The organism is 'Prunus avium' virescence phytoplasma (genome assembly GCF_050916135.1).
In the GTDB taxonomy this organism is placed as follows: Bacteria; Bacillota_I; Bacilli_A; order Acholeplasmatales; family Acholeplasmataceae; genus Phytoplasma; species Phytoplasma ziziphi.
Genome location: NZ_CP069156.1, coordinates 1 through 57,671 on the forward strand (window position 1 = coordinate 1; position 57,671 = coordinate 57,671).

General features: G+C 22.3%; 50 protein-coding genes and 5 pseudogenes. 45 read left to right on the forward strand and 10 right to left on the reverse strand.

Annotated elements, in window-relative coordinates:
- Genes dnaA through trpS form a run of 4 tightly spaced genes read left to right on the forward strand, consistent with a single transcriptional unit; the run spans nt 1 to nt 4,435 of the window.
- Nucleotides 1–1,371 carry a chromosomal replication initiator protein DnaA gene (gene dnaA, locus JNO41_RS00005; protein ID WP_121463909.1) on the forward strand — a complete coding sequence of 457 codons (1,371 nt, stop codon included), beginning with the start codon at nt 1–3 and terminating at the stop codon, nt 1,369–1,371.
- Between the two features lie 33 nt (nt 1,372–1,404).
- Entirely contained in the window at nt 1,405–2,541 is a 1,137-nt protein-coding gene (gene dnaN / locus JNO41_RS00010) for a DNA polymerase III subunit beta (RefSeq protein WP_121463910.1), read from the forward strand.
- Between the two features lie 37 nt (nt 2,542–2,578).
- A complete protein-coding gene (locus JNO41_RS00015; protein ID WP_121463911.1) occupies nt 2,579–3,382 on the forward strand; it encodes a hypothetical protein in 804 nt (267 codons plus the stop codon).
- A gap of 36 nt (nt 3,383–3,418) precedes the next feature.
- Nucleotides 3,419–4,435, forward strand: coding sequence for a tryptophan--tRNA ligase (trpS, locus tag JNO41_RS00020; RefSeq protein ID WP_420885393.1), 1,017 nt, complete (start codon nt 3,419–3,421; stop codon nt 4,433–4,435).
- Between the two features lie 414 nt (nt 4,436–4,849).
- Here the strand turns inward: trpS and JNO41_RS00025 are convergent, their stop codons facing one another.
- Entirely contained in the window at nt 4,850–5,209 is a 360-nt protein-coding gene (locus JNO41_RS00025) for an effector protein (protein ID WP_121463912.1), read from the reverse strand.
- Nucleotides 5,210–7,694: 2,485 nt separating this feature from the next.
- Here JNO41_RS00025 and JNO41_RS00030 point away from each other — a divergent pair.
- From JNO41_RS00030 to ftsH, 7 genes are all read left to right on the forward strand, one after another.
- Nucleotides 7,695–8,078 carry a DUF2963 domain-containing protein gene (locus JNO41_RS00030; protein WP_121463914.1) on the forward strand — a complete coding sequence of 128 codons (384 nt, stop codon included), beginning with the start codon at nt 7,695–7,697 and terminating at the stop codon, nt 8,076–8,078.
- Complete coding sequence (locus JNO41_RS00035) at nt 8,075–8,215, forward strand: DUF2963 domain-containing protein (RefSeq protein WP_420885401.1); 141 nt, start codon at nt 8,075–8,077, stop codon at nt 8,213–8,215. The genes JNO41_RS00030 and JNO41_RS00035 overlap by 4 nt, the downstream gene beginning before the upstream one ends.
- 137 nt (nt 8,216–8,352) lie before the next feature.
- Nucleotides 8,353–8,793 (forward strand): hypothetical protein, encoded by a 441-nt coding sequence (locus JNO41_RS00040; protein WP_121463915.1) that lies wholly within the window; start codon nt 8,353–8,355, stop codon nt 8,791–8,793.
- Entirely contained in the window at nt 8,762–8,905 is a 144-nt protein-coding gene (locus JNO41_RS00045) for a hypothetical protein (RefSeq protein ID WP_161554976.1), read from the forward strand. Before JNO41_RS00040 ends, JNO41_RS00045 begins: the two co-directional genes overlap by 32 nt.
- A gap of 26 nt (nt 8,906–8,931) precedes the next feature.
- Nucleotides 8,932–9,360 (forward strand): hypothetical protein, encoded by a 429-nt coding sequence (locus tag JNO41_RS00050; RefSeq protein ID WP_432729524.1) that lies wholly within the window; start codon nt 8,932–8,934, stop codon nt 9,358–9,360.
- A gap of 57 nt (nt 9,361–9,417) precedes the next feature.
- A complete protein-coding gene (locus tag JNO41_RS00055; RefSeq protein ID WP_432729526.1) occupies nt 9,418–10,881 on the forward strand; it encodes a hypothetical protein in 1,464 nt (487 codons plus the stop codon).
- A 28-nt stretch (nt 10,882–10,909) separates the two neighbouring features.
- Nucleotides 10,910–12,691, forward strand: coding sequence for an ATP-dependent zinc metalloprotease FtsH (ftsH, locus tag JNO41_RS00060; RefSeq protein ID WP_432729528.1), 1,782 nt, complete (start codon nt 10,910–10,912; stop codon nt 12,689–12,691).
- 223 nt (nt 12,692–12,914) lie between these two features.
- Here the strand turns inward: ftsH and JNO41_RS00065 are convergent, their stop codons facing one another.
- Entirely contained in the window at nt 12,915–13,190 is a 276-nt protein-coding gene (locus JNO41_RS00065) for a hypothetical protein (RefSeq protein ID WP_236628341.1), read from the reverse strand.
- A 550-nt stretch (nt 13,191–13,740) separates the two neighbouring features.
- The gene (locus tag JNO41_RS00070) at nt 13,741–14,091 is read right to left on the reverse strand and encodes a hypothetical protein (protein ID WP_121463918.1); all 351 of its coding nucleotides are present in this window, start codon (nt 14,089–14,091) and stop codon (nt 13,741–13,743) included.
- A 1,235-nt stretch (nt 14,092–15,326) separates the two neighbouring features.
- On the opposite strand from JNO41_RS00070, the gene JNO41_RS00075 reads away from it, so the two are divergent.
- Complete coding sequence (locus tag JNO41_RS00075; protein WP_121463919.1) at nt 15,327–15,599, forward strand: SVM family protein; 273 nt, start codon at nt 15,327–15,329, stop codon at nt 15,597–15,599.
- Nucleotides 15,600–16,107: 508 nt separating this feature from the next.
- Here JNO41_RS00075 and JNO41_RS00080 read toward each other — a convergent pair.
- From JNO41_RS00080 to JNO41_RS00090, 3 genes and pseudogenes are all read right to left on the reverse strand, one after another.
- Nucleotides 16,108–17,285: pseudogene (locus tag JNO41_RS00080) on the reverse strand (NAD(P)-dependent malic enzyme).
- A gap of 1,963 nt (nt 17,286–19,248) precedes the next feature.
- Nucleotides 19,249–19,977, reverse strand: a complete 729-nt coding sequence (locus tag JNO41_RS00085; RefSeq protein ID WP_320410448.1) for a DDE-type integrase/transposase/recombinase — start codon at nt 19,975–19,977, stop codon at nt 19,249–19,251.
- Nucleotides 19,978–20,227: 250 nt separating this feature from the next.
- On the reverse strand, nt 20,228–20,518 hold the full coding sequence (locus JNO41_RS00090; protein WP_161554977.1) for a hypothetical protein: 291 nt from the start codon (nt 20,516–20,518) through the stop codon (nt 20,228–20,230).
- A gap of 260 nt (nt 20,519–20,778) precedes the next feature.
- Here JNO41_RS00090 and JNO41_RS00095 point away from each other — a divergent pair, with 260 nt between their 5' ends.
- From JNO41_RS00095 to JNO41_RS00215, 25 genes and pseudogenes are all read left to right on the forward strand, one after another.
- On the forward strand, nt 20,779–21,384 hold the full coding sequence (locus tag JNO41_RS00095) for a sigma-70 family RNA polymerase sigma factor (RefSeq protein ID WP_121463923.1): 606 nt from the start codon (nt 20,779–20,781) through the stop codon (nt 21,382–21,384).
- A 232-nt stretch (nt 21,385–21,616) separates the two neighbouring features.
- A pseudogene (locus JNO41_RS00100) lies at nt 21,617–21,950 on the forward strand (single-stranded DNA-binding protein).
- A gap of 273 nt (nt 21,951–22,223) precedes the next feature.
- Complete coding sequence (locus JNO41_RS00105) at nt 22,224–22,493, forward strand: DUF2963 domain-containing protein (protein WP_121463818.1); 270 nt, start codon at nt 22,224–22,226, stop codon at nt 22,491–22,493.
- Nucleotides 22,477–22,725 (forward strand): hypothetical protein, encoded by a 249-nt coding sequence (locus tag JNO41_RS00110; RefSeq protein WP_201736622.1) that lies wholly within the window; start codon nt 22,477–22,479, stop codon nt 22,723–22,725. Before JNO41_RS00105 ends, JNO41_RS00110 begins: the two co-directional genes overlap by 17 nt.
- 198 nt (nt 22,726–22,923) lie before the next feature.
- Nucleotides 22,924–23,214 (forward strand): HU family DNA-binding protein, encoded by a 291-nt coding sequence (locus tag JNO41_RS00115; protein ID WP_121463924.1) that lies wholly within the window; start codon nt 22,924–22,926, stop codon nt 23,212–23,214.
- Nucleotides 23,215–23,243: 29 nt separating this feature from the next.
- The gene (locus JNO41_RS00120; RefSeq protein ID WP_121463925.1) at nt 23,244–23,531 is read left to right on the forward strand and encodes a hypothetical protein; all 288 of its coding nucleotides are present in this window, start codon (nt 23,244–23,246) and stop codon (nt 23,529–23,531) included.
- Nucleotides 23,532–23,533: 2 nt separating this feature from the next.
- Nucleotides 23,534–24,154: a hypothetical protein gene (locus JNO41_RS00125; protein WP_121463926.1), complete on the forward strand. Its 621-nt coding sequence runs from the start codon at nt 23,534–23,536 to the stop codon at nt 24,152–24,154.
- Nucleotides 24,155–24,214: 60 nt separating this feature from the next.
- The gene (locus JNO41_RS00130) at nt 24,215–25,417 is read left to right on the forward strand and encodes an AAA family ATPase (protein WP_432729533.1); all 1,203 of its coding nucleotides are present in this window, start codon (nt 24,215–24,217) and stop codon (nt 25,415–25,417) included.
- On the forward strand, nt 25,417–27,057 hold the full coding sequence (locus tag JNO41_RS00135) for a DNA double-strand break repair protein Rad50 (protein WP_121463928.1): 1,641 nt from the start codon (nt 25,417–25,419) through the stop codon (nt 27,055–27,057). Before JNO41_RS00130 ends, JNO41_RS00135 begins: the two co-directional genes overlap by 1 nt.
- A 105-nt stretch (nt 27,058–27,162) precedes the next feature.
- Nucleotides 27,163–28,278, forward strand: a complete 1,116-nt coding sequence (locus JNO41_RS00140; protein ID WP_121463929.1) for a coiled-coil domain-containing protein — start codon at nt 27,163–27,165, stop codon at nt 28,276–28,278.
- 24 nt (nt 28,279–28,302) lie between these two features.
- Entirely contained in the window at nt 28,303–28,662 is a 360-nt protein-coding gene (locus tag JNO41_RS00145; protein ID WP_121463930.1) for an SVM family protein, read from the forward strand.
- 543 nt (nt 28,663–29,205) lie between these two features.
- A complete protein-coding gene (locus tag JNO41_RS00150) occupies nt 29,206–29,844 on the forward strand; it encodes a YqaJ viral recombinase family protein (protein WP_121463931.1) in 639 nt (212 codons plus the stop codon).
- 256 nt (nt 29,845–30,100) lie between these two features.
- Nucleotides 30,101–30,445 (forward strand): SVM family protein, encoded by a 345-nt coding sequence (locus JNO41_RS00155; protein WP_121463932.1) that lies wholly within the window; start codon nt 30,101–30,103, stop codon nt 30,443–30,445.
- Nucleotides 30,446–30,596: 151 nt separating this feature from the next.
- Nucleotides 30,597–30,878, forward strand: coding sequence for a hypothetical protein (locus JNO41_RS00160; RefSeq protein ID WP_121463933.1), 282 nt, complete (start codon nt 30,597–30,599; stop codon nt 30,876–30,878).
- Between the two features lie 125 nt (nt 30,879–31,003).
- Nucleotides 31,004–32,224, forward strand: coding sequence for a hypothetical protein (locus tag JNO41_RS00165; protein WP_121463934.1), 1,221 nt, complete (start codon nt 31,004–31,006; stop codon nt 32,222–32,224).
- A gap of 61 nt (nt 32,225–32,285) precedes the next feature.
- Nucleotides 32,286–32,567, forward strand: coding sequence for a hypothetical protein (locus JNO41_RS00170; RefSeq protein ID WP_121463935.1), 282 nt, complete (start codon nt 32,286–32,288; stop codon nt 32,565–32,567).
- A 240-nt stretch (nt 32,568–32,807) separates the two neighbouring features.
- On the forward strand, nt 32,808–33,449 hold the full coding sequence (locus JNO41_RS00175; RefSeq protein ID WP_121463828.1) for a YqaJ viral recombinase family protein: 642 nt from the start codon (nt 32,808–32,810) through the stop codon (nt 33,447–33,449).
- A gap of 77 nt (nt 33,450–33,526) precedes the next feature.
- Complete coding sequence (gene tmk, locus JNO41_RS00180; RefSeq protein ID WP_121463829.1) at nt 33,527–34,165, forward strand: dTMP kinase; 639 nt, start codon at nt 33,527–33,529, stop codon at nt 34,163–34,165.
- Nucleotides 34,149–34,298: a hypothetical protein gene (locus JNO41_RS00185; RefSeq protein ID WP_201736602.1), complete on the forward strand. Its 150-nt coding sequence runs from the start codon at nt 34,149–34,151 to the stop codon at nt 34,296–34,298. The genes tmk and JNO41_RS00185 overlap by 17 nt, the downstream gene beginning before the upstream one ends.
- A gap of 37 nt (nt 34,299–34,335) precedes the next feature.
- Nucleotides 34,336–34,959 (forward strand): hypothetical protein, encoded by a 624-nt coding sequence (locus tag JNO41_RS00190; protein WP_121463830.1) that lies wholly within the window; start codon nt 34,336–34,338, stop codon nt 34,957–34,959.
- 1 nt (nt 34,960) lies between these two features.
- Entirely contained in the window at nt 34,961–36,454 is a 1,494-nt protein-coding gene (locus JNO41_RS00195; RefSeq protein WP_121463831.1) for a replicative DNA helicase, read from the forward strand.
- An 11-nt stretch (nt 36,455–36,465) separates the two neighbouring features.
- Nucleotides 36,466–37,790 (forward strand): annotated as a pseudogene (locus tag JNO41_RS00200) (toprim domain-containing protein).
- A gap of 139 nt (nt 37,791–37,929) precedes the next feature.
- Nucleotides 37,930–38,304 carry a DUF2963 domain-containing protein gene (locus JNO41_RS00205; RefSeq protein ID WP_121463938.1) on the forward strand — a complete coding sequence of 125 codons (375 nt, stop codon included), beginning with the start codon at nt 37,930–37,932 and terminating at the stop codon, nt 38,302–38,304.
- A gap of 22 nt (nt 38,305–38,326) precedes the next feature.
- Nucleotides 38,327–38,954, forward strand: a pseudogene (locus tag JNO41_RS00210) (phase variable surface lipoprotein).
- A 415-nt stretch (nt 38,955–39,369) separates the two neighbouring features.
- Nucleotides 39,370–40,310: pseudogene (locus JNO41_RS00215) on the forward strand (IS3 family transposase).
- 284 nt (nt 40,311–40,594) lie between these two features.
- Here the strand turns inward: JNO41_RS00215 and JNO41_RS00220 are convergent.
- From JNO41_RS00220 to JNO41_RS00230, 3 genes are all read right to left on the reverse strand, one after another.
- Nucleotides 40,595–40,819: a hypothetical protein gene (locus tag JNO41_RS00220; RefSeq protein ID WP_121463939.1), complete on the reverse strand. Its 225-nt coding sequence runs from the start codon at nt 40,817–40,819 to the stop codon at nt 40,595–40,597.
- Nucleotides 40,820–41,061: 242 nt separating this feature from the next.
- The gene (locus tag JNO41_RS00225) at nt 41,062–42,381 is read right to left on the reverse strand and encodes a hypothetical protein (RefSeq protein WP_432729538.1); all 1,320 of its coding nucleotides are present in this window, start codon (nt 42,379–42,381) and stop codon (nt 41,062–41,064) included.
- Between the two features lie 85 nt (nt 42,382–42,466).
- Nucleotides 42,467–42,613 carry a hypothetical protein gene (locus JNO41_RS00230; protein WP_161554979.1) on the reverse strand — a complete coding sequence of 49 codons (147 nt, stop codon included), beginning with the start codon at nt 42,611–42,613 and terminating at the stop codon, nt 42,467–42,469.
- A 481-nt stretch (nt 42,614–43,094) separates the two neighbouring features.
- Between JNO41_RS00230 and nusA the strand changes: the two genes are divergently transcribed.
- From nusA to JNO41_RS00265, 7 genes are all read left to right on the forward strand, one after another.
- On the forward strand, nt 43,095–44,153 hold the full coding sequence (nusA, locus tag JNO41_RS00235) for a transcription termination factor NusA (RefSeq protein ID WP_121463941.1): 1,059 nt from the start codon (nt 43,095–43,097) through the stop codon (nt 44,151–44,153).
- Between the two features lie 125 nt (nt 44,154–44,278).
- Complete coding sequence (infB, locus tag JNO41_RS00240; protein ID WP_121463942.1) at nt 44,279–46,087, forward strand: translation initiation factor IF-2; 1,809 nt, start codon at nt 44,279–44,281, stop codon at nt 46,085–46,087.
- A gap of 2 nt (nt 46,088–46,089) precedes the next feature.
- Nucleotides 46,090–46,437, forward strand: coding sequence for a 30S ribosome-binding factor RbfA (rbfA, locus tag JNO41_RS00245; protein ID WP_121463943.1), 348 nt, complete (start codon nt 46,090–46,092; stop codon nt 46,435–46,437).
- A 102-nt stretch (nt 46,438–46,539) separates the two neighbouring features.
- A complete protein-coding gene (gene priA / locus JNO41_RS00250; RefSeq protein WP_121463944.1) occupies nt 46,540–48,696 on the forward strand; it encodes a replication restart helicase PriA in 2,157 nt (718 codons plus the stop codon).
- Nucleotides 48,697–49,158: 462 nt separating this feature from the next.
- Nucleotides 49,159–50,583 carry an MATE family efflux transporter gene (locus tag JNO41_RS00255; protein WP_121463945.1) on the forward strand — a complete coding sequence of 475 codons (1,425 nt, stop codon included), beginning with the start codon at nt 49,159–49,161 and terminating at the stop codon, nt 50,581–50,583.
- Nucleotides 50,584–50,608: 25 nt separating this feature from the next.
- Nucleotides 50,609–51,895, forward strand: coding sequence for a glucose-6-phosphate isomerase (locus tag JNO41_RS00260; protein WP_121463946.1), 1,287 nt, complete (start codon nt 50,609–50,611; stop codon nt 51,893–51,895).
- Nucleotides 51,896–52,152: 257 nt separating this feature from the next.
- Nucleotides 52,153–52,869, forward strand: a complete 717-nt coding sequence (locus tag JNO41_RS00265; protein ID WP_432729542.1) for a hypothetical protein — start codon at nt 52,153–52,155, stop codon at nt 52,867–52,869.
- A 1,768-nt stretch (nt 52,870–54,637) separates the two neighbouring features.
- Here JNO41_RS00265 and JNO41_RS00270 read toward each other — a convergent pair.
- Nucleotides 54,638–55,420, reverse strand: a complete 783-nt coding sequence (locus tag JNO41_RS00270; RefSeq protein WP_121463948.1) for a hypothetical protein — start codon at nt 55,418–55,420, stop codon at nt 54,638–54,640.
- An 834-nt stretch (nt 55,421–56,254) separates the two neighbouring features.
- Between JNO41_RS00270 and asnS the strand changes: the two genes are divergently transcribed.
- Complete coding sequence (gene asnS / locus JNO41_RS00275) at nt 56,255–57,646, forward strand: asparagine--tRNA ligase (protein ID WP_121463949.1); 1,392 nt, start codon at nt 56,255–56,257, stop codon at nt 57,644–57,646.
- Nucleotides 57,647–57,671: the final 25 nt, after the last annotated feature.

Consider the following 57,671-nt stretch of genomic DNA (forward strand, 5'->3'; position numbering starts at 1 on the left):
ATGGAAGAAAAAAAATTGTCAAAAAAGGAAATTTGGGAAAGTATTTTGGAAGATTTATCTTTTATTTATAGTGAAAAAGTTTTCGAAGAAACTTTTTCTAATATCCAATTATATAAAATAGAAGATGAAATTTTTTTTATTTTAGTTGATAATGAATTTATTAAAAATAAAATTTTAAATAATTATTTAAATAAAATAGAAAATATTTCCGAAAAATATTCTCAAGAAAAAATATCTTTTCGATTTATTTCTGCAAAAGAAATTCCAAAAGAAGAAAAAAAAATAAAAAAAGAAGAAAATAAAAAAATTGATTCGAGTGATTACTATTTAGGAAATTTAGAATCTAAATACACCTTTGATAATTTTGTTCCTGGGATGAGTAATGAGTTTGCTTTTGAGATGGCCAAGAAAATTGCTAATTCAGAAAAAATAGAAACAAATCCTTTATATATTTTCGGTTCGGTTGGTTTAGGAAAAACACATTTAATGCAAGCTATCGGAAATCATATTTTAGAAAAAACATCTAATAAAAAAGTTTTATATATTAAAGCAGATGAATTTATAGAAGATTTTATTAATAAATTAAGAAAAGAAAAAATAGATGATTTTAATGATAAGTACAGGAGTATTGATGTTTTTTTAGTAGATGATATTCAGACAATGTCAGAAGCAACTAGAACTCAAATGGAATTTTTTAAAATCTTTGATTATCTTAATTTGAATAAAAAAAAAATAGTGATTACAAGTGATAAAAGTGTTTCAGAATTGAAAAATATTATGGAAAGATTAACCAATCGATTTAAAGCAGGATTAGTAGTAGATATTAAAAAACCAGATCTTAAACATCGTCTTGATATTTTAAAAAAAAAAATATTTTCGATTCAAGGCGAAGGCGAAAATATTCAATTAAAAAAAGAAATTTTGAATTTTATTTCTTCTAATTTTTGTGATAATATAAGGGAAATGGAAGGAGCTTTATTTAGACTTTTAAATTATTTTCAAATTTATAAATTAGAAATTAATTTAAAAAATACCAAAGAAGCTTTAGGACCTTTATTAAAAAGTAAGAAAAATGTTTCCGAAGAAGAAATTAATTCCGAAAAAATTAAAAAAATAGTAAGTAGTTTTTATAATATTAATATTAGGGATTTGGTTGGTGACAAAAAAAATTCTAAATATACTTTACCACGACATATTGCTATTTATTTTTTGAAAAAAATAAATAATATTTCTTTTAAAACAATAAGTTTTATTTTTAATAAAAAATATTCTTCTATTTTTAAGGCTTATAAAAAAATTGAAGAAAAAATAGAACAAAATGAAGAATTAAAAAAAGTTGTAGAATTTATTTTAAAAAAAATAAATAATTAAAAAATTATTTTAAGGAAAATAAGAAATTGAAATATGAATTTCGAAATAAAAAAAGAAGTTTTTTTGCATTATTTAAATCAAATTCAAAAAATACTTCCTCAAAAAACTTTTTTTCCTATATATTACTACATAAAAATAGATCTTAAAAAAGATGTTTTATTTTTAGAAGTTAATAATAGTCATATTTTTGTAAAAATAAAAGTAGAAGATGAAAGTTTAAAAGTATATGAAGAAGGAATTTTTATTGTATTAGGAAGAAATTTTATTGATATTATTAAAAAAATAGATTATCATCTTATTAAAATTGATTCTGTAGAAGATAAATTTTTAATTATTAAAACTGATTATTCATATTATAAATTAAAATTAATGGAATTAGATAATTATCATTCTGTTGATTTCATTTTTGATTATCAAAATTGTTTTGAAATAGAAATGGAATTATTTAAAAAATTAATTAAAGAAATGATTATCGTTTCTTCGAAAGATAAACAACAAAATATTTTAACAGGGGTTAATTTAATTTATAAATCTCCTTTTTTAATTTCTGTAGCTACTGATTCTTTTCGTTTAGGCCAAAAAAAAATAAAATTAAAAATAGATTATTATGATTTTAATATTATTATTCCTGCGAGAAGTTTAGAAGAATTACTTAAACTTTTGGAACAACAAAAGGATGAAATTGTTCAAATATCTATCACAGAACAAAAATTTTTTTTAAAAACAAATTCTTTATTTTTTCAATCTCCTCTTTTAGAAGGAAATTATCCAGAAGCTCCGCCGATCAAAAAAGAAAGTTTAATTAATTTTTTTAGATTAAATAGAAACAATTTAATTAAAGTTTTAGATAGAGTTTCTTTGTTTTTACCAAAAGATAAAAATATTTTTGATAATGCTGTAGAATTTAAAACTAATTCGAATTATAAATTAGAAATTTTTTCTGATAGTGAAGAAATAGGACATGCTTTAGAAGAAATTGAAATTTTAGAATCTTCTTTCGATAGCAATATAAAATCTTTTTTCAATGTTAAATATTTAGAGGAAATTTTGAAAGTTTTTACTAGTGAGCAAATTACATTTTTTTTCGAAAATTCATCGAAACCTTTTTTTATTATGAGCGAAGAGGATGAAACAATTTTATATTTAATTTCCCCTTTTTATTTTAAATAATTTTTTTATTTTTCCTTAAAAAAGGATTTTTATAATTATGATCAAAAAAAAACTAAAAAAAAAAGATAATAAAATAAATTCTTTATTTTCACAATTTGATTTTAAAATAAAAATTTATTTTCTTTTTTTACTTATATTAACTTTTTTTACATTTATATCTGATATTTATTTATATTTTTTGGAAGGATTTAAATATTATGATAGATTTAAATATTTTACTAATCAAACAGTTTTTTCTATTTTATTGATTTTATTTTCTTTTTTTAAAAAAATTAAAAATCAAAAAATATATTCTTTTTTTATTTATGGAACTATAGTTAATGGTTTATTAACTTGTTTTGTTTATAATGTATTGTTATTCCCTTTTTATGATAGCGAAAAATTTATTATAATGAAGTTTATCAAATCAATTATCAAGTCAAATTTTAAATTGAAATATTTGATTAGTTCATTACAACATATTTTTATCCCTTTTATTTATTTTTTTCTTTTTTTCTTTTTTATTCCTTTTGATTTAAAAAGAATTAAAGAAATTTGTTATTCTTTTTCTCATCCTGTTTTATATTTATTTACTTTTTTTATAATTTCTTGTTTTTACACAAAATGTGATCAAGATATACATAAGTGTTGGCTTCCTTATCCTAATATTCAATGTCCTGATCACGGATGGGTTTTATTTGATAATGAAAAATATGAACATACTTTTTCTAAACTAATTATTGTTTTTTTAAGGTTATTTATTTTATTTTTTTTATTTTCTATTATTTTTATTTTTATTTTTATTTGCAAAAGCAAATTTAATAAAAAATTTGGAAAAAAGTTTTTTAAAAAAAGAAATTAATTTTTTAAATTATTGAAAAAGGTTAATATTAAAAAAATGATTTTTAAAGAAAAAAAAAGATTAATTACAGGTATTAAACCGACAGGAGTTTTAACTTTAGGTAATTATTTAGGCGTAATAAAACCTTTGATTCTTTTTCAGAATGAATATCATCATGAATATGATATTTATTTTTTTATTGCAGATTTACATTCTTTGACTAGTTTTCAAGAACCATCTTTATTAAAAAAAACTATTCGTGAAATGATATATCTTTGTTTAGCTTCAGGATTAGATTTAAATAAAACAAATTTATTTATTCAATCAGAAGTTCCTCAACATACTTATTTAAATTATATAATGGAATCTAATACTTATTTAGGTGAATTAAGTCGAATGATTCAATTTAAAGAGAAAAAAAGCTCTTTGAAACAAGTTAGAACATCTCTTATGACTTATCCTATTTTAATGTCTTCGGATATTTTACTTTATGATGCTGATTTTGTTCTTTTAGGTCAAGATCAAAAACAACATTTAGAATTAACTCGTGTTTTAGCTAATCGTTTTAATAATTTATATGGCAATACTTTTGTTGTACCTGAATTTTTACAATTGGGTTCTATGATTAAATCTTTAACTGATCCTCAAAAAAAAATGAGTAAAAGTTCTTCTGAAAATAGTTATGATGATAAAGGTTGTATTTATATTTTAGAAAATTTAAATATTATAAAACAAAAAATTTTAAAATCAGTTACTGATTCAGGAAAAGATATAAGATACGATTTAGAAGAAAAACTTGGTTTAAGTAATCTTTTGACTATTTACTCTTCTTTAAAAAATTGTGATTTAAATGATACTATAAAATATTTTCAAAATTTTTCTTATAAAACTCTTAAAGAAGAAATTGCTGATTCGTTAGTAGAAGAAATTAAAATTATTCAAGAAAAATTTTATGATTTAGAAAAAAATGTTAATTTAGAACAAATTTTACAAAAAGGAACTAAAAAAGCAACAATAATAGCCGATCGTAAAATAAAAGAAGTTAGAAAAAAATTAGGAATAGATATAAATTAAAAAATAAAATTATATTTATTTTAATAAATAGAATTTTATTTGTTTATAAATTTTTATTTTTATAATAAATTGAATTATTTAAATTATTATTTTTTAAAAATTATATAAAAATTCATAATTAAAATAAAACCGAACTCAAAAGTTAAATTGAGTTTGGTTTTTTATTTTTTTAGTTGGAAGATTTCATAATTATTTAGTTTTATAGTTGATTTGGTTTGGTGATAAAAATAAAAGAATATTAATAAAATAATTATTAATCTTTTTAGACAAAAGATATTTTAACTAATTTTTACATAATTGGTTATACCTTTTTGTTATTTATTTAAATATTTATTACCTATTATTGGTTTGTTAAATAAAAAAAGACTCTCGAAAGAGAGCTTTTTTAATAAAAAAATTTTTGCGTTAATTTTTTTAATATCTTCTATGGTTATTATTTTGATGATTTGAAGCGTTATTTATTCTTTGTTGTTGCAATTGATCTCTGAGAATTAATTGTTGATGCATTTCATTTATTCGATTTAAAACTCGATTTAAGGCTTCTGAGATATTTCTCATTCTACTTAAACGTGTTTCACTATCTAAACTTAAATTATTAAAAGTATTATTTAATTGTTGTAATAAATTGATTTGTTCTTCTTGGAGTTGTATTATTCTTTGTTCTAAAACTATTCCAGGAGAAGCGTATAAAACATTGTTGTTAAATATAAATAATACTAAATCAATTAAGAAAAACAATTTAAAGAATGATAAATATTTTTTTGATTTAAACATTTACTAATACTCCTTTTATTTTTATTCCTCATCTGAGGAGATTTTGTAGAGTAATTTTAATGAGGAAAGAGTTTTACTTTGATCACTATTTAAAGATTTGATAATAATAGTTAATAAATATTTTTTGAAAAAATTATTATTCATAAATTTCATTTCCTTTCTTATAATAGTGATTATTATCAAATATTGAAATTAGAATATATCACTATTATATAACTTTATGAATTAAATGTTTAATAAAAATTTTTTATTTATTTGCTATGATGATTTTATCTATTTTAGAACGACGTTCTTTTTGTAAATGTTGTTGTATGAGTGTAAGAAAGTATATAATTTATGAAAAATATAAAAAAAATTATTGAAAATAATAAACAAATATTTATTTTTTAATAATGCTTTAATTATTTTAATTTCAATTTTAATTTGTTTGTTTAGAATCTAAAATTAAAAAAAATAATTTATACTATTAGTAATTATTTTTTGAGAATTTATTTTATGGTAATTTTAAAAAAAATCTTTATTTTTGGTCAACTCCATAATAATAATTTAATCTTAAAAAAAACATGATAAAAAAATGAATATATTCGTTTTTTTCTTTACTTTTTTCTAAAAATAATAAGTTTTTTTATTTTTTATCTTCGCAAATAAATTTAAATATTTCATAATTTATATGAATTTGATTTGTTGTTCAATTAAATATTGACATTTTTTAATTTTATTATGTATTTTTTATTTTTTTGTTATTATTTTTAGTTTTTATTTGTGAACGGGTTAGATTTGTTCTTTGTATAGGTTTGATAGGTTTAAAAAATAGCTATTTACATAGCTATTTTTTTTAATAAGAATACTATATATTTAGATATTAAAATGTTATATTAAAAAAATTTTATTTTTTTAAATTGAATTAAAGAAAAAAATTATAAATAAATTTTTAAAATTAATTTATCAAAAAAACAATCTTTTTTTGTTTAAAAAAATAATTTTTATTTTATAACCTTTTTCTTTTTTGTATTGATTGATTTCAGAAATAGTATTTATTTTTTTTGTTTATTTTTTTAAAAATTAAAATTTTTTTTATTTTATACTGGACATTTTATTTTTTTCGTTAGAATAAAAACATAAAATAAATAATTTGGCTTTCAAATTATCAAAGCACGTCATTATTAATTTTAAAAAAGTCTTATTTTATTAGAGTAGTAAATTATATATAAACATGTTTTGAGTTTGAAAGCGTGTTTTTTAACAAAAAATATTTTAATATAGGTTTAACAGTTTACAGTGTTTTTTACAGTAATAAAATTTTCGTTTACATAATATTTACATATCTTTTGCATATGTTTTACATATATAAATCTTACATATAAATACTTTTACATGACTTTTAAATATATTTTTATAATTTTTTTATATAATTTTTATGTTTTTGATACTTAAAAACGAGCGTGGGTTGCTCGTTTTTTATTTATATACTTTTTTTTATTGTTTTAATGTTTTTTTTATTTATTTGTTTTATTTCCTCGGCGTTTTATATTTTTTTGCATATATATAATTTATTTTTTCCATTGATTGTTTTAAATGTTTTTTATCGTCGATTAAAAAACCATTTAAACTTGCAATCATTGAGTTTCTAATTTTAATTTTTCTATATATTATTTCGATTTCTTTTATAAATATTTTATATTTGTTTTTTATTTCAATTTTTGTCAATAATTGTTTTAATTTGCCCTCGTATTTGTTTAATTCTTTTATTGATTCTTTTTTAAATATTTGTCAGTTCTTTCTAATGTTTTAAATCTTTTGCTGTAGTTTTTTATTATACATTTTTTTATTTCTAGTTACTTTATTTATATATTTTTTAAATCATTAATAGGTTTTTTTTATTGTAGTTTTAAAATAAAACCTTTACGACTTTTTTATTTGTATGTATACGTTTATATATCTTTATGTCCTCCGCGTGTTTTTTATTTCTCGTTTTTTTTGTTTTGTTCTTTTATTGTTTCAATAAAAAAAATTTCATTAATTTCAATTTTGTATAATGTTAATTTTTGTTATTTTATTATTTATTATTTTTTTTAAATTCTCATCATTATGGTTTTGTTAATGTGTAGCACGTTTTTATTTTAAATTTTAAAAAAAATTGTTATCTCTTCTAATGCTTCTTCGTCTCCTAAGAATTGTTTTTTCTTTAATAAATTAATTTTAATTTTTTTTATATCCTTTTTGTTTTCATTTAGTCAAAATATATATCTTTTTTATTTTATAAAAATATTTTTTTATATGTTTTTTTAATACAAAAACATAATCAAACTATTTATCTAAATATCTACAACAAAAGTAAAATTTTTAATCTGTTCATTATAATAAATTTATCAAACTTATATTTGATATATTTTTTGTAAATTAAAATAAAGCTAATATTTGTTTTTTTTTGTTATATAATAAAGTTAATTTAATTAAAAAAATTTTAGAAAAAGGAAATTAAATAATGAAATATCACCAATTTTATACCAAAAATAAAAAAATAATTGTTTTGATTTTAATTGGTTTGATTTTAATTGTTGGTTTAGGGATTGGTTTTTGTGTTGTTTCGTTTTCTAAAAAAAAAGAAATAATGGACCAATCTAATGAGCAAACAAGAAATTATATTCCCGAACATAATCCATCTACTAATATACCAATGAAATTAACTAATTGTCGACTCGATAAAACAATAGAAAATATTGTTGAATATGATCTATCTACTAACAACCAAATTAAATCAACTAATTTTCGATCAGACGGTCAAACAATAGAAAATATCATTGAATTTAATCCATCTAATGAAAAAAAATTAAATCAACTAATTTTCGATCAGACGGTCAAACAATAGAAAATATCATTGAATTTAATCCATCTAATGAAAAAAAAATTAAAGAAACTAAATTTCGATCCGACGGAACAACAATAGACTATATCACTGAATACGATTTATCTACTGGCGTTGAAATTCGAACAACTTATATATAATCCTGATGGCTCGATAAGATAAAATTAACTTTAATAATTTTTTTAAAAAATTAAAATAAAGTAAAATAAAAAATGCAAATTAATTATTAGAAAAATAAACTCTTAATAAATAAGAAATAGAAAGGCTTTATTAAAAAATGCATAAAATTCAGAAAAAGAATTTAGTAATTATTGTTTTAGTTTTATTAATTATTGTTTCATTGGTTTTTGTAGGTATAAAATTAATGAATCCACAATCTTCCCAGGAAAAATCATTTTCTGATACAACACAATCTTTGAATGGTTCGGAAAAACAAGATGAAAATATTGAAGAAGTGATGATAGAGGTTGGTGATCCAAAGGATATGAAAACAAAAATAAAAGAATTTATTCGAAATAAAATCCATAATGAAGATTTTAACTTATTGACTTATGATGTATCAGTTCCTAGTTATAATCCAATTGATAAAACAATAACAGGAACTAATTCGCGAGGGCCAATTATACAATCAGGGGGTTTTTGCTGTCCAATTAAAGATCCCTCTCCAGATTTATTAGCTGTTTATTTTGACGGGGGGGGAAAAGCGTGGAGCAGATGAAGCCGAAGATGAAGAAGGAGAATATATTCCTAAATATACTTTAGATAATTTAAAATCAATGAAGAATGGCGCTACAAAAATATATTTATTTAAAAAAAACAATAAATATTAAAAAATAAAAAAGGTGATATTTTATTTATGAAAAAAACAAAATTTATTTATACAATTATTATTTGTTTTTGCCTTTTTTTAATAATTTTAATATGCTATTTTATTTCGAAAATAAAACAAAATCAAAAAAACAAATCTATCTCTTCGTCTATTAATATTATTTCTTCAGAAACTTATAAAAAAGCTGTAAAAGAATTGCCATCTAATCTTAATCCTATTAAAAAAACTAATAATAAAAATAAACAAATAGAAATTATTGATTTATTAAGAACTCCTTTTTTAAATATTAAACCTATTTTGAAAGATTCAAATGATAGTAAACAAAATTTAAAAGATTGTCGTCAAGGATATTTTGAAGGTGTTATTAAAAAAATGTCTTTTGCAACTAGTTCAAATGATTTTAAAACAATAGATATAAGAGAACAAGGTATTGATTTTTTTGAAGAAAGTAAATAAATTACAGGAAAAGACATTTCTGATTCTTGTTTGGAGTTTGAATTAAAAAATGATATTTTGTTCGAGAATAATCAATCAATAAATTCTGATACTATTGAATTTACTTTAAGAAATTATTTAGAACGTGGTAGTGAATTGTTCTCATCAGATAATAAATCATTATGGTTTAGTATTGGTAAATTAAAAAACGCTATCCATTATTATACAAGCGCTAAACCTTCTCAAGATAAAAGATTAACTTGTTTTCAAAAAATAGATAATTATAAATTTAAAATTTTTTTTGAACCAGATTATATTAAAGATAATTCTTTATTTGAAATAATCCAATCTTTAAACTATATTTTGTTATTTCCTTTAAATATAAAATTATATGATTACGGTTCGCCCGCGAATCCAATAATATCTTATGGTGATTATAAAATTGAAGAATACGATTTAGAACAAGGATTATTACTGAAAAAAAATGTTAATTCATTACAAAAAATTATTTATATATATTATCAAATAATAACTTCTTTTGAACAACAATTGAATTTATTTAAGTCTAATCAATTAAATGAATTAGAAACAAATGAATCGATAATAAAAGATAATAATTTCCAAGAATATATTTCTGTATCTAATAATAAAGTTATTTCTTTGATAATTAATTTAGGAGATAGACATGACGCTTCTTTTAGGCAAAATAAAGAAATTTATAAAAAAGTTCCTTCTATTTTAAGAGATGATGATTTTAAAAGAGCATTATTTTGTATAACTGGTGACATTATCAAATCGTTAACAAATGTAGAACCGCAAATATTTGATAAAGTAAAAGTTGATAAAGTTCAGGAACAATCACAAATAAATATAATGAATTTACTTAATGATAGTTATTCAAAATGGAAGTTTAATAATCCTAATGAAAAAAATATTTCACTAGATTTAGTTTATTATACACAAAATTTATTGCAACAGGAAATTGCAGAACAGTTAAAAAATAAAATAGAAAATTTAAAAATCGATAATAATTTTATATTTTCCGTGAATTTAATTCCTGTTAATATTAGTCCTCATGCTGGCGATATATCTTTGGCAGAATTTCAAAAAGTTTATGATTTAATTATCACTCATATATCATTACCAATAAATAAATTTGATGATTATGTAAATATTTTAGAAAAAATAAATATAGATGATAAAATAACTTTTTCTCTTTCATTTCGAGATATTAATAATGAACAAATAAATGAATTAAAAAACATTTTAGAATTACAAGAAACAGATTTAGAACAAATAAAAATAGATCAACTAAAACATATTTATCAAAAAGTTCAGGAAAAAGCAAATAATCCTCAAAAACAATTATTTTTGGATTCCTTAATAAAAACTATGGAGCAAAAAATAAAAGAACAAAAGGCTCTATATCCTTTATATGAAGATAAAAAGTTTATCGCCTTTAAAAATATTAAAAGTTCTAAATTAGATTTTTGTCCGTTTTTAGATATTATAAAGACTAATTATTTTGATTTAAATAAATAATAAACAAAAAAACGTTAGGAATAAAAAAATGAATTTTAAAATTTTTACCATTAAAAAGATTATAATCTTTTTAATTACTTGTTTTTTATTACTTGTGATTTACGATCTAACTTTAGAGTATCGTTTACGTATATTTTCTAGCATGGATAAAAAAAGAGTTGATGAAGTTATGAAGATAATTGATCAAAATAAAGTGGAGCAAATTCGATTTTGCGAAAAAACTTCAACACTTTTAAGTAGAACTTTATATCGAATTGAAATCAAAATTCAAAATTCAGCTAAAAATATGAATTCAAACAAATGGTATTATTGCGAACCAGATTATCATTTTTATAGCGAAATTCATAGTAAATGTAGAAGTTTTCAAAATATCGAAATAGATGATGCACATTGTGATTTTAGATTATCTGAATTTATTTTAAATTTTTTTGTTATTTCTCATACTCCTATTTTTATGTTTTATCTTTTAAAAACAATGAATATTCAATCTGGCAAATTAAACTCCAATCCTTTAGTTTCATCCAAACAAAAATCTTATTTTACTTTCGAAGATGTTGCTGGCAATGAAGAAGAAAAAGAAGAAATGAAGGAATTAATTGATTTTTTAAAAAGACCTCAAAAGTATGCTTCCGTAGGAGCTAAAATACCTAAAGGTGTTTTATTAGAAGGGCCGCCAGGAACAGGTAAAACCTTATTAGCGAAAGCTTTAGCTGGTGAAGCTGGAGTTCCTTTTTACGCTGTAGCTGGTTCTGAATTTGTTGAAAAATATGTCGGTGTCGGTGCTTCTCGTGTCAGAGAATTATTTAAAGAAGCTAAAGATCATTCTCCTTGCATTCTTTTTATTGATGAAATAGATGTTTTAGGTAGTAAAAGAGGTGGTTTTTCAGGAGGATCTCAAGAAACAGATCAAACTCTTAATCAACTTTTAACTGAAATGGATGGTTTTACTTCAACACAAGGAATCATTATCATCGGAGCTACTAATAGAGCGGATATGTTAGATTCAGCTTTATTAAGACCAGGAAGATTCGATCGCAAATTTATAGTTGGTCTACCTGATGTTAAAACTAGAGAAGCTATTTTAAAAGTTCATGTTCGTAATAAAAATATTTCTCCTGATATTAATTTTAATCAATTAGCGAAACAAACTCCAGGTATGAGTGGCGCTCAATTAGAAGCAGTTTTAAATGAAGCTTCTATTTTAACAGTAAGAAATCAAAAAGAAATGATTACTATGGAAGATTTAGAAGAAGCGATTGATCGCGTTTTAATGGGTCCAGCCAAAAAATCAATTAAATATACAGAAGAAGAAAGAAAAATGGTGGCTTACCATGAAGCTGGACACGCCGTTATTGGTTTAAAATTAGAACACGCTCAAAAAGTTCAAAAGATTACTATTATCCCAAGAGGTTCAGCTGGTGGTTATAATTTAATGTTACCTGAAAAAGAAACTTTCTTTTCTTCTAAAAAAAGAATGTTAGCGAATATTATTTCTTATTTAGGCGGTAGAGTAGCTGAAGAATTAGTTTTTGACGATGTTTCTAATGGAGCTTGTGAGGATTTTAAACAAGCTACTAAAATAGCTAGTTTAATGGTGACTAAATATGGAATGAGTGATTTAGGTGTTTCTCAAGATTCTGATTTTTCTGATAAAAAAGCGATTGATACAGAAATTAAAAAAATAATAGATCAATGTTATCAAGAATGTCAAAAAGTGATTAAAGAAAATAAATCTTTATTAGATAAAATAGTTAATTTATTATTAGAAAAAGAAACTATTAATAAAGAAGAGATAGATTTATTAGTTTAAAAATATAATAAAAATATTTTTTAAAATTTTTTGTTTATTAATTTATGTTGACCTCTTAAACATTAAAATAAAAATAAGACCGACTTTAAGTCGGTCTTATTTTATTTAATTAAAAATTTTCAAGTACACAACATTATAATAATTAAAAACTTTTTTTTGAATATTTCAATGTTTACCCCCGATTAAAATGGTCTTTGGGTTAATCATATTATTTTTTTAATTTTTATTTTTTTTGATTATTTAAATTTTTTAAAATCATTCGATAGATTTTAATTTGTTCTTTAGGATTATTAATTAATTTTGTTAAATTTTCTTTTAATTTTAATAAAATATCTTTTTTAGGATTTTCATTTTGTAATCCTTTTATTTCTTTATCTATTTTTGTTTTCGAGAATGCATTTTCACGAATCTTATTTTTGAGATCAGTAATTATGTCTTCGATATTTGAATTATTAGCAGTTGAACTATTGTCACTTGTGTTAGCGTTATCTTTATTCATATTGCCATAATTTGATTATTGATAGTAATTGACAATAATAAACTTAAAAAAATAAATAAAACCGTTTTAAACAAAAATAAATTTCTGTTCAATTTCAACATTAATTAATAACTCCTTTGTTTTTTATCCTCGGCCAAGATGATTTCTGAAAGATCGTTAAGGGTTTTGTAGTCCGAGTATTAGAAATTTTTTTAGATTTATTATATTTTTCTGTTAAACTATTTTTTGTTTTTTAGGTGTATTTTATTTGTTAAGCTAGAGATTTTTATATGTTTTTTGATATGCTGATTTCAAGGTTGATGGTAGATATTTATATCCTAATCATTTGAACCTTTATTTTTTAATCTTTTGATTTCGATTTTGAAAGCGTTAGTTGGATTTTTTTTATTTTGATTATATATAACATCACTAGTGATACTTTTTTTAATCTATTACAGAAGCTACAGGTAAATAATTTTCATTTGATGATTAATAGTAATTAAGAATAATAAACTTAAACAAACAAATAGAATTATTTTAAATAAAAATAATTATTTTTACAAATTAATTATTAAATTAATAACTTATTATGATGACTTTTATAATATTCAAAAATATCTTTTGTTAAATGTTTTATCTTATCAAGATCTAAATTATCTATATCTTTTATTATTTCTTTTATGTCAATTTTTCTTTGATTATATTCAAATATGATTTCATAATTTTTGTTTTCTTTATTATCTAAAATATTTGAACATATCTCTTTTAATTGATTTCTATGATAATTTAATTTGATGTCTTGTTTTATAGGATTCCAGTATTTATTAGTCTCTTCTTTATAAATATCTATTGTATTACAACCACAACAAACAGCTAAACAAACTTTAAAAAAAATTAATATTGTTTCGATACATGAATTCATATTTTACATTTCTCCTTTTATTAATAAATAAAATTATTAAATTTAATAATAAAAATTAAAAAAAATATATAAAATCATTATTTTTGTAATTTAAAGTGAAGCAATGTGTTATTAATTTTATAAAGAGAGAAACTAATATTCCTTTTTGTAATTTTGTTTATAATGAAAAAACCAATAACTAAATTTTTTAAATAATTATTATCCAAATATTTAAATTAGAATAATATCATTATTATACAATTTTATAATTTAAATATTAAAATATTTTTTTTATTTATTAATAACTTAAATTATGGATAATAACAAGATATTTATTTTTTTATATTTTAATGGACACGATTATAGCGACAGTAGATAGGTAGCGAGAATATAAAAAACGAAATAATAAAAATAAATAATTTTTATAATTGAAAGACGTTGAATGTATTAAAAAAATACGATATTAAAACATATAAAAAAATATTTTTAGAAAATAATAAGAGTGTTAAATAAAAATTTTTTCTTAAATATTTAAATCAATAAAATTATATAATAGTTATATATTCAAATTTCATATTTGATAATTATTACTATTATCAGAAAGTAAATGAAATTAATGAATATTAATATTTTTTTAAAAAAATTTCATAACTATTATTATAATTTGGCTTTTGAGTATTGTCATTGTTTTTGTTTTTTATAATTGATTAATAATAATTAAAAAAGAAAAAGATATTCTGATATCTTTATCAAAAGAATTAGATAAATGTAATTCTTTTGATAATAATTGTGAAAACCAAAACCTAAATTTATAACTACTCCAGAAAGATTAGAACAAATTAAAACTTATTTTTTAGAAATCAATGATAAATCTTTATTATCAAACGATCTTACTGAAAAATAATAAATATAAATAAAAAAATTAATTAATCTTTTAAAGTTATTAAAGAAAAGGGATAAATCTAATATCAAAAAGAAATCAATAATTATAATTATAAAACGGAATAAATTAAATTTCAATATTCTTTTCTTAAAATAGAATAATTAAAAATTTAAATTTATCATTATTATCTTAAAAAAACTATTTCACAAAATCACTGATATTAAAGTTCACATCGGTCTTTCAGTATTTATTAAAAAAAATATAAAGGCATGATATTAGATGCCGAAAAATTTAAAATAAGACTAGAATCTCACTACACATCATCTCCTCAGATGAGTAATAGATAAAAAAATAAAGGAGTTAATTATTAATAATGGTAAAATTTAAAAAACAATTATACTTATTTAAAATAATTTTATTTATTATTTTAGGATTATTATTTATTGCTAATAATTATTCGGTTATGGCGATGGAAAATTTAAATAAAGAAGAAATTAAATCAATAAATAATAATAAAAATGAAGAAAAAAATAATTATGAAATGTCTATGAATAAAGATATTGAAACAAAAAAACATTTTATTCAATTAATTATTGAAAAAATAATTATAAAAATAATATGTATAGAAATTAAAATAAATTTTTAAAAAATATAAATTAGCTTTTCTTAAGTAGATGATTAATCATCATTAAATATTATTTTGACACTGTATTGACAATAGAGATTTTAAGGGTTAAAATTATCATAAAAATGTTATAAAGTTTCAGTCTTTTTTATTTTCTTTATTTTTTAAAATATCTTTTTATATTTTTTTACATAATATTTTTTTGAATATATTGAAATAAAATATTTAAAATAAATATATAAGAATATATAATAATAAAAAAGTTATAAAAAAATAAATTATACAAATAAAAAATTATTGTGGGTCAGGATTTTATAAAGTTATCTTTTATATGAAATATTATATAATTAAAAATAAATTATAATTTTTTATAGAAAAAGAATAAATGAAAAAAATTTAAAAAATAAAAAAGAAATTTTTTTGAAATAAAATCAAAAAGAAAATAATTCTTAATTTTACGATTATCTTAAAAAAAAGTTATCAAAATTATATATTTTGGTAACTTTTTTAAATATAATAAAAATTTAATTTATTTTCTAGTCATATTTGTTTCGATAGCTACTTTAGCTACAGCTTCAGATATTATTTTGGTAACTTTTTTTCAAAAATAGAAGGAATTATATTATTTTCATCTAATTCTTTTTCTGGAATAATTGAAGTTAAAGCATGAACGGCAGCTACTTTCATTTCTTCTGTAATTTGAGTCGCTTGCGCATCTAAAGCACCACGGAAAACACCAGGAAAAGCTAAAAGATTGTTAATTTGATTTGGAAAATCCGAACGTCCCGTAGCAACTATTTTAGCATTCCCTTTTTTAGCTTCATCATACATAATTTCAGGAATAGGATTAGCTAAGGCAAATACTATAGAGTTTGGAGCCATAGTCGAAACCATTTCTGAAGTTAGAATATTAGGTTTTGATAAACCAATGAAAATATCTTTGTTTTTGATAATTTCTTTTAAAGAGCCAGTTTCATTTTCTAAATTAGTTACTGAAGCCATTTGTTTTTGTGCTTCATTTAACCAAGCGCAATCTTTTTTGATTGCTCCTTCTTTATCTATTAGAATTATATTTTTGAATTTTAATAAAAGAAGCATTTTAGCAACAGCTATTCCTGCGGAACCTGCTCCTGTAATAACTATTTTTACGTCTTTAATATTTTTTTTAACTATTTTTAAAGCATTTAAAATTCCTGCGCAAACAACAATAGCTGTCCCATGTTGATCATCATGGAAAACAGGAATATCTAATTTTTCTTTTAATTTTTTTTCAATGTAAAAGCATTCTGGGGATTTGATATCTTCTAAATTAATTCCTCCGAACATCGAAGATATTTTAGAAATAATATTAATAATTTCTTCCGGATCTTCAGAATCAATACAAATAGGAAAAGAATCGATATTGGCAAATGTTTTAAATAAACTAGCTTTTCCTTCCATTACTGGAATTGAAGCTAATGCCCCTATATTTCCTAAACCAAGAACAGCTGTTCCGTTAGTAATAACAGCAACATTATTTCCTTTAGTTGTGTATTTATAAGCGTTTTTTGGATTTTTAGCAATTTCCAAACAAGGCTCCGCTACTCCTGGAGTATAAATTAAAGAAAGTTCTTGGAGATTATTAATTTGTACTTTAGTTTTTATTTCTAATTTACCTTTATTTTTTTCATGAATTTTTAATGCTTCTTCTTTTATATTTAAAGACATTTGTTTTATTTAAACCATCCAACTAATTTTAATATTTTATGTTTTTTATTAAAAAATATATTTTAAGATAAATAATTGATACTTTTAATATCCAAATAAATTTGTAAATTTTCGAAAATAAATATTTTATTTAAAATTAATTATTTAAAAAAATAATTTTAAATAAAATAAAAAGAGTAATAATCGAAAATATTTATAAATAAATATCTTCTATATAATATTATATAATCATAACTAATTATAAGTTTAAAAATGTTTAATTTTTGTCTGGCTGTTTTGTTTTTAATTTATACATATTTATTTTTTTTATAAAAAATAAACAAACAAATTAATAAGATTTAAAAAAAATAATATAAATTATAAGTAATTAGTTTGTGAGTATTGTTTTTGTTAATTGTAATTTTGATAAAAACATTTTTTGGATTAAACCGAAATAAATCGAATCAACATTTGACTTATCTATGACTTGTTTAAATATTAAATTTATCAATCTTTAATAAGAGTTTAAAGGATTTTAAATAAAATTTCAAAAATCTTTTTTTACTTGCATTTTTTATTTTTTTTGCCAAAAAAATAAAATCATATTATAATAATGAGTATAAATGTTTTAAAAAAATTATAAAATAAAAATTTTTTACAAAGTATTTTTTTACCTTAGATTTTTTTATTTATAGTTTTTATTTCAATATAAAAAAACTTTGATATATTGACTTGGTGTGATTTTGAGACATATCTGATTTTATTTAGGTTTATAGAATTTCATGACTCTCCTTTAATTTTCTTTTTTGTTTTAAAATTGTTATTTGATTATTACCAATTTTTAAGAGATTATAAAAATTTTTATTTCTTTTGGAATTGTTAGTAAACGTTTGACATTTTTTTTATTTAAAAATAATTTTTTTGTTTTCATATTAAACTTATAATTATATTTATTTTCCGTTTTGTTTGTAAATTGAATTTCAAAAGATAAATCTTGTTTAAACCGTCTTATTTATTTTAAGAGTTCGCGGCATTCAAAAATGGAATTATAATTGAGATAAAATATATTATTTTTAAAATTAAAATTGTTTTGATTTTGTTTATGTAATATCATTTTGAAAATTGAAAATGTTTTTAATAATTTAAAATATTCCTTCAATATAAATTTTTGAGTTTGCATTTTAACAATTTATTTTTCGTTTTTATTCCCCTTTGTCTCTGAGTTTTGACAATAAAAACATTAAACTCAATTTTTAGTTTTTGCTTTTGATTTTATAGGGTTATTTTAAATATTGTTTCTATTTTGAACTTATAAAGGGAAACAACGCAAATAAATAATAACAAAATATATTAATAATAATATTTATAATTTTTATAATGATTTGACTTTTTTATATAAGATAATATTAAAAAACAATTTACAAATTTTTATTTTAAAAGTTAAAAAAACTTTTTTAACTTAAATAAAATTAAGAAAAGGAATTAAATTATAAATATGAATTCTCAAACAAAAAAAATATGTTTTTGTAAAATCCTTAAGGCGAACTTATTCAAAAAGCGAAACTTTTTAAAATAGAAAAAATATTAAAAGATTAATTTTTAAATTAATTCCTTTCATTGTTTTTATTTGTTTTTTGTCGAAAATAAAATTTAATAAAAAGGTCTTACACTTATATATATCCTGAAAAAGACAAAAAAGAGCAAATTATATTTTGCCTTAGAATAGATGTTTTTAAATTGTTTTGTTATTTTTATGCATAATTTAGGCATTAAAAAAATTAAATTTTATTTCATTTTTTTTAATTTTATTTAAAATAAAATTTAATAAAAATGTCTTACACTTATATATACCCTGAAAAAGACAAAAAAGAGTAAATTATATTTTGCCTTAGAATAGATGTTTTTTAAATTGTTTTGTTGTTTTTATGCATAATTTAGGCATTAAAAAAAATTAAATTTTATTTCATTTTTTTTAATTTTGTTTTTATTTTGTTAATTGGCAATAAGAATTGGGATTTCGATAATTTAGTTTTTGATAAATCCAATTATTGTTATAATAAAAAATAAAATCATTGATTTTTGTTTTTAATAAATTAAAAGATAATGATTCTAAATTAGGATTTTCTTGAAAAATAATTGATTTCATTAAACCAAAGAAAGATTCAATCATTGCGTTATCGTTCGGTTCAGCTAAATGAGACATACTTAAAATATAATTTTGATTTAATAAATATTTTTGAAATTTAATGCTACGATAGATGTTTCCTTGGTCAAAATGAATCAGACAATTTGACGATTTAGTTTTAATTTGATCAAAAGTGTCATAAACTAGTTTAGAATTAGAATGTTTACTGAAATTGAAAGAAATAACCTTGCGATTAAATGAATCTAAAATTAAAGATAAATAAAGAATACCATCTTTTGTTTTAAATTGGGTAATATCAGTAAATAATTTAGTTTTTGGTTTTAAACTATAATAATTTTTGTTTCTTTTATTAATGATATTTGGAACTAATTGAAAACGAGATAAAATCGGATGTTTTTGTTTTTTAGGTTTTAAAATACATAACCAATTATTCTTTTTCATGATTCGATAAATAATTTGATAATTTAAATTAGTTTTATATTTTAAATTATATAAAAAACATATTTTCTTAGAACCAAAATAAAATTTGTTTTTAATGCATAATTCTTTTATTCTTTGTTCTAATATTTTTTATTGTTCTAATTTTTTTTTTTTTGATTTTAAAATTGTTTTTAGTTCGATAATAAGTTGTTTTTGATAAATTAAATAAAATCAACATTTCTTTAATGTTGATTTTATTTTTATATTTTTCAATTAAATTAATTAAATATTCTTTTGGATAATTAAAATTTTGAATAATTTCTTTTTGTAAATTGTTTAAATTTATGAATTAAATCCTTTATTAAAATTTATAAATATTATATAATTTTTCTCAATTTTATTCTAAAATTTTAATTATTTTTGAATTTAATTTTGTTCTCGATTTGAAATCTTGAAAGTTGATAAATGGTTTTTGATTGCGTTCATTGATAATTTCAGTTGCTTTTTCGATACCTAAGCCATCAAGAGATGTAAAAGGTAATAAAAGATGTTGATTATCAATAATTTTGAAATTGGATATTTCTGATTCATTAATATCAATTGGTAAAAAATTAATATTTTGATTTTTAGATTCTAAAACCAATTCTAAATTAATTAAGAGAGAATTCTCTTTAGCTGTTTTTTTCACTTTTTTCCTTAATTTAATTACTTCTTTTTCTATTTCTGATATTGGTTTTAAGGATAATTGGTAATTAAATTGGTCTAATTTAGTTGAAAAATGAATTGAATAGAAAAGGATTGGAAAATAGTGAACTGTTCCAAAAGTTTAGACACTTTTTATTTTTTAAAAAATCTTTAAGACTAACTATTAAGTTAGTCTTTTTTTGTGTTTCAAGACTAAAAAAAATTTCATATCTTTTCTAAAAACGTTTTTTAGAAAGGCATTAAATGTTAAAGAGACAAGAATTATTTAAAGATTTTTTAAAAAATAAAAAGAATTTAACAATTCGTTATCAACTAATCGATTTACATTTGCCATTAGTAAATAAATTAGTTAAGCAATTTAAATATTATCCGCGTGTCCTTCAAAAAGAGGATTTATACCAAGAAGGGATTTTAGGATTAATCAAAGCCCTCAATAATTACGAAGATTTAGGTTATAACTTCATTTCTTACGCAACTCCAACTATCAAATCGGAAATCAGAGAATTAATAAGAAAAAGTCATTCTCCTTCAATTCCTCAAAAAACTCATAAAACTAATAATCCTTCTTTTCAAGAAGAAAAACATACATGGCATTGTCAAATTCTTAACCCTCATCAATTATGGTTAAAACAAGTTAATCATGAAATTTTTTTAAAAAAAATGAAAGTTAAGTTAAGCAAAACCGAATTCAAAATTATCCATTTAAGTTTTGGTGTTCCTTTAGGGAATATCAATGAAGATTATCAAAGATGTTATACCAACACCGAAATTGCTGAAAAACTTAATTTATCTTTAAAACAAGTAAAAAACATTAAAAACATCACTATCAAAAAATTAAAAAAACGTTAACCTTTCTCGTCCGTAATGACTTTAAACTAGTTATTCAAAACAATAAAAAAATAAAAACCAGATTACTTTCAAAGTAATCTTTTTTTGTATCAAAGCCCAACATAAAATTTTTGAAACAACAGTAATAAACGATTCCAACATCAACAAATCAGATAGTCTTAAATACATTTGTTTTCAAAAATTTTATCTATAAATAAATAAAAAATATATCAAAAAGAAGGAAAAATAAAATATGTTAAATAAAGTTCAATTAATTGGTCGTATCACTCATGATCTTGACAAACAATATACTTAAGGTTAACAATGAACAAGTCCCTAAAATAGATTTTCAATTAGCGGTTAACCAAAACAAAGACAAAGTACAATATATTCCTTGTGTGGTTTTTAGAACCCAAGCTGACAACATGAAAAAATACTTACATAAAGGATCTAAAATTTATCTAGAAGGGACATTATCTGTCCAAAAATACACCAACAACGAAGGTCAAAAGAAAACAAATACAAAAGTAATCGTACATAATGTCATCTTTTTAGACAATAAACCTCAAGAAACTTTACCTTTTTAAAACAATAAATTCATAAAACTCAATAATAATCAAATAAACTTAATAAAGACCTGAGCGTTAACTCAGGTCTTTTATTTTAAATCATTTAATTATTTTTAGTCAAAAAAATCTAAAAAATAATTAATGCAATTTAAAATTAAAATTAAAAAATTTATGATTTTTGATATATTAATAATTTATACATTTAACAAAAACCATCCAGTTCAAAAGTAATAGGTGATAAAAGAAAAAAATTTTTTTTATTATTTAAAAAAAAGGAGTTAATAAGGTCAAATGACTAAAAAAATAACATATCTAGCCGACGGCAAATATATTCATCATTATATTCACGAATTTAATGACAAAGGTCAAAAAATTAAAGAAATAACATATCAACCCGACGGCGAAACTATTCATTATATTTCCGAATTTAATGACAAAGGTCAAATGATTAAAGAAATATTTTATTGTATCGACGGCGAAACTATTGATTGTATTGAAGAATTTAATGACAAAGGTCGAATAATTAAAAAAATAATATATCGATATGAAAACAAAAATTAATTATTTTGATAATATCATTTGTTTATTGATGGGGATGATAATCGCCATTTTCGTATATATTCAATTTATAGAAAAAACACCTGCTAATTCTAATATAGAAAATATACCTTCAAATTCTAATTTCCAAGAACCGATTACTATTTTCAAAGATAAAATTATTGAAAAAGAGATTATTAAAGAAATTGAAAAACCTGTTATTCAAGACCAAGACATTAAAAGGTTCAAATTTTAGAAAAACTATAAAAAAATAAAAACAACAACTACCCATAATCTCACCAATAAAAACATCAATCAAGAAATCATTATTAAAAATTATGAGTAGAATTAAAATTTTTACCATCGTTTCACATCATTAAATTTTAAGCGAAACTCTATTTTAATTTAAATAACAATAATTTTCAAAAAAAATCAAAAAAGGAGAAACCCAAAAATGACTAAAAAAGAATTAATTAAAAAAATCGCTTTATCCAACAAAACTTCTGCAACTAAAACAGAAGAATTTTATAACTCATTTGAGAACGCTCTAATTGAAGCTATCACATCCAACGAAGAAGTAATTTTATCCCCTCAAATTGGTAAATTCAAATTAAAAGCAAGAAAAGCATATGTAGGTAAAAACCCCAAAACAGGAAAAAAACTAGAAATACCTGCAAAAACGGTAGTAACTTTCAAATTATCTAAAACCATTAAAGATAAAGTGAAAGATTTAAAATTAGAATAAACAAATATCAAACAAAAGGAGAAAAAAATATGAATAAAATCATTAAGAAAAAACCAAAATCTAATACTAACGAAACAAATCACAACCAAAAAATAAAAACAATGACTAACCCTAAACAAGAAAATATAACTATTGTCCCAACAAAAAAATGCAATTTATTAAAAAAAATCACTCACACAACTATGTTTATTTTATATTTTATGGCAATTACTTTCTATTTTATGGTTATTTACTATGAAAATAAAATTCCTTGGTTTACTACAGGAATCAATAATTTTATCAACTTAATTAAATCAATAATCCCAGGAGGAAAATAATTATGAAATCACAAACAAAAAAACAAACAAAAAATAAAATTTTTACCATTTTAGTAGTTTTTATTAGTTTATTTTTTACCATCGTTTCAATTACTGCTTTACAAAATTACTTCGCCCGACAAAGAAAAGAAAAAATTTCATTGTTAGATAAATTCCCTTTGTTTAATGTTGAACGAACTAAAGGAAATAACGAGGATAAAATTCTTATACCTCTTCCTATACCAAACTTCAAACCAAGCAAATATCAACATTTAATCGAAATGGAACATAAAGCTGTACTTAACACAAATGGAGTAGAAATGGATCCTTTATATTTAAAAATAACTTCTTCATATGATACTAAAACAACTTTTGAAAATCCGACAAATTTTTTTAATTTATCAATGAAAGTTAATAATAATGAATATGATGAATCTCAACGTCCTTTAACGGCTTTAAAAGAAGGAAATGGAACTATAACAATCCAAATCGGTATCGAACAAAAAGAAATTATTAAAGAAACTATCGATGGAAAAAAACCTGAATTAGACTTAATTTTTGATTACGAATTAGTTGATTCTAAAGGCAATTCTTTCAGTGGCGGCAATCAAACTATTAAAACCTCAATTGTTCAAACAGCTTAATTGATTAATAAAGACCAAGTTTTTCTTGGTCTTTTTTTTATGAGAAAGGAAAATAACCGAATGAAAAAGCAAATCGAACAAAAACCACTTTCAAAACATTTAATGATAACCATCATTATCTTATTTTTTTGTTTTTCTCTAGGAACTTATGTTTGGATTCATCACCAAACTTTAATCGAAACAGAAAAACAAATAATAGAACATCAACAAGGAATAAAAGCGCTTCAAAAGCAAAATGTAGATGTAACCAAAAAAATAGAACAACAAAATGTAGATATAACCAAAAAAATAGAACAACAAAATAAGCAAGAATCACAAACTTTATTAGAAAACCGATCCTCTGCAATATCAAACTTTGAAGAAGATAAAAATCAATTCCAACCTACTAATCCCCAAAAATTTCCAACTTTTGATAAATTAATTGGGTTTAAACAAGAATTAAAAGCAGTCAAAGGTTTTATTGATTATCTTAAAAATCAAGAAAACTATCAAGGTATTGGTGACGTGGAACCTCCATTAGGTATCTTGTTATACGGAGTTCCAGGAACAGGAAAAACAACTTTAGCAAGAGCCTTAGCCAAAGAAACCAAACTCCCATTCTTTGAAGTAAGTAGCTCTTTATTTTCACAAAAATATAAAGGCTTAGCTCCGCAAATGGTTAAAGATTTATTTGAAGCAGCTAGACGCGAAGTAGACAAAAACAATGGCGCCATTATCTTTTTAGATGAATGCGAAACTATTTTTACAGATTTAGGTACCTTAGAAGCAGGGTCTGAAATTGCCAATGTGGTTAACCAATTCAAAACTGAAATGACATCATTTGAAAACAACCCTGAAAAACCTATTTTCATTATCGGCGCGACCAACCACGAGGACCAAATTGATGAAGTTATTAAATCAAGATTTACTTATAACATCGAAGTAAAACCTGGTAACAAAGTTGAACGTCAACAATTTTTAGAATTCCTAATTAAAAAACGTAAAAACCCTTATAGCGACGAAGCTAAAAAATACTTATTTGAAGTGATTAATGAATCTTTAGAAAGATTACCACATCATCAACAATTTTTAAAAGCTAATCGTACTTTAGAAAATATTTTAAAAACAGCGGTAACCGTCTTCGCTCAAAATAGAGGAACTGGTGAAAATAAAAGAAATGAAATCAATCAAGAAGATTTAAAACAAGCTTATCAAATGATCGTTTCCCAAAACATCGAAACATTAGATCAAATCGAAAATCAAAAGAAAGGAGAAACTAAATAATGTTAACACCACTAAATTTAATTAAAGGTTTTATTAACTTTAGAGCCTATTATACTTGGGCCATTACGGCCATCTCTATTTTTAGTATTTTCTTTTTCTTCAAAAGAAAATACGACAACACACATAACAACTACAGCACTACTTGGAAAGGCTATTTAGTTTATTTTTTAATTATTTTATTTCTTTTTAGTTTTATTTATTTATCTTTTTTCAAAACACTACCATCATCTAAATATGTCGGCCAATTAATTGGGGAAATTGATAAAGCCATTGACAAATACGATGAAACTATTAATAACTATAAAGGCCTTAAAAAAGACTGGGAAACCGAATTAAAAAAATGTGAAGATGAATTAAAAACATTATATGAAAAACAAGAAATTACTCAAGAACAAAAAGAAAAAATTAAAAAAATTTTAGAGCAAAACGAAGGAAAAATTAAAGAAATAAAAGACCAATTAAAAGATACTACAGACAATATCGCTATTTTAAAAGGACAACTTTTACAATTAGAACAAGATAAAGAAACTAAAGAAAAAGAAATTAAACAAAAACAAGAAGAAGAAAAATTAGCATCCCCTGATGATAAAATTAGATTACAAGCACAAATCTCTAAATTACAATCCGAAAAATCAAAAATAATTGGCGAAATCGAAAAAATTGAATTTCAAATCGGCAAATTAGAAAACAAACAAAGTTCTCTAACAGAACAACTAGAACTCGCCGAAACCTTTAAAAAAGGATTAAAAGAAAAATTAAATAATTTATCAGAAAAATTTAAAGAACTATCAACAATCATAACAACTTGGGAAGATCGCAAAGCTGAAATTCAAACTAACATCAACGAAGTTAACCAAAAATTAGAAGAAATAGGAACTGAACGAGATTTATATGGAATTCTAAAAAACAAATACCAAGACATGCACAATCGCTTGATTACCTATGAAAAAGAAAACGCATTAACTTTTGGAACTGCAACGAAAGCCGCTTTTAAAGCTTTTGATAAAATTACTGATTTATTCCCTGCTAAATTCGCTATTAAAACATTAGGAAAAACTATTAGTGTTAATCGAAAATTCGCTCAAGGAGCTGTTAAATCTGCTGTAGTTCTTCATGAAGGACATCGATTATGGCATATGTATAACGACGTAATTAATGAAAACAAAGAACATCCATTAATGATTACCAAAGAAACTTTAGAAATGTATACTAAAGATATCGACCGCGATTTAGCCAGACTTAATGCCGACTACAAAGACTGTGAAAAGAAAAAAGAAGAATATAATAAAATAAACAACGAAGCTTCTTGTAAAGAACAAATAAAAAACTGGCAACACCAAAACGACAAACAAAGTAGCGTCATCGAACAAGAATGGAAGGACTGGATCAAAGAATACGTCAAAATCAACGAGGAATTAGTAGATAAACTAAAAGAAGTTTCAGGTACGCGTGGGTTATACAATGATAAAGATAATTTAGAACAACAACTAGAAGACAAAAACGTAGAAATCGAAACTGCAAAAGCCGTACTTAAAGAAAAAAATCCTAGTTATGCTCGCGCCCAAGCACGTTTTGAAGAGAAACAAAAAGCTAAACGTCAAACAAAAATCCCTGAATTAGTTATTATCCCTAATAAATAAAAATCATTTTTTTAAAACATTTAATTCATAAATTTGTATAATAGTGATATATTCATATTTCAATATTTAATAATAATCACTATTATCGGAAAGGAAATGAAATTTATGAATAATAATAATTTTTTTAAAAAATATTTAGCAATTATAATCATTATTATCGCAGTTTTTGTTGGTATTGGTATTTATTACAAGACCAATAATTCTTTAAAACAAGAACAACAAGAAGATCCTAATTCAGAATTTTTTAAAAAAAATCCAACTACAAAAGTTATTAAAGAATTAATTGATTTGAGAGAAAGAGAAAAAAATAAATTAAATGATATTTCTTCTAATCCTTTATGTAGAGAAGATTTAAAAAAAGAAATATTAGAAATTTTAAAAAATAATAATTGTATCAAAGAAAATATTATTAATATGTGTCGAAAAACTGATCTTTTTAATAGTTTTTCTAAAAAAGAACAAGAGGATTTTGTGGAAAAAAGATATATCACACATTTAAACAAAGATATAGAAAATTTAACAAATACATATAATAAATTACCTCATAATTTTTTATATAAAAAAATTATTTCACCAACTAATTTCAAAAAAATCAAAACTTATATTCTTTCAGAAACCGATGACAAATCTTTATTACCAAATAATCTTTCCCAAGAAGAAAAAATAAAAATCGATGAAATTAGAAAATCTCAAGAATATGATTTAGGAATTTTAAAAAAATGGAACTCCAAAATCGAAAAAGAACAACAAGAATGTGATGATTTTCATCTCAAAATTAAAGAAATTCAAGATAAATTTCCTTCATTAAAGTCTCAACAAACCAAGTTAGAACAAGATAAAGAAGCCAAAAACCAAACCATCCAAAACCTTCAATATCAATGTGGCGAAATTAACCCATCTTATGCAATAGTGCTTAAAAGAAGATATAATATTGAAATTCAAAACCCTAAAACCCCAAATAAAGTCGAATCAGAAAGATTACAAGCTCTAATCGATAAATTACAAACCGAAAAATCAAAAATAATTGGCGAAATCGAAAAAATTGAACTTCAAATCGGCAAATTAGAAAACAAACAAAGTTCTCTAACAGAACAACTAGAACTCGCCGAAACCTTTAAAAAAGGATTAAAAGAAAAATTAAATAATTTATCAGAAAAATTTAAAGACTTAACTATCTCTACCCTCCAATCCCTCTACGAAATCGCCTCAGCTGAGGAATAGATAAAATAAAGGAGTTATTTATTAATGTTTAAATTAAAAAAACAATTATACTTATTGAAATTAGTTTCATTTATTTTTTTAGGATTATTAATATTTAAAAACAACAATTTTTTATATGCTTTCCCTGGAATAGATTTAGATGCAAGAATGATGCAACTAACAGAAGAAAGAGATAATTTATTACAACAGTTACATAATAATTTTAATAATTTAAATTTAGATAATGCAACACGTTTAATTAGAATGCAAAATATCACAGCTTCCCTAGATCGAGTTTTAGAGCAAATAAATTCAATAAATCAACAATTAATTCTCAGAGATCAATTTCAACAACAAAGAACAAATAGCACCTTAAATCAACAAAATAATAATGAAAGAAATTAAAATGATTAATTTTAATTCTTCATAAAGACCCCTTACAGGGTCTTTTTTTTATTTAACAACACACACAACTTGGAAAGGAAACAAAAAACTATGTTAATAAAAAAAATCTTTCAATCTCTACCTAGTAATCTCATTTTTTTCGTCATCACCTTACTTTCATTTATTCCAATTATCACCATTTATTATGTCATTAAATTCTACCTTTTAACCATTAAACTAAGCATTAACCAACTAAAACAAGGAATAGTGGTTCAATTTTATCAATATTTAACCACGAAGCAACCCAATCATGTGGAAATTAATCAATACTTAGTTAACTAAGTTAAACAACAACCTTAAAACTATAAGTGATTATTTCTTTACTTATCAAAATCAATGGTTAAACTTAGGTTTATTAACAATTATTTTATTATTTCTTCCCCATTTTTTATATCTAATTGATTTTCTTTTTAAATGTCTTTATCATATAATTAAATTTATTTATTATTTAGGAAAATATCTTTTTTCATTATTAAAAAAAATTTTTAAGAAAGGTAAATAACCATGCAAATCAAACTATCACAACGTACCAAAGAATGGTATCAACACCGCAAACAATATATTAACGCTTCCGAAATTGCTTCCATTACGGGGTTAGACCCTTTTCGTTCCATGGAACAGTTAGTTCATGATAAACTCTTTGGTACCACTTTTACCACTAATCAATATACTCTCCATGGCCAAAAAATGGAACCTATCGCGCGACAGTTTTTCATACAAAAAACCAATTTAATTTTCGAAGACACCATTTTCACTGATGATCAAGTTAACCTTTTTTCCGCATCTTTAGATGGATACAACAAACAACATCAAGCTGTTTTAGAAATTAAATGTCCTTTTGTTAATGAAAACCAAGAAGTCTCATCCGCTTGGACTAGTTTTTTAACCAATCCTCATTTAGAAAATATTCCTCAATACTACTGGGCCCAAGTTCAATGTCAACTTTATTGTAGTCAAGCTAAATTTGCTTACTTTTTGGTTTATTTTAACGACCAAAACTATCATGTGGTACGAATTTATCAAGACAATAACTTCATTAATAAAATGATTGCAGATGGTAAAAAATATTTAGAATTACTACACAAATCCAAACAAGAATTATCACAAACAACTTATTTAAAACGATTAAGTAAATTTAAATAATAATTAAAACTCTAAGACCTTCAAATTGAAGGTCTTTTTTTATGCCCAAATTTCAAACCAAATTGGTTCCTTAGAAAGTAAACAAATAATGTACGAAGGAATGTTATCTGGTACCATCAAATTAAGAGATTCAATACAGTGTGATTATGATGAAACCTCCACAAATCGTCTATTCGGCTCCCCCCCTTTCCGAACTTCAAAAACTCTACGAAATCACCCCATCCGAGGGATAAAAAATTAAAGGAGTTATGAATTAATGTTTAAATTAAAAAAACATTTATTTTTATTTCAAATAATTTTATTTATTTTTTTAGGATTATTATTTGTCATTGACAATAATAAACAAGTAATGGCCATAGATACTAACAATAATAATTTAGTTTGGCAAAACATCACTAGAAATAACAACAAGATGCGCGAATACACAACAGAAAGAAACAATATAATTGAATATATACTGATGACCGACGAACAATTACAACCCCAACGTCTCCAAAATTTAATAATGCTTCGAGATAATTACAACGAATTAATTCGTAATTTAGAACAACAAAACAATTTATTTTATCACATTATCAATAATAATAATCGCAATCATTAACATATATCCACATATAAGATTCTCTCTATGAGAATCTTTTTTTGTTGTAATTTATACAAAGATATTTGATAATTCAAGTAGTCAATAAATAAATAAAAATAAATAACAAAAAGTAAAAGAAAACAAACATAAACTAAAGGAGTGGGTAAAAATGCAAGCGCAAGATTATTTAGGCATAGTTGCTATTATAGTTGATATCTGTATTCCATTAGTTTGGTTATATTTAGGACATAAGTTTCTAAAAAATCAACAAATAAATCAACAAGAATATGAAAAACGACAACAACAAGAAAAACAAGAATACGAAAAAAAACATCAAGATCATTCATACGCAAAGTATTTTATTTTACACAATTTTATAATAAAATCCACATCTAAGGAGGTGTCACCAAATTATGCGTTCAACCAAAATTCCCTTTATTTAAATATTTAAAATATTTAATAATTATTTTAATAACAATTTTTATTTCATTTTATATTTTTGCGCAACCATATTTTCACTGTCACCACAAGTTCCCTATAAAACTAGCTGAATACGAAGCCATTAAACAAGAATGGTTGACAACTCAACCAAAACTCAAACGTTATGATATCAGAGTTTCATCAAGGAAAGATATTCCTAAAATTTTGGAATATTTTGAAATTAAAATGGAAACGACAAACATATCGATAACACCTTCATATAACCGTAGTGCCGACAAATACATTGATTTGTATTTAAAAAAACCACCAGAAGGTCTCTTAGGTGTTTATTTTAAATCAAGATTTAATCCTTTTAATGAAGAATATCCCGTTAAAGACAATGAATATACCTTAGAAGACCTTTTAAAATACGAAATCGCCATTGAAGAAGCTTTTGTCTTTTGGGACGCTAATGTAATTCTTAACGAAATAGAACCTGAAATCAATTTAATAGAAACCAATATTTTTGCCGACCAAATCCAAAACAAAGAAAAAATCATTAATGATTTTTTAATTAAAAATAATGTTATCAAAGAACCAATAACCATTAAATTAGGCTGTTATAACGCTACCCCTAATACTGGTTTAGTTTTACTTTTGCCGAAAAAAACCTTAAATAATCTCAATAAAACTGAAATAGATGCTATTTATTTTGACGATGGTATTAGAATTTTAAGTGTTTCTCCCCAAACCAAAATTACTTCAGAAAGTATAGAAGATTTACTACAACTTTCCAATGGTGCTAAAAACATCTATCTTTTTACTTTTGATATCTACAAAAAAATAATAAAAATTGACCTTCCCGACTCTGAAAACCCTTATGAAGCTATTCGCAATTGGAAAAGAGATAATAACTTTTATAATTTCGAAGGAAAATATAACCAACGCCTAATGCGATTTCACGCAGACATTGAAGTGAAAAAAGAATCTATTATTGATAAAAAATTTGATCTATCAACTGACGTTACAATAATAGAACATATTTTTGAAACTAAAAATACAATTTATTACATCATCTGCCAAGATTTATCATTTAAACTTAATTTGTTAGACAACTATCACACTCAATATTTAAATTGGCTAAAACAATGTTATATCCAATATAACGGTTATTATACAGTTAATGAAGTCCGAAGTAAAATCGGTCGTTCTAACAAAACCCTTTATGATGAAAACGGCAACACCCATTATTATACATATCAAGAGGGTTGGATCTATGATAATTGGCAGATTGACGGTGTAGAATGTGTTGATAAAAGATATTATCAATTTTTAGATACTACTCCGCCACCCAAAAAACCCAAAGAATTAAATTAATTTTTAATTCTTTTTTTATTACAAAAATTTAAATTCAAAAAAAAGAAAGAAGGCAAAACTAATGAAAGATCAAATTAAAAAATTAGAAAAACAAATTAAAAATAAAAAGGAAATAAAAATGACAAACCAAAAAAAAGAATTTAATATATTTGATATCGCTAAATATCTTTTAGACAATTGTCTTCAAAAATATGGGAGCGGTATTACACAAATACAAAAATTATTATATTATGTGCAAGGAGAATATTTAATTCGTTATTACAAACCATTATTTAATGAAGAAATTCAATTTTATCAATATTTAACCACGAAGAATTCAAATTATCATGTGGAATCTATTTAATACTTGGTTAACTAAGTTAAATAATATTCTTCATAAAATAAGTAGTTATTTTCTTATTTATCAAAATCAATGGTTAAACTTGGGTTTATTAATAATTATTTTATTATTTATCCCTCATTTATTATATTTAATTGATTTTATCATTAAAACTATTTATTACCTTTTCCGTTTATTTTATTATTTAGGTAAATATTTGATATTATTAATTAAAAAAATATTCAAGAAAGAAGAAAAATAAAAATGCAAATTAGTAATTTAAACCAAAGGACGAGAGCGTGGTACCAACACCGCAAAAAATACATCAACGCCTCCGAAATCGCCTCCATTACGGGATTAGATCCCTTTCGTTCCATGGAACAATTAGTCCATGATAAACTCTTTGGCACGACTTTTACTTCCAATCAATATACTCTTCATGGACAAAAAATGGAGCCAATCGCACGTCAATTTTTTATTAACAAGACTAATCTAATTTTTGAAGATACTATTTTTACTGACGATCAGGTTAATCTTTTTTCTGCTTCTTTGGATGGTTACAACGAACAAAACAAAATCGTTTTAGAAATAAAATGTCCTTTTGTGAACGAAAACCAAGCAATATCATCCACTTGGACTCAGTTTTTAACTCATCCTCAACTCGAACATATCCCTCAATACTACTGGGCCCAAGTACAATGCCAACTTTATTGTTCCCAAGCAACATTTGCCTACTTTTTAGTTTATTTTAATGATAATGATTATCATGTAGTCAGAATTTACTTAGACAATAATTTTATTACCAAAATGATTCAAGATAGTCAAAAATACTTAACTCTTTTAACCAAAGCCAAAAACGAATTAGAAAAAACCACTTATTTAAAACAATTAAGCAAAATCAAATAATTAATTCATACTTTTAGACCTTCAAATTGAAGGTCTTTTTTTTATACCCAAATTGAAAATTAAAGGAGAAATCAATCATGAAATTAATCGTTTTCGAAGGACTTGACGGGAGTGGAAAAACTTCTCTTATTCACGCCCTTCAACCCCAATTAAAAACCCCTCATCAACTGTATCAAGGTTTAGGGAGTAGTTCACTTGGGAAGGAAATTAGAGATTTATTTTTAAATTTTCAACAAGTAGATTATATCACTCGTTTTTATTTAAGTCTGGCTAATATGTCTCAAATCCAAGCGGAATTAATTGTTCCTCAATTAAAAAATAACCAATTAATTATCTTAGACCGTTGGTTACCATCTACTTATGCTTATCAATTATTTCCCTTTTCTAAGGAAAAGAAACAACTTTTACCTTTAAAAAAGATCTTTAAGATAAATCATGAAACTATCTTAAAAAAACCTGATTTATTAATTTATTTAGACATTGACCCTCTTATCGGAAGAACCAGAAAGAAAAATCAAAAAAACCATCAAAGAGATCTCATTGAAAGACAATCATTAACTTATTTTCAAAATGTTCGCCAAGGATATGATCATTATATCACTCATTATACTAGTGGAGTTAATAAATTAATTTTAAACGGAAGTGATTCTATCAAATCTAATGTCAAACAAATTATTAAACAAATAGGAGTACTATCAAATGGCGATCATAACTAAAAAGACCTGCCAAAATGGCAATACTTACATCTATTTTTCTAATGGAAAAATCAAAACCATTCATAAAGATGGCATCATTACCTGGAAAACAAAAAGAATTTTTAAAACTAAAAAAACCAACAAAAGACCTTAATTTAAAGGTTTTTTTTATTTAAAGAAAGGAATATCAAATGTTAAATAACCAAGATTTTTTTAATATTCAACAATTTAATACTAATATCCAAACTGTGGAAATCTTAAAATGTTTTTTTAAAAAAACTACCTTTAATCTTTCTGTTGACAAGTATATGAAAACCAATTACCAACAATTAAACCATTATTTTAACCAAAATAACATCAACTCTCAAAGTCAAAAAGTCATTTGTGGTAAAATCAATGAATATTTAATTTTATTATACTTAAACAATAAAGGAATCACTAATTTATACCCTCAAGTAAATTTATTTTTTATCCCTGACATTAAATTTGATTTAGTTTTATTTACTAAAAAGAAAAGAATCATCGCTTTTAATTTTAAAACATGTCTTCGTGAACGCTATAAACAAGCCATGATAGAGGCCCAACAACTCAAAAAATTAGATACTCGTTTTGAGTTTTATTTATTAATCAACAACGAACCAGAAACTCAAAGACTAAACAATAAAATCAACCAAGGAAAAATCCAAGGCATTAATCAAGTAATTAACTTATTTTCCAATTCAGCCAACAATTTCTTACAAAACTTAATTACCCGTCAATTCATCCCTTTTTCTAACATCAACATCATTAAAAAAATAAAAAAGGATTTAATATAAAATGTTAACCAACGAACAAAAAGCGTTAAAACAAATCATTTCCTATATGAACCAAAATAAAGCTGAACAATTAAGTTTTTATTTTCAGCTCATTGATCCACAATCTTTTTTAGATAAACAACATACAAAAATCTTTCAGGCCTTAAAATATTTAACTTTAGGAAAAATAACTAATCATCCCTTTGATAAAATAAAGTCTCAAAATGAGATAATCGAAGAATTACTCACCTATCTTCAAACCTATTTCCCCCAAGATAACTTTACTAAAGAATCATTATCTTTTTTAAGTGATGATTTTAGTAAGGAAAATAACCTTAATTTCTTAGATAACTTAAAACATACCTATACCCAAGAAAAACTGTTCCGACAACTCTTAAAATTTATTAGTCCTTCTTTTGAAAATCAAGATCCTTACACTAAAAACTTATATTACCAAGAAATCTTTGATAAATTAAGAAAATTTATGACTTTGATTCCTCACAAATCAGACCAAACCTTATTAACTTTAAATCAAATGTCCTCTTGTCATCCTGAGTTTTTTAAAACCGATCAACAATCCAAACAAAAAATCCAAGAAGAATATTACCGCTTATCAAAAACTTTCCGAGGCTTAAATCAAGCCACAAAAGGATTTAAAAAAAGTCAAATCATCACCATTGGGGGCTATACTGGATTAGGTAAAACCACTTTTGTCTACAATCTTCTTTTAGATATCGCCAAAACCAAACATCAAGAAACTAAACATTATCCCCATATGTTAGTTTTTTCTTATGAAATGACCTTAGAAGAAAATTTAAGTCGATTATTAGCCCACCAAACTCAAATTCCTCTAGATGTTATTTTAGATAAAAATTTGAAAGATTTAAACATCACACTACTCAAATACACGGAAAGGATGAAACAAGCCAAACAATTTTTTGTTAACATTAATTTATCGTTTAGTTATGACAAAAGTAAAAACATTGATTATATCATTGATTTAGTTTATCGCCTTCATTTAGAAAAAAAAGTTGAAATGATTGTCATCGATCATCTTCAAATTACAAAAGCCACAAATCATTTAGAAAATGACCGTCTAGCCATTGACGAAATTATGACTAAACTCAAACAATTAGCCATGGAATTAAACATCGTTATTATCATTCTCTCACAATTTTCGAGAGATACTTATAGCCATTACCAAGGAAAATCCCCTGAAATCACCGCTTTAAAAGGAAGTGGTGGTATCGAAACCAACTCCGACATCGTCTTAATGATGTCTGAATTCCAACCCAAACTATCCAAAGACCAAGAAAAACCTTTGAATATCTATAATCAAAATTGTAATCAATTATATTTAGCATCAAAAAACAATGAATCTCAAAAAATCATTGAATTATCTATTAAAAAGAATCGAAGTGGTACTAAAAAAAACTTAGTTTATCACTTTGAAATGACCACCCAAACCTTTCAAGAAATAGGTTATATCTTACCTTATCTATTAGAAAATTATTAAGGAATTTATCAATGAATTATCAAGAAAAAATAAAACACATCCAAATTCATTTCCCCATGTCAGTTTTATTAAAAAAATTAAATATCATACCACCAAACTTCAACCCCAAATATCGTTTCCCTTGTCCCATTCATCAAGGAAACAATCCTACTTGTTGTCATTTCACTTCTACTAACAAAATTCATTGTTGGAAATGTGGTCGAGATTACGATCTGATTGATGTTTATATGACTATCCGTCAAATTAAATCTTTTTCTAAAGCGATTCAAAGAATAGAAGGATTTATGAATTCTTTCGAATTTAAAACCTTAATCCAACAAGAAAAAGAAACAACGCAAACAACTACTAACCCTTTTCAACAACCATATCATCCAATTAAACCAAAACAACCAGTTGACGAACAGGAAATTAATATCAAAAAGAAACAATTATTTAAAAAAATCTCACCCTTATTCAACCAAATTAGAGATTATTATCATTATTTATTAACCATTAATCGCAACAACGAAAGCCAACCAGGAATAGAATATTTAACTCAAAAAAGAAAACTCACTGTAGAAACTATTAAAGAATTTAAACTAGGCTATGCCCCATTATCTGATAAACCTTTATCTTTTCGGTTAGTAAATTACTGTCAAAAGAAAAATATTAATATCGATAAATTATTAGAATATGGTTTTATCAAAGAAAAAACTAATCAACAAAGAAAAAAATATTATCATGATACTTTCCATGGTTCAATTATTATCCCCATTGAAAATGGTTATCATCAAACTTTTCATTTTTATCAAAACCATTTTCGCGAAGTTTCTTACTTTCAACCAAAATATCAATCATTAAATAATTTTAGTAAAACACCGACCTTTCATTTTAGTTATCGTTTTTTTGAAGCGTTACCTTTTATCAAACAAACAAAAACCATTATCATTCATGAAGGTTTTTTTGATGTCATTAGTTGTTGGCAAAATAGTATTAAAAACGTGGTCGGTCTCATTTGTGTCACTCAATTACTTTCTCAATCTCAACTAGAAATTCTCAAAAAAGAAAATATCAAAGTCATTATCGCCTTAGATAACGACGAGACAGGCCGAAAACGAAGTGAAGCCTTAGGAGAACAACTTAAAGAAGCAAACTTTTATACGAAATTAGACACATTTTACCTCCTTACGACCAAACTTGTAAAGATGTCGATGATTTATTACGTCAATACGGAAAAGAAGCATATCAAAAATGTTTTTTAGACCCATACATTACTTATGAAGAGGCCAAAAATAAAATCATCGTCGATTTAGCGGTTCATTTCTTTGGCGAAGACAAAGTAGAAGTAATTAATTAAATTATTATTTTGTTACACCAATATATAACATCTATACATATAAATACATTAACACACTCTCATAAAAGTATATATAAACCTAAATTCAACTATTTAGGGTTTTTATTTTTATAACAAACAATCAAAAAGGAGAAAACAAATGAAAACAATTATAGAAAAATTTATTAATAATGGCAGGAAAAAATTTATTGGTGAATACGATAAAGAAACTGAAACAGCCATTAAACAAATTCATTATCAACCTGATGGAACATCTATTAAATGTGTATATGAATACGATAAAAATAATAAAAAGCCATTTAAAAAAACTTATTACCGATCTGACGAAAAAATTCTTAAAAGTGTATATGAATACGATAAAGCCACAGGTAAACTAGTTAAATATACTTATTATCAATTTGATGGTAAAACTATTAATTTTGTAACTGAATACAATAAAAATACTGGTAACAAGGTTAAAAAAACTCATTATCAATCAGACGGAAAAACTATTAGAAAAATAACTGAATACTAAATAACCCAAAAGGAGAAAAAAGATGAAAAAAGATACCAATCAAGAAATTAGAATCGGAGGTTGGAACACAAAAACCACCCCTAACGACTTAACCCAAATTAAAAACTTTTTAAAAATATTAAAAGAAGATTTAATCAATCTCACTATTATTGCTCATTCTAAAAAGAAAAATACCTACCAAGAAGCTAATTACCGTCCGAAAAACCAAACTCTCTTTGTCGATCCTCAAATCTTAGAAGAAATGAAAAAAACAAAAATAACCTTAATTAATGATAATTTCTCTTCTAGTAATAGGTAAACTATTACTTTCTGATTTAACCCCGCTTAAAAGCCAAAATAACCCCCTTAAACACCTATTTAATATCTTCCAAATCAATTATAAAAATGAATTTAAAAATATCATCAAAGAATTAATCGGGAAAATTGATGTCAACCAATTAAAAACTTTACAATTATATCAATTAGACCCTCAAAAACTAGATAAATACCATAAACCCATGAAAACTAACTATAAAAAAGGGTTAAACATTATTTATTATCGAAAAGAAGACTTAAAATATATTCAATTCTTTTTAACAAAAGATAAACAAGGATATCGGGTGAAAAAACTACATCCTATGTATAAATATTTAATAAAAAAAGAAAACTAACAACTTTATAATACTTTATAACACTTTACTAACAGTTTTATAACAGTTTTATAACAGTTTACTAACAGTTTGTCTTTAAAAATAATCTATATAAAGACTAACTTATTCAACCAGTGATATTTTATATTTTATATTGATATATAATAATGATATCGATATTTGATATTATCGCATTATCATTTTTAATATCATTATTATTTATCGATATCATAAAAACCTCTTTTTTAAGTAATTTTATTTTTTTAATTTATTTCAATCATTAAATCAAATTTAATTTTTAAATTAATTGCCTTACCAAGTATTTATTTATTATATATATGAAAAAAAAGATGAAAGCGCTGAAGAGCTTATTTATCCAATAAAAAATCTTTTAGAGTTATAATAATTGATGTATTTGAAAATAATTGGTATTAAGATGCAAAAATTAAAACAAAAAATTAAATTATTACAAAAAATTATTGAAAAAATTAAAAAAATTGATAAAAAAATGGTTTTTCATTTAGTCAACCAATTCAATCAAACTCTTAATTTAACCACTATTTTAAAAACAATTCAAATTAAAAGAAGTACTTATTATTATTGGTTGAAAATGAAAAATAAACTAAAAGAAAAAGAAGAAAAATACCTGTTACAACAAAAAAGAATTAAAGCTTTATGTCTCCATTATCAATATTTTTACGGCCATCGAAAAATCACTGATTTATACCAAAAAACCTTTAATGAATTTATCACCAAGAAAAAAGTTTACACCATCATGAAAAAAAATAACATTAATTGTTGTTTAAGAATTAAAAAAAATTTTACTTATCGTAATTTAAAAAATAATCTCCAAATAATTCCTAATTTAATCAATCAAGATTTTATGGCCACCAAACCCCTCCAAAAACTCTTTACTGATATCACTTATTTCAAAACTAATCAAGGTTTTCTTTATTTTTCTTGTATTATTGACTCTTTTAACAACCAAATAATCGCTTCACATGTTTCGAACCAACAAAATAAAAATTTAGTTTTAAATACTATTAAAAAAATTACCTTTATTAAAAGAACCTTGTATTATTCATTCCGATCAAGGCAAAGTTTATCAATCACTCAAAATTCAAAAAAACTTTAACGAAAAAAGGTTTTTTAATCAGCATGTCAAGAAAAGCCACCCCTCGTGATAACGCCGTCATTGAAAACTTTTTCGGCCAAATGAAAAGTATTTTACAACATCAACATCCATTTTTATTTCAAAAATCTCCTGATAAAATGAAAAAATTAATTAATCATTTTCCGAAATTTTGGAATACTAAATGGATTTTAACTAAATTAAACAATTCAACTCCATCTCAATATATTCAAAATTTGAGATAAATTTTTAGTTGATGTAAAATAAAATAATATAACCTTGTAAAAGGTTATTTTAGTGCGCCTTTTTTTAAGAAAAATAATATAATTAATAATAAAAGTTAATTTTTTTTCATTTTGTTGGAGAGTTTTTCACTTTTTTTACCTAACTATATAGTGTAAGGGTACAATATTTAAAAAAATATCTTTTGAAATTAAAGAATTATTAAAAAAAGTTTAGACACTTTTTAATTCAACAAAATATTTCTTTAGTTTGAAAAGATATGAAATTATCTATTAATTTTTTAGTCTTAAAGAGTTATTTTAAAATAAAAAGTGTCTAAACTTTTGGAACAGTCTACAGTGATTGAAATAAAATTAGCTAGAAATTTACCATCTTTATCTTTTTTGTTGTTTTGAACTGCTAAGATGAAATCTACTTTTTTAAATTCTTTGAAAGTTTGTCCTGATTTTGGGCTTACAGTTTCTAATTTTAAATCAGTAGCGATTCTTCCTATTAAATTTACACTATTCATAATATTTTTTTCCTTTTTTTTATTATTTTTAAAACGTTTTTAAAATAAAAAATAATTTGAAATTATTCTTTTGTAGATAGTCAGTCTTTATAAGACATCTTTTAAATTATTGTTTTAAATAAATCATTTTTAGAATGTTTGATTAGTTTTAAGTCTTGCAAACTTCGGACAATTTTGTTTAGTTTAGATTTTTTTTGATGTAATTACTTTTTTAGTTTTAATATCAATGAAATCGATTCTAATTAATTTTTCTTTTTTGTGTTTTTGTCAATAATATAAATAAATTCTTCAATTAATTCGTTTTTTGGTTTTAAAAACTTCTTATTTGGAATAATTGTTTCTTTGATAATATTTGGATTAAATGAATATTGAATTATTTTAATTAATTCATTGTTTTTAAATTCTTTGGTGAAATTAATTTGTTTGTCTTTAGTGAATTCAATTGTTTTAATTAATTTGTTGTTTTTAATGTTGTATAAATTGATTGTTTTAATGATAGGTGTATTTGGATAAAAGATTTTTTCTTCTTTGGTTTTTGAATTTAAATTAGTCATTGAAATTAATTTTTTATTTGTTTTCAAATAGTTGGTAACAAAAATTTTATCTTTTGAATATTTTTTGTCGGCTTCAATGATTTTGTTTAAATCTTTGATTTCTTTGTTATTTACAATTATCATTGGTTCTAATGAAGAATTGATTTCGTAAGTATGAAATAAATTTGATGTTATTTCTTTAGTAATTGTTTTTTTAAAAAATAATTTAGCTAGTTTTTTAATAGCATGTTTTTTATAATTTTTAATTGATTCAATATCAAATCTTTGCACATCATTATTTAATTCACTTTCTTTATTTAATGAATCGGCGATTTCTTGATTAGATAAATAATTAATATTCATATCATCAAATTTTCTATCAAGTTGATAATATTTAGTTAAAACTTTTTCTTGATTTTTAGATAATTTAACAAATTCAATTTTTTCTTTCAAATCTTGAAATTTAGTTTCTTGATTAAACAATTTTATTGGATTTGAAAAATTATTATTTAAAGAAATGGATAATAGAATTTCATCTTGTTGTTGATAGTTTAGAATTTGAAAATTTCTTTTAATTGATTCATTGACAGAAAATTTATTTTTATCTTTTATCCCAAGGTATTTTTGAATAAAATCAGATAATCCTTGAGTTAATTTTCTTCTAAAAAAACTTAAATTATATTTTTTATTTTTAAGAACATAATCATTTAAAAATTGATTGAAAATAAAAAAAGATTCTTGTTCAGAATCTTCAATTGATAACGATATCGGAAAATAAACTTTTTTAGATAATTTATAAATGAATGGTTTAATGAAAGAATAAAAAAACCCATTTTTAACTTTTTTTATTTCAAAATTTAATTTGTTAGTTTTTTCGTTAATAATTTCATAATCTTGTTTAAAAATTTTGTATCTTAAATCATTTATATCTTTGTTAGTTAAAAATTCATTTATTAAATCTTTAAAAATTTGATTTTTTGTTTCGTAAAAATTTTTTTGTTTCAATTCTGATGTTGTTAATTTTTCCATAATAATTAATTTAATTTTAAAAATTAAATAAAAAAAAAGATTATCAATTAGATAATCTTTTAATGTTTTTTAAATGATTTTTTGGTTATTTTAAAGGAAGTACCATGTTTTGAATATGTTCGACTCCGCCTAATACACCAAATAGTACACCGTCTAGTACACCGCCAAAAAATACACCCAACAACACACCAAATAGTACGCCACCAAATACTCCTCCTAATACACCAAACAACACACCAAATAGTACACCACCAAATACTCCGCCTAATCTTAAAAAGACAAAAAGTATAATTTTTATTTACAAAAAAAATAAAACATCTAAATAAAAAAGACTTTTAAGTCTTTTTTAATTTTCAAAAAACATATTATAAATAATAAAATTTATCATTAACAAAATAAAAAACGACAAAATTTAAACCAAATCGTTTATAAAAAAATAAATAGTTTTATTTTTTCTTTTATCTAAAAATTAATCTAATTAAACAAAAAAATATTATTAAAAACATAAATTTTTAATTCTTAATTCTAAATTAATTAATATAATAAAAATAAAAAAATTTTTATTTTTATTATATTAATTGTTTTTTATCAAAACAAAAATATTAAAAAATGATAAAATATTTATATGTTTGTATTTTAGTTTTAAATGAAAGTATATTAAAATTAAAATTTAAATTTTAAATATATTTAAGGAACAATAATAATTAAATTATATGAAAACTAAAAATTTTTTAAATCATATCGATCAATTAGCCGAAGAACATGAGTTAACTAGACAACAAACTTTAGAAGCTTTCGAAAAAAGTATTATTTCTGGTTGTAAAAAAAATTATCAAATTAAAAGCTGTCATTTAGATTTTGATAAAGAATATGAAGAATTTTTTTTATATAAAGAATATTTAGTTATGGAAACAGAACCAAATACGATTAACGAAGAAAATGTTAATATTAAAAAAATAACTTGTATTAACTTAGAAGAAGCTAAAAAATTAAAAGAGAATCCGCAAATAGGAGAAACTATTAGGATCGAAGTTGATCCTAAAAATTTTAATTTTTATGCTAGTCAAGAGTTTAAAAATAAACTTAACGAAGAAATCATTAAATTTAAAAAAGAAAATATTTATATTTTTTTAAAAAAATATGAAAATAAATTAATTGATGCTAAAGTAACTTCTATCAAAAAAAATTTTTGCACTTTAGAATTAGAAAAAGAAGTTCAAACTGTATTATTAAATAAAGATAAACTTAATAATGATGAATTTGAAATAGGTGAAATAATTAAAGTTTATGTTACCGAGGTTCAAAAAACTACTAAAATGCCGAAAATTTTAGTAAGTCGTATTTGTACTGAATTTATTACCGAAATTTTTAAAGAATTTATTCCTGAAATTCAAGAAGGAATTATAGAAATTGTCGAAATGGCTCGTTTTCCTTCATTAAGAACTAAAATAGGTTTATTATCTCATGATAGTACCATTGATGCTGTAGGTTCTTGTATCGGAGATAAAAGTGTTAGAATCAGACATATTATTAACATTTTAAAAGGTGAGAAAATAGATTTATTTTTATGGAGTGATGATCCGAAAGAACTTATTGCTAATGCTTTAAAACCTGCTCAAATTAATCAAGTTAGTATTATTGATTTTGAACAAAAAATAGCCACTGCTTTAGTAACTGAAGATCAAATTTCATTAGCTATCGGAAAATTTGGAACTAATGTACAATTGGCTACTATAGTTACTAAATGGAATATTTCCGTTAAAGTTATCTAGTTTTTGAATATTTTTAAAAAAATATTTTTTGTTTTAATTTTATTAATAAATAATGATCCTTTTTAAAATTAGACAAAATTATGAGATTAAAAAAAGAAATAATAAAGAGAGATGATTAAAGAATCATGAATAAAAAACAAAAGGATGATGATAATATTTCTAAAGAAAAAATTAAAGTCAAAAGTTATTTATTTAATCCTAAACATACTATTAAAGATTTAGCTAATATTTTAGAAATTTCTAATATTACTTTAATTAAAAAATTTATAGAAGCAGGGATTAAAACAAATATTAATCAATTTGTCACTAAAGAAATTGCTGAAATGTTAAGTATGATTTTAGATATCGAAGTTATTTTTGAATCCACATCTAAAGAATCTTTAAATGAAGATATTAAAAAAGAAATGATAGATTCTAATTTAACTAAAAGAGTTCCTATTGTAACTATTATGGGGCACGTTGATCATGGAAAAACTACTTTGTTAGATGTAATTAGACAAACTCGTTTAGTAGATAAAGAGTTTGGAGGTATTACACAACATATCGGAGCTTACGAAATTGTTTATGATAATCAAAAAATAACTTTCATAGATAGTCCAGGTCATGAAGCTTTTTCTCAAATGCGTTCTCTAGGAGCTAAAGTAACTGATATTTGTCTTTTAGTAATTGCTGCTGATGATGGAGTAAAACCTCAAACAATTGAATCTGTTAAACATGCTCAAGAAGCTGAAGTCGAAATTATTGTTGTTATTAATAAAATAGATAAAACTAATAATAAAAAAGAAAGTATTATGAATGATTTATCTAATTTAGGTTTAACTCCTGAAGAATGGGGCGGAACAACTGCATATATAGATATTTCAGCTTTAAAAAAAGAAGGAATAGATGAATTACTAAAACTTATTTTATTAATTAGCGAAATGAAAAATATTCAAACTGATTTAACTAAAATGGTTAAAGGAGTTGTGTTAGAAGCTAGTTTAAATAAAAATAAAGGTCCTTCGGCTACTTTAATCACTTCTCAAGGGGTTTTAAAAATAGGCGATGTAATAGTAGTAGGCGATAATACTTATGGTAAAATTCGTTCTATCGAAGATGATTTAAAAAATAGTTTAAAAGAAATTTACCCTTCACAACCTGTATTAATAACAGGTTTAGATTCTGTACCTAAAGCAGGTGATTTATTTGCGACTGTTTCTGATATAAAGACAGCGAAGCAAATTATCGAAAATAAAAAAAGTTCTTTAAAAGAACAAAATCAATCTAATTCGAATTCTAATAATCATATTTATAATAATGTGTTAATATCAAACAAAGACGAAGAAAAGAAACGTTTAAATATTATTTTAAAAGCAGATACTCAAGGTAGTTTAGAAGCTATTGTTGAAGTTTTAGAAAAATTAAACATTCAAGACATTAAAGTAAATATTATTAAAGCTACTGTTGGAATGGTGACTTTAAACGATATTGTATTAGCGCAAACCTTTAATTCTTGCTTAATTAACTTTAATACAGTTATTAACAATACTTTACAAAAGAATGCTAAAAATTTGAAAGTAGATATGCAAAACTATAATATTCTTTATAAAATAATCGAAGATGTAGAAAATAAATTAAAAAATTTATTAGATCCTGTTTTAGAAGAAAAAGCTACTGGCCAAGCTGAGATTAAAAAAATCTTTACTATTAGTTCTATAGGAAGCATCGCAGGTTGTTATGTTACTAAAGGAACAATTTTTAATAATTCTATAGCGAAAGTAATTAGAAACAATAAAGTTATTTTTCAAGGTAAAATTGTTTCTTTAAAACATTTAAAACAAAATATTAATAGTGCTAATCAAGGACATGAATGTGGTATTTTGTTAGATAATTTTAATAATTTTCAAATTGATGATATAATAGAATCATTAAAAATAGAGAAAGTGATCATTTAATAATGAACAATATTACAAATAAGAGAAGAGCTAATTTGATTTATGAATTATTAGTGGATATAGTTAATGATATCATTAAGGATGCTCAAATAGGTTATATTACTGTAACAGGCGTAGATTTATCAAATGATTTATCTTTTTGTAACATTTTTTACACTATTTTAAACGATACTCCAGAACTTTTAAGTTTAGTATCTAAAACTTTAGAAGAAAATAAAAGAGAAATTCGTTTAAGATTAGCTGGAAAAATTCAACATATGAAAAAAATTCCTAATTTAATATTTAAATACGATGAATCTTTAACTTATGGAAAAAAAATAGATAAAATTTTAGATAATATTATAAAATAAAAAATAAATAAAAAAAGATAAATTTACATTTATCTTTTTTTATTATTCAAATAAATTATTAAAAAAGATAAAAAAATAATATAAAAAAGGCTCAAAAAATATATGTTGTATGCAGAAGTGATAGTCGATAATAAAATTCCTAATTTAAGCCAATGTTTTGATTATTTAATTCCTGAATATTTAGTAAAAATAGCTCAAAGAGGAATGAGAGTCATTGTTCCTTTTGGAAATAAGAATACTGAGCGCTTAGGATATATTTTAAAATTGAAAGAAATAACTCTTGTCGAACCTAAATATATTAAGTCTATTATAGAAATTTTAGATGACATTCCTTTTTTAAATGAAGAGTTTTTTTTATTAGCAGAAGAAATATTAAAAATTCCTTTCATCAATCCTGCTTTAGCATATAACACTATTATGCCAAGGAGTTTTTTGAGCACTTATATAAGGCAAATTACCATTATTAAAGAAAAAGAATTGAATAAAGAAATTAAAGAATATTTAATTAAAAAAAAAGGTATATTATCTTTAAAAGATATCGTTTTGTCTACAGAAGAATTATTTAAACTTCAAAAAAAAGAAATTATTAAAACTAAAATTATCATTTCTAAAAAAGATTATCGTCCTTCAATAGAACCCGAAATTATTAAACATAAAAATGAAATTATTCTTAATTTTAAAAATACTTTTTGTTTAAATGAAAAACAAGATTTGATTTGGAAACAAATTTCTTGGGATGGTTATAAAAATTATTTATTATATTATGATTGTTATGAAGATAAAATAGCCATATATTTGAAATTAATCGAAAAAACTTTACAACAAAATAAACAAGTTTTAATTTTAGTTCCAGAAATACTTTTGATTTCTTTTTTAAAAGAACAGATTAAAAAATATTTTCCAGAAATTTTATTAACAGTTTTAACATATGAATCTGATTATAAAGAACATTATCAAAAAAATCAAGATATTCAAGAGAACAAAATTTTTATAGTAATGGGAACAAGGAAAGTTATTTTCGCCCCCTTAAAAAAAATAGGGGTTATTATCTTTGATGAAGAAAATGATGAGTCTTTAATTGAAAAAGATAAAAGTCCTAATTATGATTCTAAAGAATTAGCTTATATTCGCTCTCGATATCATAAAATACCTTTAATCTTTTTTACAACAATGCCTTCGATAGAAAGTTATTGTCGTCTTAAACAAAAAAAAATTATTTTTTTGAATTTAACTCACAAAAATAAACAAAAGATGCAATTAATTGATATGAAAGAAGAATTAAAAAAAGGAAATGTATCTCCTTTATCTTCTGTTTTATTAGAATATTTGCAAAAAAATATAAAAGAAAAGAAAAAAACTATTTTATTTATTAATATTTTAGGATTTTCTCCTTTTGTTTTATGTCGTTTTTGCAGTTATATTCCTAAATGCAAAAAATGTTATAAAAATTTAATTTTTGTTCATAATCAATTTATTTTAAAATGTACTTATTGTCATTATACTGAAAAATTTTCTTCTCAATGTCCATCTTGCCTTAATAAATCATTAAAACATGTTAGTTTAGGGATTGAATATATTTCCTTATTTTTAAAAAAACAGATTCCCTCTATTAATTTCGTAAGTATAGATTCTAATGATATCAAAAAAATAACTCAATATCAAAAGATTTTGCAAAAATTAGAAGATAATAAAATCGATCTTTTGTTAGGGACAGAGATGATAGCTAAAAACTTAAAATTACCTTCTATCGAAACTATAGGTATTTTAATGGCAGATGTTCTTTTGAATATCCCAAATTTTAAAGCAACCGAAAAAACTTTTCAATTATTAATGAAACTATCTAATTATTTATCTGAAAAAGGAAAGATGATTATCCAAGGTTATAATACGAACCATTTGGTTCTTCAAAAAGCTCAATATTATGATGTTTTTTCTTTTTTGGAACAAACTTTAAAAGATAGAAAATTAGCTAATATTCCGCCTTTTTGTTTTTATAGTAAAATATTAATTTCGCATTCTAAAATGTTTAAAGTTTTAACTATTGCGAATAAAATCAAAAAAATTTTAGAAAATAATTTAATTTATAAAATTATAGTTTTAGGACCTACTTATCCTTGTGTTTTTCATAAAGATAAAAATTACAGAATTTTATTAACTTTAAAATATTATGATTGGCCTTTGAATTTGAATTTTATTATTGAACAAAATTTAAATGAAGATGCTTTTATTTTGTTTGATCGATTTGCTAGTATTATTTAATTTATATTTTTAATTTACTTTTGGAATCTCAAATTTTCAATTTATAGAAATGAACTTTTTAAAGTTAATCTCTATTTTTTATTTAATTATGATTTTTAAATTTGAAATTAAAATTTATTTGTGTATATAATTATAAAATTTTATATAATAAAAACATATATAAATATTTTAGAATATGTAATGTTTATTTTTGTATTTATTCAATGAAAATAATTTATTATGATTTTTCAATAAATAAAATAATCATAAATTTTATTTATGATTTTAAGCAATTATTAAACAAAATTTTGTTTAATAATTTTTATTTTATAATCGTTTCTTAATTCTAAATATAATAATTTTTTTGTTTTAAAATTAATACTTTTTTTATTCATTATTTTAAATTTATTTTAATATAAACAAATAAAATTTATTTTTAATTTAATAAAAGACATTAATGGAAAGGTTATAAATATTTATTTTATGACAAAAAAAAATTCTTCTGCAAATAAAAATATATTTGAACCGAAACAATTCACAAAAGAACGATCTATTTGGATAAATTTAATTATTTTAGCTTTTCCTATTTCTATATATTTATTATTTCAACATTTAGGTTCTGCAATAGATTTTTATATCATTCAAAATCCGAAATCAAATAATAATGTTGAATCCGCTGTAGCTTATATGAAACAAATTAAAAAAGTTCTTCAAAGTATCGCTATAGCTTTAGGTGGGGCCGGAGTTGTTTTAGTGGCAAGAGAATATAAGCAAAAAAATAATCAAAAAGCGAAACAATATGCAAATTTAGCTTTTGTAATTGCAGTCTTCAGCTCTTTAATCATTTTTTTTATTTTTTATTTTGGCGCTTTATTGCCTGCCCCTTTAGGAAATATTTTTTTAAAAAAAGAATATCATTCTGACGGAGGTAAAGAATATTATAATATTTCTTTATTAACTTTTGTTTTTATTACAATCAATGCTATGTTTATTGGTTTAGAAAGATCTAAAAATAAAAATAGTTTTGTTTTATTTTTAAATGTTTTTAATATTATTTGTAGAATTTCAATATCCTTTATTTTTAAACATATTAAAGGTTTAGATATTACAGTTGTTCATTTAGCTTGGGCAGATTTATTGTCTAATTTCATGATTTCTATTTTAGCTTTTTATTTTATGTTTCATCCTAAAAATGATTTTCAAATTCAATTTCATAAATTAATTTTTTCGAAAGATATTGTCAAAAGTATATTAAAATTATCAGGAATGTTAGTTATTGGCAAAGCAACTTATGAAATCGGAAAAAAATTTGTTAATGATATGGCTACGGACTTTTATGGTCGCGATTTATTAGCTATAACAGGATTTGTTACAGTTATAAATGGTATTTTTTATTCTATTTCTCAATCTTTTGAAGATGCTGAATCAGTAATGGTTTCTCAAAATGCTGCACTAAATAAAAATAAAAAAACTTTAAAAATTTTTAAAAATATTTTTATTATTACTTTAATAACTGGGATCGCAGGTGTTTTTTTAAATCAATTTTTCGGAGAAAAATTACTTCCGTTTTTAACAAATAAAGACATTAAGGGTGAAAAATTAAAAAATTTTAAAGAAATTTTATTTTACGAACAAATGTCTTTGTTTACTTCTGTTTGGGCTTCCATGATCATGATTTATATAATGTCTTATAAAAAAAATGCTAATATTGTTTTATTGTTGAATATTTTAAGAATTATAACAAGAATGTGTTTATTATGGTTATTTCATGAGTTTACTGAAATAAATGATTATACTCAATTTGGTTTAAGTACAAGTTTAAGTAATATAATTGTCTTAATAACTACTATCGCTTTATTTATTTCTTTTATTAAAAAACAACAAATAATAGAATTACAAAAAAAATAATATAAAATTTAGGAGTTATAAAAAAATGAATTTAAAATTAAACATTCAAGGGATAAAAACTTTTTTAGATTGGGAAAAAGAAAGTTCGCAAATACAATCAAAAGTAACTAAAATACATAATATCTTACATAAAGATTACGAATTACAAAAAAAATATTTAGGTTGGTTGGATTTACCTTTACAAAAAAATATTTTTTCTGATATTAAACAAATTCAAAAATTAAAAAAATTAAATGAAGATTTAGATGTTTTAGTAGTGATAGGCATAGGAGGTTCTTATTTGGGAGCTAAAGCAGGAATAGAATTTATTCAAGCGCCTTTTAATAAAAATAAACCTCAAATTATTTTTGCGGGGCATCATGTCTCAGGTAATTATTTAACTAATTTAATTAATCATTTAAAAGATAAAAAATGGGCAATTAATGTGATTTCTAAATCAGGAACTACTTTAGAACCTGCTTTGACCTTTAGAATTTTAAAGAAAGAAATCGAAAATAAATACGGCAAGGAAAAAGCTCAAAAATTAATTTTCGTGACTACTGATGCTGATAAAGGTATTTTATTAGATATCGCTAAAAAAGAAGGTTATGAAACATTTGTTATCCCGAATTCTATTGGTGGTCGTTTTAGTGTTTTAACTATTGTTGGTATTTTACCTTTTATTTTTGCTAATTTAGATTCAGAAGCTATTTTACAAGGGGCTAAACAAGCTTATAAAGATACTTTAACTGATGACTTAAATAAAAATCTAGCTTATCAATATGCTGTAGCTAGATATTTAATGTATACTAAATTAAATAAAAAAACAGAATTATTTGTTAGTTATGAACCTCATTTATTAGCTTTTGCTGAGTGGTGGAAACAATTATTTGCAGAATCAGAAGGTAAAAATGAAAAAGGACTTTTTGTAGGTTCAGTTAATAACTCTACAGATTTACATTCTTTAGGACAATTTATTCAAGAAGGTTCTCGTATAATGTTCGAAACAATTCTAAATGTTAGTAATATGAAAGATGATTGTTTTGTACCAATGATTGACCAAAAATTAGATAAATTAAATTTTTTAGCTAACAAATCTTTTTCTGAAATAAATCAAAAAATATTACAAGCTACGAAACAAGCCCATATAGAAGGAGGCGTTCCTAATATAGAAATCATAATTCCTCAATTAGATGAATATAACTTAGGTTACCTTATTTACTTTTTTCAAAAAGCTTGTGCTATGTCTGGCTATTTAATAGAAATTAATCCTTTTGATCAGCCAGGAGTAGAAATTTACAAAAAAAAAATGTCTTCTCTTTTAAATAAATAATTTTTTATTTAAAAAAATAATATTTCTTTTTATATTAAACAAATTACATTCTTTAAGATTTTTAAAATTTAAATTTTTAATAAAAAAATAATTTAATTTATAAATTGTTTTCGAAATTAAAATATATTTTAAACTTAGAAAAGTTTTGTTAAATAAAGAAAGGTAATATTATTTAGGTCAAATAATATTAAATAAAAGATATGATAAATAAAACAAATTACAAAAAAATAAATTTAAATATTTTGATTTTATTTTTTATGTTTATAATTTTATTATTTAATCATTTAATATTTTGTTTAATTAATGCATCTAACGGCAAAGACATTCAAAATCTTGAAACAGTTATACCAATATCTAAAAGAATTATTTTTCTTAAAAAAATTGATAAAAATAATAAAGAAAAAATTTTAGAAGAAATTCGAAAAATAAATCCTTTATTAAAAGATTTACCTAAAGAATATGTAAATTTAAAGTTAAATAATGCAATTCAAATTATGATTCCCGAGAATTCGTCAATAATAACTAACATATCTGGTCAAGTAATTTTAAATATTTTAGAAATTCAAAATATAGATGTGATTATACCCGAAAACAAAAGAACTATTGAACTTACTACAATTGATAAAAATAATAAAGAAAAAATTTTAGAAGAAATTCGAAAAATAAATTTTGCATTATTAAAAGATTTAAATATTGATGATTTAAATATAGCAGATAATCAAGTAAGTATTATTATTTCCGATCAAAGAAAAGAAATATTAAAAATGACTGGCGTAGTAATAATAAACATTTTAGAAAAAGAAATTTCCGAGACTTCATCTTTAAATAATCCTAAAGCGTATGATAATAAAATTACTAATAATAAATCAAATTTTTTCTTATGGATTGTTATCACTTTAGTTATTTTAATTTTATTAGGTGGATTGTGTTTATTTTTTTATAAAAAATATAAAAATAAATTTATTGACAAATAATAAATATTGCGATAATCATATTTATAAAAAAATCACAAAATTATTTATTTTTATTAAAAAAATATTAAAAATATATATTTTCTTATAAAAGAATTTAATTATTTTAAATTCTTTTTTTATTTTAATAAAATTTAGAAAAGAAAATTATGAATATGTTAAAACAAAATAAAAAAATTATTTAAATTGATTCTGTATTTTTTATTATATTACTTATTGCTTATATATAATTTTAGTAATTCATTAAAAAAAGAAAGATAATAAATAAGATAAAGAATTAACAAACATAAACGAAATAAACAATAATTAATAACGACAAAAGAAAAAATCTAAATGCTCAAAATTTAAGTGAAAATCCTGAATAAAATTAAAATCAATAATATCCATAATAAAAATTTATGGATTTTTTTATTTTAAACATCTATAAATTAAAAAATTTTAATTTATATTTATATTTATATTTATTAAAATAAAAATTAAATAAAAATTAAATAAAAATTAAATAAAAATTAAATAAAAATTAAATAAAAATTAAATAAAAATTAAATAAAAATTAAATAAAAATTAAATAAAAATTAAATAAAAATTAAATAAAAATTAAATAAAAATTAAATAAAAATTAAATAAAAATTAAATAAAAATAAATATATAATAAAATTTGTTCGTACATTGATAAAAGGAATATTTTGCAATAAAAGGCAAACATCTTATTTATTATTAGGTTAAAAATTTAAAAACAAAAAATTAAAAAAATATATAATAAAAATAACAAAGGTAGAATATATGTTAATGAAAAATTTAATTAAAACACAATTTTTTAATATATTTAATTATATTATCAAAGAAACAAGCGTTGAAATGAGTAATTTTAAAAATTTTAATAATTCTTTTAATTGTGTATTTATTTCTTTAATTTTTTTTAAGTTTATCTATAAAAAAACTTAACTCAATTTTAGTTTTTCATGTGGGGTTAATTATTAATTTTTGTTATTTATATTTTGTTTAATTCGAAGGAAATAAAAAATAATTTATGATTTTTTATTAATTATTCTATTTTTAGAATTAAATTTATTTTTTCTAAAAAAGTTATTTTATTATTTTTTGAAATTTTATATAAATCTTGATAGACGAATGATAAATATTTTTTATTTTTACTAATATCTTAGACAAAATCATTTTTAGAAAAAAATTTAAATTAATTTTTTGATTCTGAAAAAAATTATAATTTTTAGACATTTATTTTGTAATTGTTTTATTACTTGTGACGATGGTTACGAATATTTTATTATGGATTAATTTGTTGTAATAACAAAAGGAACTAAGTGCTATTTATCTTAGTGATTCCAAGAAGAAGCGTTAATATATTTTTTTTGATTTTGATACTATAATTGAGTTCTTTTATTTAAATTTTGAATTTTCATTTTTTATTTTTCTTTATTTTAAATTTTAAAACAAAAAAAACTTATTAAAGTTAATTTTCTTTTTATTGGGTTCTGGGTATGAATGATAAACTGTTTTAATTAAATCTCAAGTAGATGTTTGGTTATTTATTTATATAATTTATTTTTTTCTGTCTGATTGTAATTTAGTTCCTTTAATTTTTTTCAGTAGATGCATCTAATTAATTGATATTAAAATATTTCTGTTTTTTAGTTATGAAAAAGTAAAAATATAAATGTTTTTGGCTCCATTGGAAAGTTTTAATAGATCTTCAATGGTATATTGAGTCTTTGTATGGCCAATATTGAACGGACATTTCATATTAGTTTCTTTACTTGGAGGTGCCGGAGGTGCGTGCCGGTAAAATACGTATACCATCATCAAAATAAATAGCTTCGATTTGTTTTTCTTGGTAATTTGCTGATGGTAAATTTTCAAAACCATTATCGGTTGTAACATTATAACATCCTAATTTAATGAATTTTGGTGTTTTAATAATATTATGGTTTATAAGATAGTTATTAATAAGTGTCTCTTTATCTTGACCAGGATTGATTCTTTGAGACACTAAATGAATTTGAGCTTCTGTTTTATTAGTTATTTTGTTAGCATCCCAAAAGGCAAATGTTTCTTCAATGGCGAAATTGTATTTTAAGAGATCTTCGAGGGTATATGTACGGTCTTTATTAGGATATCTTTCTTTTAAAGGATTGATTCTTGGTTTTAAGTAGACTCCCAAAAGACCCTTCGGAGGATCTTTCAAATACCAATAAAATTTATTTTCGTTATAAGCGTTATAAGCAGGGATCTCATTAAAGAGACTGTCCTTATTCATTTCAATTGCTAAATGTTTCAAAATTATAGGAATATCTTTTGTACATAAAACTCTGACATCATGTATTTTTAATTTTGTGTTACACTCTGTCTTCTCTAACCATTCTTTTAGGTAAATTTTTTTGTCATATAATTTGATATTTTCTTTAATTTGATGGCGAAAACAAGGATAAGCGAAGATGGAAATATGAATAATAAATATCATAATTAATAAAGTGATAATGATTTTTTTAGATAAAGGTAATTTTAGTAATTCGGTATAAGTTATTTTCTTGACCATTGCGTTGCGTTGTCGTAAAATAAAAATATACTCTTGTATATGAGAATCTAGTCATTTAAATTTATGTTTAATTTTAAGGTTTTAACAATTTTCTTTTAAAAATTTTTTAAAAAAATAAAAAAACTTATTAAAGTTAATTTTCTTTTTTGAATTATCATTGTTTTTGTTTTTTTAACTACTTTTTCTGTAGTAGGAGTGTTTGGAGTTTTTGATTTATTCGATAATTAACATTCTAATATCATAAAAATTATAATTATAATTGAGGGATTTTCCAAAGAGATATTGTTGCGTTCGAATTAAAAAAGAATTTTTTTTATTTTTAAAATTAATAATTTTAATCTTATTTTATTATTCTATATAATAATTATAAGTTAAAAAAAAAAAAAAACAATTTATGTATTTTTTAAATAATAATTTCGAAATCTTTTTTAATATTATCTTATGTAAAAGAAAAAAGTTAAATTATTTATTTTAAAATAAAATGATTTAACTTTTAAATTATTCATTTTAAAAAGTTTTATTTTTCCCAATCGGAGAATTTCTTTTTAATATATAATATGTTTATTTGGAAATAAAAGAAAACTTTAAATTAAATAAGATTAAAATTTATTTAAAATATTATAAATATTGATATAATATTACTACCTAATTAAAAAAGTATTAGTCTTAAAAATAATTACTTTATGGTAAAAAGGTTTAAATTTTTTAAATAAATTTTATTTTTTGAATTTATTTTTTTATAAAATATCCAAAAATAGAAAATTGTTGATTTAAATTCGAAAAAATATGTAATTGAAAAAAATAAGAATTTAAAATTTATTAAAGAGGGAAACAATGTGTTCTGTTAAATATCTTTATAATAATTACATTTCGAATGTAAATAAAAAAATTTTTATTAATGGTTGGATTAAAAATTGTCGTTTTCAAAAAAATTTATTTTTTTGTGATTTAAGTGATGGTACTTTTGTAAAAGAATTACAAGTAGTTTATAAAAATGTTAAAGAACATTATTTTATGGAAATAAAAGATAAGTTACAAGTAGGAGTTTCTTTATATTTAGAAGGTAATTTAGTGCTTACTTCTAATGCGCTTCAACCTTTTGAATTATTAGCTGACAAAATAGTTATTTTAGGAGAGAATCATGATTCTTATCCTATTCAATCTAAAAAACATTCTAAAGTTTTTTTACGTCAAGTAGCACATTTAAGATTTAGGACTAAACTTTTCGGAGTTGTTTTCAGAATTAGAAATACAGCTAGTATTGTTATTCATGATTTTTTTCAAAAAGAAGGATTTATTTGGGCGCATACACCCATTATTACTACAAGCGATGGCGAAGGTGCAGGAGAATTATTCCAAGTTACTACTTTAGATTTAAATAAAGTACCTTTGGATAAGAATAAAAAGGTCGATTTTAAACAAGATTTTTTTGAAAAACCAACTTTTTTAACTGTTACAGGACAATTAGAAGGTGAAGCGATGGCTTTAGCTTTTAAAAAGATTTATACTTTTGGCCCTACTTTTAGAGCTGAAAATTCTAATACTTCTAGACATGTATCAGAATTTTGGATGATCGAACCAGAAATGGCTTTTTGCGATTTACAAGAAAATATGAAAATGGCTCAAAAAACGCTTCAATACATTATTAAAAATTGTTTAGACAAAAATAAAGAAGATTTTTTATTTTTAGAACAAAATGTAGAAGAAAATTTAATTCAAAGATTAGAAAAAATAGCTAATTTAAAAGAATTTAAAAAAATTACATATTCCGAAGCAATTAAAATTTTATCAAAAAGCGGAATTGAATTCGAAAATAAACCTGTTTATGGTTCAGATTTATTTACAGAACATGAAAGATTTTTAACCAATCTTTTTAATGAACCTGTTTTTGTTATTGATTGGCCTATTGATATAAAAGCTTTTTATATGAAAAATAATCCAGATAATAAAACTGTTGCCGCTATGGATTTATTAGTTCCTAAAATTGGAGAATTAATAGGTGGTTCTCAAAGAGAAGAAAATTTAGAAGTTTTAAAAGATAAGATGAATAAATTTAATATTTCTCAAAAAGAATTGGAATGGTATTTAGATTTGCGTCGTTTTGGCGGCTGCGTACATTCAGGTTTCGGAATAGGATTCGAAAGATTATTACTTTATTTAACTGGTTTAGATAATGTTAGAGATGTTATAGCATTTCCTAGAGCTTCTAAAAAAGCTTTTTTTTAAAATAATAAAAATATTAAAGGATTTT

What these genes read in the sequence shown, in the direction of transcription:
- JNO41_RS00270 (WP_121463948.1), bottom strand. Translation starts at nt 55,420, where the DNA reads ATGGTCAAGAAAATAACTTATACCGAATTACTAAAATTACCTTTATCT.
- JNO41_RS00255 (WP_121463945.1), top strand. Translation starts at nt 49,159, where the DNA reads ATGACAAAAAAAAATTCTTCTGCAAATAAAAATATATTTGAACCGAAA.
- ftsH (WP_432729528.1), top strand. Translation starts at nt 10,910, where the DNA reads ATGAATTTTAAAATTTTTACCATTAAAAAGATTATAATCTTTTTAATT.
- JNO41_RS00095 (WP_121463923.1), top strand. Translation starts at nt 20,779, where the DNA reads ATGTTAAAGAGACAAGAATTATTTAAAGATTTTTTAAAAAATAAAAAG.
- nusA (WP_121463941.1), top strand. Translation starts at nt 43,095, where the DNA reads ATGAAAACTAAAAATTTTTTAAATCATATCGATCAATTAGCCGAAGAA.
- JNO41_RS00110 (WP_201736622.1), top strand. Translation starts at nt 22,477, where the DNA reads ATGAAAACAAAAATTAATTATTTTGATAATATCATTTGTTTATTGATG.
- JNO41_RS00140 (WP_121463929.1), top strand. Translation starts at nt 27,163, where the DNA reads ATGAATAATAATAATTTTTTTAAAAAATATTTAGCAATTATAATCATT.
- JNO41_RS00265 (WP_432729542.1), top strand. Translation starts at nt 52,153, where the DNA reads ATGTTTATAATTTTATTATTTAATCATTTAATATTTTGTTTAATTAAT.
- JNO41_RS00030 (WP_121463914.1), top strand. Translation starts at nt 7,695, where the DNA reads ATGAAATATCACCAATTTTATACCAAAAATAAAAAAATAATTGTTTTG.
- JNO41_RS00205 (WP_121463938.1), top strand. Translation starts at nt 37,930, where the DNA reads ATGAAAACAATTATAGAAAAATTTATTAATAATGGCAGGAAAAAATTT.
- JNO41_RS00145 (WP_121463930.1), top strand. Translation starts at nt 28,303, where the DNA reads ATGTTTAAATTAAAAAAACAATTATACTTATTGAAATTAGTTTCATTT.
- JNO41_RS00040 (WP_121463915.1), top strand. Translation starts at nt 8,353, where the DNA reads ATGCATAAAATTCAGAAAAAGAATTTAGTAATTATTGTTTTAGTTTTA.
- JNO41_RS00175 (WP_121463828.1), top strand. Translation starts at nt 32,808, where the DNA reads ATGCAAATTAGTAATTTAAACCAAAGGACGAGAGCGTGGTACCAACAC.
- JNO41_RS00150 (WP_121463931.1), top strand. Translation starts at nt 29,206, where the DNA reads ATGCAAATCAAACTATCACAACGTACCAAAGAATGGTATCAACACCGC.
- JNO41_RS00120 (WP_121463925.1), top strand. Translation starts at nt 23,244, where the DNA reads ATGAATAAAATCATTAAGAAAAAACCAAAATCTAATACTAACGAAACA.
- rbfA (WP_121463943.1), top strand. Translation starts at nt 46,090, where the DNA reads ATGAACAATATTACAAATAAGAGAAGAGCTAATTTGATTTATGAATTA.
- asnS (WP_121463949.1), top strand. Translation starts at nt 56,255, where the DNA reads ATGTGTTCTGTTAAATATCTTTATAATAATTACATTTCGAATGTAAAT.
- JNO41_RS00220 (WP_121463939.1), bottom strand. Translation starts at nt 40,819, where the DNA reads ATGAATAGTGTAAATTTAATAGGAAGAATCGCTACTGATTTAAAATTA.
- JNO41_RS00190 (WP_121463830.1), top strand. Translation starts at nt 34,336, where the DNA reads ATGTTAAATAACCAAGATTTTTTTAATATTCAACAATTTAATACTAAT.
- JNO41_RS00050 (WP_432729524.1), top strand. Translation starts at nt 8,932, where the DNA reads ATGAAAAAAACAAAATTTATTTATACAATTATTATTTGTTTTTGCCTT.
- dnaA (WP_121463909.1), top strand. Translation starts at nt 1, where the DNA reads ATGGAAGAAAAAAAATTGTCAAAAAAGGAAATTTGGGAAAGTATTTTG.
- tmk (WP_121463829.1), top strand. Translation starts at nt 33,527, where the DNA reads ATGAAATTAATCGTTTTCGAAGGACTTGACGGGAGTGGAAAAACTTCT.
- JNO41_RS00170 (WP_121463935.1), top strand. Translation starts at nt 32,286, where the DNA reads ATGAAAGATCAAATTAAAAAATTAGAAAAACAAATTAAAAATAAAAAG.
- JNO41_RS00225 (WP_432729538.1), bottom strand. Translation starts at nt 42,381, where the DNA reads ATGGAAAAATTAACAACATCAGAATTGAAACAAAAAAATTTTTACGAA.
- JNO41_RS00015 (WP_121463911.1), top strand. Translation starts at nt 2,579, where the DNA reads ATGATCAAAAAAAAACTAAAAAAAAAAGATAATAAAATAAATTCTTTA.
- JNO41_RS00135 (WP_121463928.1), top strand. Translation starts at nt 25,417, where the DNA reads ATGTTAACACCACTAAATTTAATTAAAGGTTTTATTAACTTTAGAGCC.
- JNO41_RS00155 (WP_121463932.1), top strand. Translation starts at nt 30,101, where the DNA reads ATGTTTAAATTAAAAAAACATTTATTTTTATTTCAAATAATTTTATTT.
- trpS (WP_420885393.1), top strand. Translation starts at nt 3,419, where the DNA reads ATGATTTTTAAAGAAAAAAAAAGATTAATTACAGGTATTAAACCGACA.
- JNO41_RS00075 (WP_121463919.1), top strand. Translation starts at nt 15,327, where the DNA reads ATGGTAAAATTTAAAAAACAATTATACTTATTTAAAATAATTTTATTT.
- JNO41_RS00130 (WP_432729533.1), top strand. Translation starts at nt 24,215, where the DNA reads ATGAAAAAGCAAATCGAACAAAAACCACTTTCAAAACATTTAATGATA.
- dnaN (WP_121463910.1), top strand. Translation starts at nt 1,405, where the DNA reads ATGAATTTCGAAATAAAAAAAGAAGTTTTTTTGCATTATTTAAATCAA.
- JNO41_RS00065 (WP_236628341.1), bottom strand. Translation starts at nt 13,190, where the DNA reads ATGAATAAAGATAACGCTAACACAAGTGACAATAGTTCAACTGCTAAT.
- JNO41_RS00185 (WP_201736602.1), top strand. Translation starts at nt 34,149, where the DNA reads ATGGCGATCATAACTAAAAAGACCTGCCAAAATGGCAATACTTACATC.
- JNO41_RS00125 (WP_121463926.1), top strand. Translation starts at nt 23,534, where the DNA reads ATGAAATCACAAACAAAAAAACAAACAAAAAATAAAATTTTTACCATT.
- infB (WP_121463942.1), top strand. Translation starts at nt 44,279, where the DNA reads ATGAATAAAAAACAAAAGGATGATGATAATATTTCTAAAGAAAAAATT.
- JNO41_RS00025 (WP_121463912.1), bottom strand. Translation starts at nt 5,209, where the DNA reads ATGTTTAAATCAAAAAAATATTTATCATTCTTTAAATTGTTTTTCTTA.
- JNO41_RS00105 (WP_121463818.1), top strand. Translation starts at nt 22,224, where the DNA reads ATGACTAAAAAAATAACATATCTAGCCGACGGCAAATATATTCATCAT.
- JNO41_RS00260 (WP_121463946.1), top strand. Translation starts at nt 50,609, where the DNA reads ATGAATTTAAAATTAAACATTCAAGGGATAAAAACTTTTTTAGATTGG.
- JNO41_RS00115 (WP_121463924.1), top strand. Translation starts at nt 22,924, where the DNA reads ATGACTAAAAAAGAATTAATTAAAAAAATCGCTTTATCCAACAAAACT.
- JNO41_RS00195 (WP_121463831.1), top strand. Translation starts at nt 34,961, where the DNA reads ATGTTAACCAACGAACAAAAAGCGTTAAAACAAATCATTTCCTATATG.
- JNO41_RS00160 (WP_121463933.1), top strand. Translation starts at nt 30,597, where the DNA reads ATGCAAGCGCAAGATTATTTAGGCATAGTTGCTATTATAGTTGATATC.
- priA (WP_121463944.1), top strand. Translation starts at nt 46,540, where the DNA reads ATGTTGTATGCAGAAGTGATAGTCGATAATAAAATTCCTAATTTAAGC.
- JNO41_RS00070 (WP_121463918.1), bottom strand. Translation starts at nt 14,091, where the DNA reads ATGAATTCATGTATCGAAACAATATTAATTTTTTTTAAAGTTTGTTTA.